Raw genomic sequence first — 55108 nt, forward strand, 5'->3', positions numbered from 1 at the left:
GGCGATGCCGGGCGTGAAGTAGCCGCCGGCGCCGCTGGTGACGAACACGTCACCCCTCTTGAGCGGGTTGAGACCCAGATTGATCAGCCTGATCCGCAGCAGGCTGTCGCCGCGCCCCTGCGCCATGGCCGTGCCTTCGCCGGTCACCAGCCGCACCGGAACCGCGCTTTCGGTGTCGGTGAGCAGCAGGACTCGCGCGCTGTCCCGCCCGGTTTCCAGCACCCGGCCCAGCAATCCGCGCGCCGTGCGCACCGCCATGCCGGGTTCCACCCCTTGGTCGGCGCCCACGCCGATGAAGCCGAACCGGCGCACGCTGGCGGCTGTCGATCCGATCATCCGGGTGATGGCGATGGGCGGCGCCTCGCTCTCCCGCAGTGCGATAAGGGAGCGCAGCCGGGCGTTCTCGCTGCGGACCGCCTCCGCCTCGGCAAGGCGGATCCGCGCGATTTCCACCTCGCGCCGCAGCCGCGCGTTCTGTGTTCCGGCGGCGTAATACCCGGACACGGCGTCGGCGACGGCCAGAACCCCCGTGCGCATGGTTGCAACGACACCGGTGAGCGGGCTGATGGCATCGGTGGCAATGCCCCGCGCGTCCGCGAACAGCAGGGGCCGAAGCAGCGATGCGAGGATCAGCGCCGCACCCAGCAGCGCGCCCACAACGGTGAGCGCGTAGCCGGTGAACAGGGACATGCGCGCCCGCTTGGAACTGCTGGATACCCGTGAACTGACAGGCACTCTGCCCAACCCTTGTCTGCAACAGGACCGGACCGTCGCGCGGCCCGGCCGCCTCCTCAACCGGAAGTCCGTCCCGCCCCGGTCCAGCCGGCGGGGCAGGGAACGCCTAGGCGGTCATCAGCACACCGCGATAGATCGGATCCTCCATCGCCCGCCCGGTGCCGAGCGCGACGCAGCTGAGCGGGTCCTCCGCGACGCTGACGGGCAGTCCCGTTTCCTCCCGCAGGAACTCGTCGAGACCGCTGATCAGCGCGCCGCCGCCGGTCAGCACGATGCCCTGATCGACGATGTCGGCGGCCAATTCCGGAGCCGTGTTCTCGAGCGCGATCCGCACGCCCTCGACAATGGCGCCGATCGGCTCGCTCATCGCTTCGGCGATGTGTCCCTGGTTGATGGTGATTTCCTTGGGCACGCCGTTGACCAGATCACGCCCCTTGAGCGTGATCTGCTCGCCGATGCCGTCTGCGGGCGCGCGGGCGATGCCATAGTCCTTCTTGATCCGCTCGGCCGTCGCGTCGCCGATCAGCAGGTTGTGGTGCCGGCGGACATAGGAGACGATGGCTTCGTCCATCTTGTCGCCTCCGGTGCGCACCGACGTGGTGTAGGCGAGGCCGCGCAGCGACAGCACCGCCACTTCGGTCGTGCCGCCGCCGATGTCGACGACCATGGAGCCGACCGGTTCGGTGACCGGCATGTCCGCCCCGATCGCCGCCGCCATCGGCTCGAGGATGAGGTAGACCTGCGTCGCACCCGCGTTCGACGCGGCGTCGCGGATGGCACGTTTCTCCACCGAGGTCGAACCCGACGGCACGCAGATGGTGATCTCGGGATAGCGCAGCAGGCTCTTGCGACCGTGGACCTTGCGGATGAAATGCTTGATCATCTCCTCCGCCACTTCGAGATCGGCGATCACGCCGTCGCGCAAGGGGCGGATCGCCTCGATGCTGTCCGGAGTCTTGCCCATCATCATCTTGGCGTCGTCGCCGACGGCCTTCACGCGCTTGACGCCGTTGATCGTCTCGAGCGCAACCACGCTCGGCTCGTTGAGCACGATTCCCTGATCCTGCACATAGACGAGCGTGTTGGCCGTGCCGAGATCGATGGCGATGTTCTGCGTGCCGAATTTCAACAGATTGGAGAAGAAGCCCATGGAAGGAGAGGTCCGTGCTGCGAGGTTGGCCGGAGCCGGGGCGGGAGTGACGAGCGACACCCACGCACGGCTCGGGGCTGTTGACGAACCTGTCCTCTAAAGAGACGTGGTGAAAATATCCAAAATTATCTTCCCTGCGGGTCATTTTTTCACAGGCGCGAGGGGGTCGGCCATCGCCCGGTCCGGCCGGTTCGCCTACACCATGCGCCATGTCGCTCATCCGCCGCCTGCCTGAGCATCTCATCAACTGCATCGCCGCCGGAGAAGTCGTCGAACGGCCTGCCGCGGCGCTGAAGGAGCTGGTGGAGAACGCCGTCGATGCCGGCGCGCGGACCATCGACATCGCCCTGGGCGAGGGCGGCCTGTCGCGCCTCGAGGTGGTGGACGACGGCTGCGGCATGGACCCGGACAGCATCGCCATGGCGTTCGAGCGCCACGCCACCTCCAAGCTGGCGCACGACCGGATCGAGCTTGTCGAAACACTGGGCTTTCGCGGCGAGGCTCTGCCCTCGATTGCCAGCGTCGCACGGGTCGAGATCTCCAGCCGGCCGCCTTCGGCCGGGGGCGGGTGGTTGCACACCGTCGATCACGGCGTCACCGTGGAGCGGCGGCCGGTGGGCACACCCCCGGGGACGCGGGTGCTCGTGACCAGCCTGTTCGCGCAGGCACCCGTGCGGCGGCAGTTCCTGCGCTCCGCCCGCAGCGAGTATGCGGCCTGTCTCGACGTTGTTCGCCGCATGGCGCTTGCGCGACCGGAGATCGGTTTCTCGCTGACCAGCGACTCGCGCCGCGTGTTCCGGGTGGCAGGGGGAGAGACGCTTGCGGAGCGCGCGGCGCGGCTGCTCGCGCGCGCGCTGGCGGAGGACGCCGTTCCCGTGGCGCTGAACCGGGGCAAGGTGGAGGTGAGGGGGCTGGCCGGCCTGCCGACGTTCAACCGCGGGATCGCCGATCACCAGTACGTGTTCGTGAACGGGCGGCCAGTGAAGGACCGGCTGCTCGCCGGAGCCATCCGCGGCGCCTATGCCGGGCTCGTCCCCCGCGACCGGCACGCGGTGCTGGTGCTGTTCGTCACCCTCCCGCCCGAGGAGGTCGACGTGAATGTTCATCCGGCCAAGACGCAGGTCCGGTTCCGCGATCCTGAACAAGTGCGCGGCCTTATCGTCTCCGGCCTGCGCGAGGCGCTGGCGACAGGCGACCGCAGAAGCGCGGCACCGTCGGGACTGACGGCCCACGCCCGCTGGATGCCGGCGCCTGCGGATTGCGTCCCCGAGGGCACCGCCCATTCCGCGCTGCGCGAGGAACGCCTGCCGTGGGACGATGGTGCCGCCCAGCCGCGCCTTCCGGTCGAGGCTGCGCCGATGGGCCGCGCCGACACCCCAGAACACGCGCCAGCCGCCGTTTCCGCCGAACACCCTCTTGGCGTGGCGCGCGGTCAGGTGGCGGACACGTTCATCATCGCCGAGGCGGCGGACGGGCTTGTCATCGTGGACCAGCACGCCGCCCACGAGCGGCTGGTCCTTGAACAGTTGCGCGCAGCGGGCGCGATGGAGGCGCTCGCCCGTTCGCAGACGCTGCTCATGCCGGTCGTCGTCGAGTTGCACGAGAACGAGTGCGACCGGCTGGAGGCGCGCGCAGACAGCTTCGCCCGGCTGGGCCTCCAGCTGGAGCGGTTCGGCCCGTCGGCCGTGCTCGTGCGCGGCATGCCGCATGCGCTTGCCGGCGCCGACCCGTCCGCGCTGGTGCGGGACCTGGCCGACAGCATTGCGCGCGAGGATGACGATCTTGCTCTTTCGGAGCGGCTGGAGCATGTGCTGGCCACCATGGCGTGTCACGGGTCCGTCCGCGCGGGGCGCAGCCTGACCGTCGCGGAGATGAACGCGATGCTGCGCACGATGGAGCGGACGCCGCGCTCGGGCCAGTGCAATCACGGGCGCCCGACCTGGGTGAAGTTGAGGATGCAGGACGTGTTCAAACTGTTCGAGCGGCGATGAGAGCGGCCGCGCTTGCCGGATGCGCCCTGTTGGCCGCATGTTCGGGCGCAAGCCCGCCGCAGGAGCAGGACGCCGAGGATGAACGCGCCATCGCCGCCGTGCGCGATGCGCAGCGCCCGCCTCCCGAGCCGCTCGACCTGCAGCCGATCACCTTTGCCGACATCGAGCGAGAGGATCTGTTCGGAGCCGGATGCGTCTTCATGCCCGACGGGAGCACCCGGACCCTTGCCCTTGCGCAGGTCGACAGGGGCGCGCTCAAGCTGGACGGGCGCGTCGTCCGCTTCGCGCCGGATGCGGGCAGCAGCGAGCATCCCTATGGCACACGCGCCCGCTACACCGGCCCGGCGCACAGCTTCCGCTTGACCATCGCCTCCGATGCCGGCCGGCAGAGCGGCTACGAGACGACCGACTATCCCGGCGAGCTCGAGGTGAGGGATCGCTACGACCGCGTCCTCATGCAGATGGCCGGGCGCGTGCAGTGCGGCGCCTGAGGCGGCGCTCAGTCCTCTGGCGCCTACGGATCCCGCACGCGGATCAGCCCGGTGGACACCATCTCCATCACCGTCTCTCCGTTCTGGTTCAGCACCGACAGGCGCGAGCGGTAAAGACCCATGTCGGGCCGCGACTGGCTCCGGCGCTTGTCGAGCACCTCGGATTCGCAGCGCAGCGTGTCGCCGGGATAGACCGGCTTGAGCCAGCGGAGCTGCTCGACGCCGGGCGAGCCAAGCCCGGCCTGCTGCCGGTCGGCCATCCGTTCGACGAGCATCCGCATGGTCATGGCGCAGGTATGCCAGCCGCTCGCCGACAGCCGGCCGAAATGAGTCGCCGCCGCCGCTTCGTCGTCGAGATGAAAGGGCTGGGGATCGTAAGCGGTGGCAAAGGCGATCACCTCGTCACGGGTCACGGCGTAGGAGCCGAAACGGTCACGCGACCCCACCTCGATGTCCTCGTAATGCTGCATGGCGGTGCTCCTAGTCTGCCTGCTTTCCCGGCCGGGGAAGCCGGTCCGTGTCAAGGTCGGGCACGATCCGGTAGCGGGCGAGGATGAGGCTGAAGACGCCGAAGACCATCAGTCCCAGCGCAAGGGCGACGAAGGCGATGTCGATGCCCGAGAGGCTTCGCAGCGCCTCGCCGAGCGTCAGCACTTCGCTGGTCCCTGCGTCCATGAAGCCGATCCGCACGAGTGACCAGCCGATGATGACGAACACGATGGTGCGAGCCGCATAGCCGATCGCGCCGAACACCCGCGTGTGCCGCGGAGCGTCGCCGGCGACGAATTGCATGAATGACCCCGTCATCGCCTCGCGCGCCTGCGCGGCGGCCGCGCCGAAGAAGGCGAGACCGAGCACGCCGATGGCCGTGTTGCCGAGCGGCATCGAACTGGCGGTGGCCGCGGCGTCGGCGGCGCCGTTTCCATCGGTTCCGGAGCCGCTGGCGAAGGTCCACGCCGTGTAGGCAAGAGCGAAGTGCCCGACCGCGCTGCCGAGATGGCCGAGCCGCTTCGCCCAGCCTTTCGCATCGGATCCGCTGTTCTCGATGTCGAAGAAAGGAGATGCAAGCCGGAACAGGGCATAGCCGACCAGTCCGACCACGAGCAGCAGCAGGAGCGGACGCCCCAGCGGCGCTTCCTCGATGGCGGCAAAGATGCCGTCGGTCCCCTGCGCGATGTGACGGGCGCTGAACAGCGCGATGCCGCCGAGGACGATGTACAGCACGGCGCGGGCGAAGAACCCGGCACGGACCAGCGCCTCGAACCGCGTGCCGCTTCTCTTCATCGCCCGCTCTCCGCGTCCGTCCGCCCGATCCTCACTGCGCGCGGGTCCGCTCACACGTTGAACTTGAACAGCATGACGTCGCCATCCTTCACCACGTAATCCTTGCCTTCCTGACGCAGCTTGCCGGCATCGCGTGCGCCCGCTTCGCCGTTCAGGGCGACATAGTCCTCGTAGGCGATGGTCTCGGCGCGGATGAAGCCGCGTTCGAAGTCGGAATGGATGACGCCCGCGGCCTGGGGCGCCTTTGATCCTTCGGCGAAGGTCCACGCCCGCGCTTCCTTGGGGCCGGCGGTGAAGAAGGTCTTCAGCCCGAGCAGCTTGTAGCCGGCGCGGATGACCCGCGACAGGCCGCTCTCCTCCAGTCCCATTTCGGCGAGAAACTCTGCCCGTTCTTGGGGCGGCATGGCGACCAGTTCCGCCTCGATTGCGGCGGAGACGATGACCGCCTCCGCGCCTTCGGCCGCGGCCTTGGCGAACACCTGCCTGCTGAAGTCGTTGCCTTCGGCCACGTCGCCTTCGGACACGTTGCAGACATACAGCACCGGCTTGGCGGTCAGCAGCTGCGCCTGGGCGAACAGCCGCGCCTCTTCCTCGTCCCTAGGCTCGGTCAGCCGCGCAGGCTTGCCGTCGCGCAGGAGATCCAGCGCCTGCCCCAGCACGCTGACCAGCGCCTTGGCCTCCTTGTCCCCGCCGGTCGCGCGGCGGCGGGCGTTCTCCACCCGCCGCTCAAGGCTGTCCATGTCCGCGAGCAGCAGCTCGGTCTCCACCACCTCCGCGTCGGCGACCGGATCGACACGGTTGGCGACGTGCTGGATGTCGTCGTCCTCGAAACAGCGCAGCACGTGAATGATGGCGTCAACCTCGCGGATGTTGCCAAGGAACTGGTTGCCGAGGCCTTCGCCCTTGGAGGCGCCTTTCACCAGCCCGGCGATGTCGACGAAGCCGAGTTGCGTCGGTATGACCTTGGCCGATTTGGCGATTGCGGCAATGCGTTCGAGCCGTTCATCGGGCACCGCGACCTGTCCGACATTCGGCTCGATCGTGCAGAAGGGATAATTGGCCGCCTGCGCCGCCTGCGTCTCGGTCAAGGCGTTGAACAGAGTCGACTTGCCGACGTTCGGCAGTCCCACGATCCCGCATCTGAACCCCATCTCGTTCCTTCTGCCTTCCCGGTCATGCTGCGCCGCCCGCTCGCGCGTGCCTGTGTGTCAGGACACTGTTGGCGGATGGCTGGGTGCGCGGCGTGCCGTAGCCGCGGAATAGCGGTCCCGCCAGCCTGTCAGACTCCGTGCACTGCGCGGATTGCGGGGCCGATGGCGGGCGAGCCGCCAAGCCATTCCACCTGGATGCGCGCCGAGACCTCGTTGATGGCCGTCTGCGGAACAGTGCCGGCGCTGACCGGCGTGCGCAGCGGACGCGAACCCGCAGGCATGGCAATGATGCTGGCGATGGCGCGCGGCACGTCCATCGGGTCGGCGGTGCGCCCCGAACCGTCCTCGGTGCCCATGCGCTCGACGACTTGCCAATACCCGTCGGCGTGACGAGGCTCGATCCGTTCGCGCAAGGCACCGGTGTAACGGTTGCGGTTGCGCCACACATCCGTCGGATAGCCGCCGGGCTGCACGATGGCGACCTCGATCCCGTGCATGGCGACTTCGTAGGCCAGGGCTTCGCTCATTGCTTCCAGGGCAAACTTGGTGGCGGAGTAGTGGCCGCTGAACGGCGCGATGACCCGGCCGAGCTGGCTCGAAATGGGGATGATGAGGCCCCGCCGTCGCGCCCGCATGGCCGGAAGGACGGCGCGGGCGAGCCGATGGCAGCCATACACGTTCGTGTCGAAGGCGAGTTTCGTCGCCTCCATGTCCTGCACTTCGACCGGGCCGGAGATGCCGATGCCAGCGTTGTTGACCAGCACGTCCAGCGCCCCGCCGGCGAGCCGTTCGGCCTCCGCCACCGCCGCGGCGACCTGCTCGTCGCTGGTCACGTCGAGGTCGAGAACGGTGATGTCGAGCCCGTCACGCGCCGCGAGCGCGCGCAGCGTGTCCGCCTCGGGTCGGGGCAGGCCGCGCATGGTGGCGAACACCTTTGCGCCCAGCCTTGCATAGTGCTCCGCGCCAAGACGCCCGAAGCCGGAGGAGCAACCGGTGATCAGGATCGAAGTGCCCTTGAGGTCCGGCTGCCCCTCCGACCAGGGCGCGCCGGCGAAGGCGGCATGGGCGGTGGCAAGCGACCCGGCGGCTGCGGCCCCGGCGAGCAGGCTGCGGCGGCTGACTTTCGGCAAGACTGGTCTCCTTTTTGGATGATCCTACGCCGGTGAAGCCCGCCCGCACAACCTGAGGAGGGATCATTCGTCCTGGAGCCGCCGCGACACCTCGCTCATGAACCGGGCATCGTCGCCCGCCGCCAGCCAGGGCGCCTCCGCGGCGATGGCCGCCAGCATGTCTGTCAGCGCGTCGATCTCGCCCCGGGCATAGTTCCCGAGGACGTGTCCGGTGACGCGCTCCTTGCTTCCCGGATGGCCGATGCCGATGCGCACCCGCCTGAACTCTGGCCCGAGATGCTGGTCGATCGACCGCAGGCCGTTGTGGCCGGCGAGACCGCCCCCGACGCGGACCTTGACCTTGCCGGGGGCCAGATCAAGCTCGTCGTGAAAAACGGTAAGGGCGTCCACCGGCAGTTTGTAGAACCGCAACGCCTCGGCCACGGCACGGCCGGACTCGTTCATGAAGGTGGCCGGCTTGAGCAGGACAATGCGGACATCTGCGATCCGTCCCTCCTGTACCCAGCCGGCAAATTTCTTCTGCACCGGCCCGAATGCGTGCATCTCCGCGATCACGTCACAGGCCATGAAGCCGACATTGTGGCGGTTCAGAGCATAGCGCGGACCCGGATTGCCCAGACCGGCCCAGATCTGCATGAGGATGCCTCACATTGAACGCGGCGCCGCCGCGGTGGGTTGCCGTTGACCGGTTAGCAGGGCGGGGGGGGCGGCGCCGGCCGGCGAACGGCCGCGCGCCACCCTACTGGAAGGTTGAAGCCCGGCTCAGCCCTGTTCGCCCTCGACCGCAGCGGCTTCGTCAGCACCGCTCTCGGCATCGCTGCTCTTGAGCGCCGAGGGAGCGACCAGCGTGGCGATGGTGAAGTCGCGATCGGTGATGGCGCTGCTCGTTCCTTCAGGAAGCGTGACGTCGCTGATGTGGATCGAGTCGCCAACGTCGCGGCCGGTGACGTCGATCGTCACTTCGGCCGGGATGTTGTCCGCGCTGCAGATCAGCTGCACCTCGTGCCGCACGATGTTGAGCACGCCGCCCTTCTTGAGCCCCGGCGATGCGTCCTCGTTCACGAACACCACGGGCACGGCCACCTCGATCTGCGCGTCGCCCGACAGGCGGAAGAAATCGACATGGAGCGGCCGGTCCTTGACCGGATGAAGAGCGACGTCCTTGGGGATGGTGCGGATGGTTTCACCGCCCAGAGCGATCTCCACGACCGAGTTCATGAAATGGCCGGTGTTCAGCTGGCGGACCAGTTCCTTTTCCTCGACATGGATCGCGCGGGGTTCCTCCCGGCCGCCGTAGATCACGGCGGGGACGCGGCCTTCGCGGCGCAGTGCGCGGGAGGCTCCCTTGCCTGCCCGCTCGCGCGCCTCGGCCGGCAAGCTCAGAGCGTCGCTCATCGTCTTTACCTTTCGAATGCTTGATTGCTGTCAGCCATGCCGCTCCGCCTCCAGGGATGACCAGAACGGCACGCCCCGGCGCCCTACCTGCCGGCGGCGCCGTTGGCAAGGCGAGGGCAGGAAGGCGCGTTCAGCGCGGCGCCACCACCCGGCGCTGCTTCAGAATGTCCTGCACGCTGTTCTGCCCGGCGAGATGCCCAGCGCCGACGGCCATGAACACGACTCCCGGCTGCTCGAGGCGGGCGGCGATCCAGTCGGCCCAGTTGCGGTTGCGGGCATACAGAAGGCGCTCGGCAAGGTCGCTGTTCTGCTGAAGCGATTCGTTCATGATCGCCGCCAGACCGTCGGCGTCGCCCGCGGTCCATGCCGCGACCATGCGGTCCAGCATCGGCCTGATGTCGTCGGCCTGCTGCGCCACCTCGATGAGATAGGCGATCTGCGCGTCCTGCGGCATGGAGTCGAAGACGTTGATCTGGAATTCGACCGTCTCGAGAGCGGCGCGCTGGATGTGCGGGCCGGCCTGCGCCTCCAGCACCTTCTCGACGCCGCTGTCGGGGGTGTAGCCCTGCTGCACCAGCGGCAGGAGAGACAGGGTCATCGCCGCCATCCAGGGCTTGAACTGGTCGAAGGCGGCGGCCGGAATGCCCAGCTTCTGCAGCGCCCCTTCGTACGCCACGCGCTGCTCGTCAGTGAGCAGGCCGCGCAAGGTCTGCCCCTGAGGCAGCATGCCGCGGGCCATCATCTGCTGCTGCATGGCGGCGTCGGTCATTTCGGACGAAAGGATCTCGGTGACCATGACGTCCGAGGACGCGAGCGCATCGCGGATCGCCGGGGTCATCCACTGCGCCGTCGTCGGGAGCAGGTGCACGGTCCCGAAGAGAAAGATGGTCGTGTCCGCGTCCGCCACCTTCCACAAGGCGGGGCCGGTGGTCTGCACCCGCTCCACCGCCGCGCCCGCCGGCGCCGGTCGGACAGTGGTGCCTGTGGCACGCTGATCGACGGTGGACGCGGTGCAACCCTGAAGCGAGACGATCAGGGCTGCGCCTGCGAGCAACGACGTGATTCTCTTCATGTTCAAACTCCTCGGGGGAAGGGGCAACGAAAGAACGCTTACCTGAGGCCCAGCTTGCGCAGGAAGTAAGCCAGAAACATGACGGCGGTCGTGCCGCCCCACAGCAGCCAGTTGTTCACTGGCGGAGCGAGGCCGAACTGATGCAGGCTGTTCCAGATGGAAAACCCGCGAAGAAGACGGAAAAGCCGATCAATCCCGCCCACAGGTTGTCCAGCAGGTCGAGTTCATCGACACGGCGCAGGTAATCGCGGGTGAACCAGGTGAAGGCAAGCAGGAAGGCCGCTGTCGTGCCATAGATCAGTCCGCGTGGCAGAGTGCCCTGTGCCACCAGCGCGCCAAGATATCCGCTCGCCATGCCTGCCACCAAGGCGACAGCGAAGGCCAGCAGGCAATAGCGGGCGAATTTTCGCCGCCGCGATCGCAGCCGTTCTTCTCCGGTCGGTGGCGTCATGTCAGTGGCCGTCATCGAAAATCTCCTCAATCGGCAGGTCGAACAGGCGCGCGATGCGGAAAGCGAGGGGCAGGGACGGGTCGTGCTTCCCCGTCTCGATCGCGTTCACCGCCTGTCGCGACACGTCGAGCCGGCCGGCAAGTTCTGCCTGGCTCCAGTTGCGTTCTGCGCGCAGCACCTTGAGCCGGTTTTTCAAGCCCGGTCTCTCAGCCACGTCGCGAGAAAACCCACGAAGAAGGCGAACATGGCGAGCGGCGTCGCGATGTCGGGCCAGTCGCGCGTCTTGGCTGCACCGCGCAGCCCGTCAATAAGACCCTCCAACGCCGGGGCGAGGAGGAACGCCACGACGAGAACCGCAAACGAGAACGAGGTTCCCGCCACCCACAGCCGCTGGATATATTCATCTCGCAACTTCCTGCGCAGCAATATGAACAGGCTGACGAGGAGCATTCCGACCGGCAGGCCTTTGAGTACGTCCGGCCAATTGAACAGTCGAGCGAGCCAGAAGAGGACGATTGCAGCCGCGCCCATCCAAGCCATGGCCATATACAGTTTCGCTCGTTTCTCAGCCGTCACAAACACCTCGTGTCAGGTTTCCATGACGTATTGTCGCGATTCGCTTACGCTGTCAAGTTTCCATGACATCGGTCTTTCGGTGTCGCCGTTGACGCCTATTGGCCCCTGCGGCATGGCGCGCGCCATGAACCGCGATCCCGCGAACAGCTTCCAGGACATGATCCTTGCCCTGCACGACTTCTGGAGCGCGCAGGGCTGCCTGATCCTCCAGCCCTACGACATGCGGATGGGGGCGGGCACGTTCCATACCGCTACCACCCTGCGGGCCCTCGGGCCGGAGCCGTGGAACGCCGCCTTCGTGCAGCCCTGCCGCCGCCCCACGGACGGCCGGTATGGCGAGAACCCGAACCGGTTGCAGCACTACTACCAGTATCAGGTCATCCTGAAGCCGAGTCCGCCGGACATTCAGGATCTCTACCTCGGCAGCCTCGAAGTGATCGGGATCGATCCGCTGAAGCATGACATCCGCTTCGTCGAGGATGACTGGGAATCCCCGACGCTCGGCGCGTGGGGACTGGGCTGGGAGGTGTGGTGCGACGGGATGGAGGTGACGCAGTTCACCTACTTCCAGCAGATGGGCGGCTTCGACTGCAAGCCGGTTTCGGGCGAACTGACCTACGGCCTCGAACGTCTCGCCATGTACATCCAGGGCGTCGACAACGTCTATGATCTCGCCTTCAACGGCCGCGGCGTGAGCTATGGCGACGTGTTTCTCGAAAACGAGCGGCAGATGTCGCGCTGGAACTTCGAGGTCGCCGACACGGATACGCTGTTCGACCAGTTCCGCAAGGCCGCCGCCGAAAGCGAGAACTGCCTTGCCAGCAACCTGCCGATCCCGGCCTACGAACAGGCAGTGGAAGCGAGCCACATCTTCAACCTGCTCCAGGCGCGCGGCGTGATCAGCGTGCAGGAACGCGCCAGCTATATGGGGCGGGTGCGCGATCTTGCCCGGGCCTCGTGCGAAGCCTATGCGGCACGGCTCGCCCCGCAATGGCAGGCAAAATACCCGGAGTGGTCGCTGTGAGCGACTTTCTCCTCGAACTGCGCTGCGAGGAAATTCCGGCGCGAATGCAGCCCGGCGCGCGGGAGGAGCTGGAACGGCTGTTCCGCCGCGAACTTCACGGTGTGGGCGTCGATGCGGGCGACGTCACCGTCTTGTCGACGCCGCGCCGTCTTGTCCTGATCGCCAGGGGATTGCCCGACGCCACCGGAGCGGTGAGCGAGGAGGTCAAGGGGCCACCCGAGGGTGCGCCCGACGCGGCGCTTGACGGGTTCTGCCGCAAGAACGGCGTCAGCAGGGACCAGCTTCAGCTCCGCGAGGTGAAGGGGCGGCCGACGTGGTTTGCCGTGATCGAGACGCCGGGCCGCGCGATGAAGGCGGTGCTGGCTGAAGCGGTTCCGGCGATGGTGCGCGACTTCGCCTGGCCCAAGTCGATGCGCTGGGGCGCGGCTTCGCTCAGCACGGCCAGCCCGCGCTGGGTCCGGCCGCTGAGCGGGATCGTCGCCATTCTGGGCGATGAACTGGTCGAATGCGAGGCGGCGGGCGTCGCCAGCAGCTGCGCGACGCTTGGCCACCGCTTCCACCATTCGGGCGCGATCACCATCGGCGGCGCGCACGACTACGCCGAAAAGCTGCGCGCCTGCCATGTCGTCGTCGATCACGAGGAGCGCGCGGCGCTGATCCGTGCCGGCGCGGCCAAGGCGGCCGCCGACGCGGGTCTGAAGCTGGTCGAGGACGAAGGGCTGGTGATCGAGAACGCCGGTCTGACCGAATGGCCGGTGCCGCTGCTCGGCCGGTTCGACGCCGCGTTTCTCGATGTTCCGCCCGAGGTGATCCAGCTCACCGCGCGGGTGAACCAGAAGTATTTCGTCTGTCAGGATGCCGGCGGGCGACTGGCCAACGCCTTCGTCTGCACCGCCAACATTGCGGCCGCGGATGGGGGCGCGGCGATCGTGGCGGGCAATGCCAGGGTGCTGGCCGCGCGGCTCGCCGATGCGCGCTTCTTCTGGGATCAGGACCGCCGCAAGACCCTGGCCGAGCATGCCGAGGGGCTGGCGCGCATCACCTTCCACGAGAAGCTGGGCACCCTCGCCGACAAGGTGGAGCGGGTGGCGAAGCTGGCCGAATGGCTGGCCAGCGACGGCATCGTTCCGGGCTGCGATCCGGCGCTGGCGCGGCAGGCGGCAGAACTGTGCAAGGCCGATCTCGTCACCGACATGGTGGGCGAATTCCCGGAACTGCAGGGCGTCATGGGCGGCCACTACGCCCGCGCGGAAGGCTTGCCCGAAGCAGTCGCGGACGCCATCCGCGACCACTACAAGCCAATCGGGCAGGGCGATGAGGTGCCCACCGCGCCGGTCACAGTGGCGGTGAGCCTCGCGGACAAGCTGGATACGCTGGCCGGGTTCTTCGCCGCCAATCTCCAGCCCACCGGCTCGAAAGATCCCTTTGCCCTTCGCCGCGCCGCCCTGAGCTTCCTCGCTCTCCTTACCACCAGCCAGATCCGGGTTCCGCTTCGCAGGCTGTTGGACAAGGCAGGAGCGGGCATGAAGCAAACGGTGCTTGAGTCGTTCCTCATCGACCGCCTCAAGGTGCAGCAGCGCGAGGCTGGCGTTCGTCATGACCTCATCGACGCGGTGTTCGCGCTCGGGAACGAGGACGACCTCGTGCGGCTTCTTGCCCGTGTGAATGCGCTGCAGGCTTTTGTCGAAACGGCGGACGGGCAGAACCTGCTCGCCGCCTACAAGCGCGCCGCCAACATCCTGAAGAAGGAAGGCTGGAGCGGGGCGCGGCCCGCCAAGGACGAGCCGCTGCGCACGGAGGGGATCGCCCGCACCGGCGAAGAGGATCCGCTCGCCCTTGTCGACGATCCCGAACTGGCCCCTGTGGTCCAGGCACAGATGCAGGCGAAGCGCGCCGCCTCGCCGTCGGCACAGCGCGAGCCGGCCGAGGAGGCTCTCGTGGCCGCGCTCGACGAGGCTGAACCCAGAGCTGTGGCGGCGGTCACGGCGGAGGATTTCACCGGCGCGATGCAGGCGCTCGCCGGTCTGCGCGCGCCGATCGACGCGTTTTTCGAGGAGGTCACCGTCAATGACCCGGATCAGGACAAGCGGGCGGCAAGGCTGGACCTGCTCGCCCGGTTCCGCGATGCCGTCGGGCGCGTGGCCGATTTCAGCCGCATCGAGGGGTAGCATGGCTTTTGTCTGGACCCTGTAACAGGCGGTCCAGGTCTCGCAGGTGCAGGGGTCGCATGGTCCAGACGGTGTACAATTTCGGCGGCGGCGCGGAGCACGGCGATCCGCGGCAGAAGGACAAGACCGTCGTCGGGGGCAAGGGAGCCAATCTGGCCGAAATGGCCAGCATTGGCCTGCCCGTGCCGCCCGGCTTCACCATCACAACGGAGGAATGTCGCCGCTTCTCCGCCTCGGGCGTGCTGCACGCGGAACTGCGCGAGGCGATCGCGGCCGCGCTGGAGCGGGTGGAAACGTCTGTCGGCCGCCGCTTCGGCGACACGGCCAATCCGTTGCTGCTGTCCGTGCGATCGGGTGCGGCGCAGTCGATGCCGGGAATGATGGACACCGTGCTCAACCTCGGTCTCAATGACGACACGGTGAGGGGACTGGCGGGCGCGTCCGCGAACGAGCGGTTTGCCTGGGACTCCTATCGGCGGTTCATCCAGATGTACGGCGACGTGGTGATGGGAGTGGACCACGGGTGCTTCGAAGAAGCGCTCGAGATCGCCAAGGAAGAACGCGGCTTCCTCAACGACACGGAGCTGGACGCCGGCGATCTGCGCGCGCTGGTCGACACCTACAAGGACATCGTCAGGCGCGAGGCGGGTGCCCCGTTCCCGCAGGATGTCCACGAACAGCTCGCCGAGGCGATCGCGGCAGTGTTCCGCAGCTGGAATTCCGAGCGGGCGCGGATCTACCGCCGCCTCAACGCGATCGCGGATGACTGCGGGACGGCCGTCAACGTTCAGGCGATGGTGTTCGGCAATCGCGGGGAAAACAGCGCCACCGGCGTGGTGTTCACCAGGGATCCCGCCACCGGGGAGCGCACCGCCTATGGTGAGTGGCTCCCGAACGCGCAGGGCGAGGACGTGGTCGCCGGCATCCGCACCCCGCAATATCTGACCCGCCGCCACCGCGAGCGGGCGGGAGCGAAAGCGCCGAGCATGGAGGAGGCGCTTCCGCGGGTGCACGCGGAACTGACCCGCTACCTTGACCTGCTCGAACGGCATTATCGCGACATGCAGGACGTCGAATTCACCGTCGAAGAGGGCGACCTCTACCTGCTCCAGACGCGCAGCGGCAAACGGACGGCGGCAGCGGCGTTGCGGATGGCCGTCGACATGGTGGCGGAGGGGCTGATCAACGAGGAGGATGCGGTCCTGCGGGTCGAGCCGATGGCCCTTGACCAGCTGCTGCACCCCACGCTCGATCCCGATGCCAGCCGGGAGGTGCTGTGCCGCGGGCTGCCGGCCTCTCCCGGAGCAGCGACGGGACGGATCGTGCTCGACGCGGCGACGGCCGAAGCGTGGGCGGCGCGCGGCGAGCATGTGCTTCTGTGCCGCACCGAAACCTCGCCGGAGGACATCGGCGGCATGCACGCGGCGCGGGGCATCCTGACCACCCGTGGCGGCATGACCAGCCATGCCGCGGTCGTGGCGCGGGGCATGGGCCGCCCCTGCGTCTGCGGGGCGTCGGACGTGGTCATCGACATGGCGGCCCGGTCGGTGACGATCGCCGGCCACAGGCTTGCGGAGGGTGACGCAATCACCATCGACGGCTCCTCGGGCGAGGTCATGGCCGGCACGGTGCCGACCCGCGAGCCCGAGCTGACCGGCGCCTTCGGCGACCTGATGCTCTGGGCCGACCGGCATCGCCGGATGCGCGTGCGCACCAATGCCGAGACACCCGACGACTGCGCGGCGGCCCGGAGGTTCGGCGCCGAGGGGGTGGGCCTGTGCCGGACCGAACACATGTTCTTCCAGCCCGACCGGATCCGCGCCGTGCGCCGCATGATCCTTGCCGGCAGCGCTGCCGAACGCGATGCCGCGCTGGACGCGCTTCTTCCGGCGCAGCGCGCCGACTTCGCCCGCATCTTCGAGATCATGGCCGGCCTGCCGTGCACCATCCGCCTGCTTGACCCGCCGCTGCACGAGTTCCTGCCGCACAGCGACGCGGATTTCGACGACCTGCTCGAACCCGGCGGCCCCTCGCGCGAGACGCTGATGCGCCGTGCGGCCGAACTGCGCGAAGTCAATCCGATGCTGGGGCACCGCGGCTGTCGCCTGGGGATCACCTATCCCGAAATCTACGCCATGCAGGCCCGCGCCATCTTCGAGGCGGCGTGCGACGTTGCCGACGCCACAGGCTCGGCGCCGGTGCCGGAGCTGATGATCCCGCTGGTCGCGACGGCCGCGGAACTCGCCATCGTGCGTGACAAGGTCGAAGCGGTCGCCCGCGAGGTGATGGCAGGGCGGGGGCGCGCGCTGCCCTATTCCGTCGGCACCATGATCGAGCTGCCACGCGCGGCGCTGACCGCGGACGCCATCGCCGCCCATGCCGACTTCTTCAGTTTCGGCACGAACGACCTGACACAGACGACGCTCGGCATCAGCCGCGACGATGCCGGCTCGTTCATCCACACCTATCTCGATCAGGGGATCTTCACCCGCGATCCGTTCGTCGGCATCGACCGGGACGGCGTCGGCCGCCTGATCCGCATGGCAGCCGAGCTTGGGCGAGGGGCGAGCGCGACGCTGAAGCTGGGCATCTGCGGCGAACATGGCGGCGACCCGGACAGCATCGCCTTCTGCGAGGAGGTGGGGCTCGACTACGTCAGCGCCTCGCCTTACCGTGTGCCGATCGCCCGGCTGGCCGCGGCGCAGGCAAGCCTGCGGGCACGCCGCTCAGCGGGTCCAGCCGCTTAGGGTGATCATCTCGAACAATTCGCTCCAGCGTCCGTCGGCGCCGCCTTCCGCACGGAGGAACGCCTCGATCGTGCTGCGCTGGCGTCTGGTGAGGGGCGGCCCGGGCGTGCGCAGCACATTGCCGAGGCCGTGGTCGCGAAGATCGTCCACGAGGCGCGCGAGGCTGCCATAGCGCACCGTGAGGCGGGCAGTGTCGACCACCTGCCGGTGAAACCCGGTGCGCTGCATCAGCATGCTGGCGGAGCGGCTGTCGACCTGCGGATGGATCCGGGCATAGGCCCTGTCCGTCTCGGCGGCGAGGATCGCCGCGCGCAGCCGGGGCACCGAGCCGGCCCCGGCGATGCTGGCGAGCAGCATGCCCTGTGACGTCAAGGCCCGGCGCAGATGGACCAGCGCTCCCGGAAGGTCGTTCACGCTGGCCAGCCCATGATCGGCCACGACCATGTCGAACCGTGCCGGCGGGAGCGGACGTTCGGCGGCCCAGGCGTGCCAGCCCAGCGACTCGACCTCGGCGCCCCGGCGGGACAGCGCGTCCCTCAGCAGACCGGCCGCGTCGCCGATGACCAGCACTTGTCGCGGGGCAAAACGGAGGAAGTCGAGGCGTTCGTTTACCTCTTCCGCCATATGCTGCCAGAGGAACCGGGCCGCTCCTTCCTCACCTTGCCTGCGGCAGGCGCGCGAAAACACAGCCGCCTGCCGGGCAGGCGAAAAGATGAGCGGTGGCGGCGCGGGCGAGGTCAAGGACGGGGATGACGAGTGGTTGATGCGCAGGCGCTAGCATCAAGAGGCGCGGGGGTGAAGCGCGCGTCCCGCCTGATCGGCGCCGCGCTCGGCCCGCTCGTGGATTTCGTCTATCCGCCGCGCTGCTGCGGGTGCGGAAGCAGCCTCGGCACGCAGACGGGGCTGTGTCTGCCCTGCTGGCAGTCACTGGACGCGTTTCCTGGCGACACTCCGGTGACCGTTCTGCGCGTGGCGGCAAAGGCGGACGCGGCGAGACAGATCGCGCTCCCCATCCACGCTGCCGTTCCGTACAACTCCCTCGCGCGCACGCTCCTGCTGGCGTTCAAGCATGGCGGGCGCATCAGTCACGCTCCGCTTCTCGCCCGGCTCATGGCAGCCAACGCTCCGCCTCCTGCCGAACGGAGGATCGTCGTTCCGGTGCCGCTGCACAGGTCCCGTCTTTGGCGGCGGGGCTACAACCAGGCGGTCCTTCTCGGGCGCGAACTGCAGAAGCTGGGTCAGGGCCGGCTGATCGTCGATGCCCTCTGCCGTGTGCGCGCCACGCCGATGCTCGGCACGCGCTCTCGTGCCGACCGGCAGGCGCTGCTCGCCGGGGCGGTGACGGTGAACCCCCGCCGATGCGAGGCGCTGAGCGGTGCCGACGTGCTCCTGGTTGATGATGTGATGACCAGCGGGGCGACGTTCACCGCGTGTGCCGAGGCCCTGCTCGGGGCCGGTGTCGCCAGCATTTCGGGACTGTGCTTTGCCCGTGCCGGCACCACGCCGTCACGCAAGGCGGCCGCGTCGCTTCCCGAGGGGAGCGGTCGACCGCACACAGACGCCCGGAACCTCGCGATCCCGGGCGTGCCGTGACGAACCAGGCCTGCCTTCCGGCGAAGCGGCTATCCCCCTGATCGCCGCCAAGCCCGCTCCCTCAAATCCTCAGCGTCGCAAGCCTGATTAGGTTCACGCGGCGCTGTTCCTGAACCACGACCCGATGTATTCGTCTCTCGATCGTCGCCTGCTCAACAGTGCTGGCGCGCAAGAATTCACACCACTCTTGCGGAATGCAAAGAGGGCTTCGCAAACGAGGAAATTTTTTCCTGCGGCATGTTGTTGAGATGCAACATTTTCGCGAGAGGACAGAATTGAGCATGGCGGACCGGATGCAGCGCACCCTGATCGACGCACACGGCCAGAGCACGCCGTTCAAGCCCCGCTTCGATGCGTCGGGTCTGCTGCCGGCCATCATCGTTGATGCCGCGGATGGAGCGGTCCTCATGCTGGGCTACATGGACGAGGAGGCTCTCGACGCGACCCTGAGAACGGGGAGGGTGCACTTCCATTCGCGCTCGCGGGCGAAGCTGTGGTGCAAGGGCGAAACGTCGGGCAACTTCCTTGAGGTCGTCGACCTTCGCGTCGACTGCGATGCCGACGCGCTGCTCGTCACCTGCAAGCCCGCGGGACCGACCTGCCACACGGGTGCGCGAAGCTGCTTCTATCGGACGCTCACCTGACCCTCTCGGTCGGGTTGCCGTTCGCGTAAAGTCTTGACTGGCACGTCACGTGGTGGCTTAGCTGTTCTCCGTGTCTTCGCCTGATCGCCAGCCTTCTGGGGCGCACACGTGGTTGCCTGACAGCCCCGCTCGCGGCGACGCAGCCGGCTCTGCCGGACGGGAGCATTACTCCATCACCCATCTCACGTCGGAGTTCGGGTGCACCGCCCGCACCTTGCGCTTCTACGAGGACGAGGGCCTCATTGCGCCGGCGCGCGTCGGCAGCGCCCGCGTCTATTCCAAGCGGGATCGCGCGCGGCTCGCGTGGATCATGCGCGCCAAGAACGTCGGCTTTTCGCTTGCCGAGATCCGCGAGATGATCGACCTTTATGATCTGGGCGACGGCCGGATACGGCAACGCCAGGTGACGATCGAACGGTGTCGCCAGCATGTCGCCAAGCTGCGGGCGCAACGCGAAGACATCGATGCGTCAATCGCCGAACTGACCGACTTCATCGCCCTGATCGAGCGCATGGAAGCCGACCAAACCCCTGCAATGCCGCAGCCGAAGGATAGCTGATGCCGACCTACACCGCCCCCGTCCGAGATGCCCTGTTCGTCATCAACGAGGTGCTCGACCTGCCCGCGCTCAACAACCTGCCCGGCTTCGCGAGCGCGACACCCGATCTGGTGGAAAGCATTCTGACCGAAGCCGGCCGCTTCACCGCCGAGGTTCTGGCGCCGCTGAACCGCTCTGGCGACGAGGAGGGATGTACGCGCCACGAGGATGGTTCGGTCACGACCCCTGCGGGGTTCAAGAATGCTTACGACCAGTTCGTCGAGGCGGGGTGGGGCACGCTGACCGCGCCGGAGGAGTTCGGCGGCCAAGGATTGCCGCATGTCGTCGGCTTTGCCGTCGAGGAGTTCATCTCCGCGGCCAACCAGTCGTTCGGCATGTATCCCGGACTCGCGAACGGCGCCGTCGCCGCGCTGCTGGCCACCGGAAGCCAGGAACAGAAGGACACCTATCTGCCGCGCATGGTGGCGGGAGAGTGGCTGGGCACCATGAACCTGACCGAGCCGCAGTGCGGCACCGATCTCGGCATGATCCGGACCCGCGCCGTGCCGCAGGACGACGGCAGCTATGCCATCACCGGCACCAAGATCTTCATCTCGGCCGGAGAGCACGACCTGACGGAGAACATCATCCATCTCGTGCTGGCCAAGACGCCGGGCGCGCCGGACAGCACCAAGGGCATCTCCCTGTTCGTGGTGCCCAAGGTGCTGGTGAATGACGACGGCTCGCTCGGCGAGCGCAATGCCGTCGCCTGCGGGTCGATCGAGCACAAGATGGGCATTCACGGCAACTCGACCTGCCTGCTCAACTACGACGGCGCTAAGGGATGGCTCGTGGGCGAGGAGAACCGCGGTCTGGCCGCCATGTTCATCATGATGAACGCGGCGCGGCTCGGGGTCGGTGTACAGGGTCTCGCGCAAGGGGAAGTGTCCTATCAGAACGCGGTCGCCTACGCGCTGGACCGGCGGCAGGGCCGTGCCCTGACCGGGCCGGCCGAGCCGGAGGCGCAGGCGGATCCCATCTTCAATCATCCCGACGTGCGGCGGATGCTGATGGATGCCAAGGCCTTCAATGAGGGGATGCGGGCGCTGTGTCTGTGGGGGGCGCTGCTCGTCGACATGTCGCATCGCGCGGCAACGGAGGAGGAGCGGGCCGAAGCCGATCAGCTCATCAGCCTGCTGACCCCGGTCATCAAGGGCTACGGCACCGACAAGGGCTTCGAGGTGGCGGTGAACATGCAGCAGGTGTTCGGCGGCCACGGCTATGTGCGCGAATGGGGGATGGAGCAGTTCGTCCGCGACGCGCGCATCGCCCAGATCTACGAGGGCACGAACGGCATACAGGCCATGGATCTGTGCGGGCGCAAGCTTGCGCAGAAAGGCGGTGCTGCGATCCAGGCGTTCTTCAAGCTGGTCGGTGAGGAGATCGCTGCCGCGCAGGACGATGCGGAGCAGAAGGCGCTCGCCGACAAACTGCAGAAGGCGCTTGCCGACCAGCAGGCGGCGACGATGTGGTTCATGCACAACGCCATGCAGAACCCCAACCATCTCGGGGCAGGCGCCTTCAACTACATGCATCTGATGGGCATCGTGACGCTTGGCTACCTGTGGCTGCGGATGGCACGCGTGGCTCGCCGCCGGCTGGCGGAGGGTGCGGAACCTTCGGCCTTCTACGAGGCGAAGCTCGTCACCGCCCGCTACTTCATGGATCGCTACCTGCCCGACACCGGCGCCCTGCGGAGGAAGATCGAGAGCGGCGCCGATGCGGTCATGGCCCTTCCGCCGGAGGCCTTCGCCGTCGCGGCGTGATCGGCTACGAACGAGAGCGCCAGGACTAAACCGCCTGGATCCCGCGATGCCGAGTGCTTCGGCGTCGGGGTTGACCGGCTTCTGACCGGCGGTACGGTGCCGCGATGCACAGCGCAGGATCTCCGCTTCGCGACACCGCCGGGCAGGGGCGCGCCTTGCCGGGGGTGAGTCTCGTGGAACGCTTTCTCGACCACCCGCGCTCGGTTGGCGAGAACTACTTCCAGCACGCGCGGGTGGCTGTGTCGTTCGGGGCGCGGATGATCGGCGGCGGGCTTCGCTGTGTGCTGCACGCTCTCCTGCCGCCGGTCTTCCAGAACGCCGCATCGGATTGCGTCCGGAGCCTGCACGCCGAACTGGAACGGCGCCGCCGCGGTTCAGGCAGCGGCGACGATTACGTCATCTGACCGGCAGGTGCCGGCGCGGGGAGCGGCTACTCGGTCGGCAGGAAATCGGGCACGGACAGATAACGCTCGCCCGTGTCGTAGTTGAAGCCGAGCACGCGCACGCCATCGGGCAATTCCGCCAGCTTGGCCTCGATGGCGGCCAGCGTGGCGCCGCTCGAGATGCCGACAAGCAGGCCTTCTTCGCGCGCCGAGCGCTTCGCCATTGCCTTCGCGGCTTCGGGATCGACCTGGACGACGCCGCTGAGCGCCGAGGCATGCAGGTTTTCCGGGATGAACCCCGCGCCGATCCCCTGGATCGGGTGCGGCCCCGGTTCTCCGCCGGAGATCACGGGCGACAGGGTCGGTTCCACCGCGAACACCTGCAGGTGCGGCCAGTGCTTGCGCAACTCCTCGGCGCAGGCGGTGATGTGCCCTCCGGTCCCGACGCCGGTGATGATGACGTCGACCGGCGTGTCGGCGAAGTCGGCAAGGATTTCCTGCACCGTGGTTTCCGCGTGAACACGGATGTTGCTCGGATTGTCGAACTGGCTCGGCATGAAGGCGCCCGGAGTCGTGTCCACCAGCTCGTGCGCCCGCGCGATGGCGCCCTTCATCCCCTTCTCCTTGGGCGTGAGATCGAAGGTCGCGCCATACGCAAGCATCAGGCGCCGCCGCTCGAGGCTCATGCTTTCGGGCATGACCAGAACAAGCCGGTAACCCTTGACGGCGGCGACCATGGCAAGACCGATGCCGGTGTTGCCGCTGGTCGGTTCGATGATCGTCCCGCCGGGCTGCAGCCGTCCGTCGCGCTCCGCATCTTCGATCATCCGCAGCGCGATGCGGTCCTTGATCGAGCCGCCGGGATTCGCCCGCTCGCTCTTGATCCAAACCTCGTGATCCGGAAACAGGCGGGACAGACGGATGTGCGGAGTGGTCCCGATCGTCTCGAGAACGGACGCGGCTTTCATGAGATTCGCTCCTGAAGTTTCTGTTCGGGCAGTTCATCCTGCAACGCCGGCGGGGGCGCAAAGGTTCTCGTGGTCCTGAGGACAGGAAACAGCCTGCTCCACAGCGCGACCGTCAGCACGGCGCCGCTTCCGCCGGCGATCAGCGCCGCGACCGGCCCGACCAGAAAGGCCAGCGCGCCCGAGAACGCATCGCCCAGCTCGTTCGAGGCGCTGACGGTCAGCAGGCTGACGGCCGACACCCTCCCGCGCTTGTCGTCGGGGGTGTGCAGATGGATGAGCGAGGAGCGGATGTAGACGGAGAACATGTCGGCGGCTCCGATGATCACCAGCAAGGCAAGGCTCAGCGCCATCGAGCGGGACAGGGCGAACGCCACCGTCGCCGCACCGAAGACGGCGACCGCCCACAGCATGCGTGGTCCGACATTGGTTTTCAGCGGACGGTACGAGAACCACGCTGCGGTGATCGCGGCGCCGATCGCGGGTGCCATCGCGAGCTGCGCCAGACCACGTTCGCCGACCTCGAGTATGTCCCTCGCAAACACCGGCAGAAGCGCATTGGCTCCGGCAAGGAACACCGCCAGCAGGTCGAGGGTGATCGCGCCGAGCACCATCCGGTTGCGCGCCACGTAGCGCAACCCTTCCAGCACTTGGACAAGAGGGGAGACCTGCTGGCGCCGTTCGGGTCGCGGGGGTGGAGAGATGAAGCCCATCGTGACCAGCGCCATAGCCAGCAGGAGCGTGGCGACGGCGTAGGGCAGGGCCGGCTGAATGGCATAGAGGTAGCCCCCCAGGCCGGGCCCGGCGATCATGCCCACCTGCCAGGCGATCGATGAAAGCGCGATCGCGGTCGGCAACAGGGCCGCGGGCACGAGATTGGGCGCCAGCGCTGACATGGCCGGGCCGTTGAACGCTCGCACCACGCCCAGCACCACGGCCACCGCAAACAGCCAGCCAAGGGTGATGTCTCCGCTCCAGGTCACCCAGGCGAGCACGGCGCCGCTGCCGGTCTGGAGCAGAAGCGTCACCTGAGCGACACGGCGGCGGTCGAAGCGGTCCGCCACCAGACCCGAGAACGGCGTCAGCACAAAGAGCGGGATGAACTGCAGAAGCCCGATCAATCCGAGCTGGCCGGCCGCCTGAGCGATGCTCATGCCGCCGTCGCGCGCATAGCTGTAGGTCTGCCACCCGATGACGAGCATCATCGCGTACTGCGCCAGCGTCATCGCGAAACGGGCGACGAGATACGCGCGAAAGTCGCCGATGCGCAGCGGCGAGGTTGGCGAGGTGGTGGTGCTCACCACCCGGCCCTTGGCATCGGCTCCGCGCTTTGTGAAGAGCGGTGTCGGGAGCGCCTCAGCGCCGGCGGCGCAGCCGGGGATTGGGCTGAAGCTGGTCGATCATCGCATCGAAGTCGGTCTGCCTGATGATCCGTTCGAACTGGAAGCCGGCGCGGTTGTCGCGGGTCCAGATGACGTGCGCCTCGATCCGGCCGATCACCGGCAGCCGGATGATGATCCTGTCGCCGCGCGCCAGATCGACGCAGTCGTCGATCATGAAGCCATGGGCCGAGACGTTGACGACGCGCATCTGAACGTCGCCTCGCACCCTGTGCTCCACCACCACGGGGTAGTTGACGGGATGACGCGCGACCCGCCGCAGTTCCGTCACGCTCAGTTGTGCGCCCGCGCTCATTTCGCCGTCGTCCTCCAGCCTTGATGCGCCGCAAGCATAGGGCAAGAGCAGCTAACAAGGCGTAAAGCGCCGGTGCACGGTGCCGGCGTTCAGGACTCGCGTTTCAGCACGGCGTGCTTCTTGCGGCCGAGGCTGAGCCGGGCGCCGGTGCCGGGTTCCAGCCGGACCACGGCGGCAGGATCGGTCAGCGGAGTGTTGTCGATCCGCACGGCGCCTTCGGCGATCTTGCGCTTGGCTTCCGCCCCCGAGGCGCAGAACCCGAGCTGCGTCAGCACGGCGACGAGGCGCACGCCTTCGGCGGGCACCGTGATGGACGGGAGCGCATTGCCGCTGCCGCCTTCTGCGAAGGTGGCCTGCGCAGTCGCCGCGGCCCGGGTCGCGGCATCGCGCCCCCGCACCAGCGCCGTCACCTCGTTGGCGAGCACGATCTTCGCGTCGTTGACCTCCGCTCCGCCGAGCTGTTCGAGACGCTCGACTTCGACGATCGGCAGGTCGGTGAACAGGCGCAGGAACCGGCCGACGTCGCGGTCGTCGACATTGCGCCAGTATTGCCAGAAATCGTAGGCCGGCAGCTGATCCTCGTTGAGCCACACCGCACCGGCGGCCGTCTTGCCCATCTTGGCGCCGCTCGCGGTGGTCAGGAGCGGAGTCGTGAGGCCGAACACCGGCAGCCCGTCGGTGCGCCGGGTCAGCTCGACCCCGTTGACGATGTTGCCCCACTGGTCGCTGCCGCCCATCTGCAAACGCACGCCATGGCGTCTGGCGAGATGGCGGAAGTCATAGGCCTGAAGGATCATGTAGTTGAACTCGAGGAACGTCAGCGGCTGCTCCCGTTCCAGCCGGAGCCGCACCGAGTCGAAGGTCAGCATCCGGTTCACGGTGAAGTGCGGGCCGACTTCCCGCAGCATCTCGACATAGCCGAGCCCGTCCAGCCAGTCCTGATTGTCGACGACGAGCGCGCCGGTGGCGCTGTCATCGAAGCGCAGCAGGCGGCGGAAGGGCGTCAGTATGCCCTTGATGTTGGCTGCGATCTCGGCGTCGGAAAGCATGGCGCGGCTTGCGTCGCGCCCGCTTGGATCGCCGATCCGGGTCGTCCCTCCGCCCATCAGCACCACCGGCCGGTGGCCTGCCTGCTGCAACCGGCGCAGCAGCATGATCTGGACCAGGCTGCCCACATGCAGGCTCGGTGCGGTGGCATCGAAGCCGACGTAGCCGGCGACCGGACCCGATACGAGCAGCTCATCGAGCGCTGTCGCATCGGTGATCTGGTGGATATAGCCACGCTCCTGGAGAACGCGCAGCAGCGGCGAGGCGTAGTGGGACATGCCGGCTGCGGTAGCAATGGGAATACGGCGGTGCAAACACGCGCGCTGAGGCCGCACCCGACGCAGGCACACGCGACAGGCGCGAGCATGTCGGCAGGTTTGGTGACGCTGGAGCACGACTGGCTAGTGCTGCGCTGGCGGGTGACGGACGCGCGCGGTCTGCTGCTTCCCCGGTTCGCCGGCCGCCGGCGCGCCGACGGCCTTTGGCGGACCACCTGCTTTGAACTTTTCATCCGCACGGCCGGTGATCGCTCTTACCAGGAGTGGAACCTGTCTCCTTCGCAGGCTTTCGCGGCCTACGCCTTTTCCGGCACGCGGCGGGACCGCCAGGATCTCCCCGTCGCCGCCACGCCCGTCTGCACGTGGCGCGGCGGCTCGACCCGCACCGCGCTGTTCGACGCGGCCATCCCCCGCGCCGCCTTGCCGGCGCCGCCGTGGGAAGGCCATGTGACAGCGGTGCTTGAAGAGCAGAATGGCGTCGTGACCCACTGGGCTGTGGTGCACCCGGCGCCGCATCCCGACTTCCACGATCCGGCTTGCTTCGCTCCCCTGCTTGCGGCACCACGCCCGGCATGACATTCGGTCTGGACCGGCTTCTTGCCGATGCCCGCCTGCTCGGCGAGCTGAAAGGGCGGCGCGTCGCGCTGGTGGCCCATCCCGCATCGGTAACCCGTGATCTCGTCCACAGTCTCGACGCGCTGCGCCGTGCCGGCGTGAACATCGTCAGCGCCTTCGGCCCGCAGCACGGCCTCAAGGGCGACAAGCAGGACAACATGGTCGAGACGGCCGACGAGTTCGACCCGCGGCACGGGATCCCCGTTTTCAGCCTCTACGGCAAGGTCCGGCGGCCGACGGCGGCGATGCTGGATACGGCGGACATCTTCCTGTTCGATCTTCAGGACCTTGGCTGCCGTATCTACACCTTCGTCACGACGCTGCTGTACCTGCTCGAGGACGCGGCGGCCGCCGCCAAGGAGGTCTGGGTGCTCGACCGGCCCAATCCGGCGGGGCGGCCGTGCGAAGGACTGCTGCTGAGAGCGGGTCACGAAAGCTTCGTTGGTGCGGCCGCCATGCCGATGCGCCACGGGCTGACGATGGGCGAGATGGCGCAATGGTTCATCGCCGAGCGCAATCTTGACCTTGCCTTCCGGTGCGTCACCATGGCGGGCTGGGCTCCTGATCAGGGGCCGGGTTACGGCTGGCCTGCCGACCGGGTGTGGGTGAACCCCAGTCCCAATGCGGCGACGGTGAACATGGCCCGCGCCTATGCCGGGACCGTCATGCTCGAGGGCACTACGCTTTCCGAGGGAAGGGGGACGACCCGGCCGCTCGAAGTGCTGTTCGGCGCACCCGATCTCGACGCCGCCGCCGTGCTGCGGGAGATGGAACGGATCGCCCCGCAGTGGATGGCGGGCTGCACCCTGCGCGAATGCTGGTTCGAGCCGACCTTTCACAAGCACGCCCAACAGCTTTGCCACGGCATCTTCGTGCATGCCGAGGGTCCGGGATACGACCACCGCGCCTTTCGACCGTGGCGCCTTCAGGCGCTGACCTTCAAGGCCATCCGGGCTCTGCGCGACGATTACCCGCTGTGGCGCGACTTTCCCTATGAGTACGAGCGCGACCGCCTTGCGATCGACGTCATCAACGCAGGGCCGGATCTGCGTGCCTGGGTGGACGATCGCGCCGCGGTGCCGGGCGACCTCGATGACCTTACGCGCGCCGACGAGCGGGAGTGGACCGAGGCCACATCCGCGCACCTTCTCTACGAGCGGGATTGACCCTGCGGCCTCGGCCGCTGAACATGGCGGCTGACAGAAATGCCCGCCGGAGCGGCGAAGGGGAGGGGTGCAATGGCCACAAGCGTTGTCGCGCAGGAACGCTCGTCCGTCCGGTTGACGCTTTGGCTGCTGCTGATCGTCTACATCTTCAACTTTCTCGACCGGCAGATCGTCAACATTCTTGCCGAGCCGATCGCCCGTGACCTCCGGCTCAGCGACACGCAGATCGGGCTGATGACGGGTCTCGCCTTTGCGCTGTTCTACACCGCGCTCGGCCTGCCGATCGCGCGCTACGCCGACAGGTCCACCACGCACCGGCCGCGTCTGATTGCCGTCGCGCTTGCCACTTGGTCGGCGATGACCGCGCTGTGCGGCCTTGCGCAGAACTTCTGGCAGCTGCTGCTCGCGCGGGTTGGTGTCGGCGTGGGCGAGGCTGGCTGCACGCCGCCGGCGCATTCGCTGATCAGCGACATCGTGCCGCCGGAAAAGCGCAGTTCCGCGCTGGCCTTCTACTCCCTGGGCATCCCGATCGGGTCGCTGCTCGGCCTCGTCATCGGCGGCGTTCTTGCCGACCTTGTCGGCTGGAGGCTCGCCTTCATGGTTGTGGGTCTGCCGGGCGTGCTGCTGGCGGGATTTGTGTGGTTCCTGCTGCGCGAGCCTCGCCGGCAGAGCGCCCTGGTCCAGACGCAGCAGCCCTCGGCTGACGCGTCCCTGCCGCTGGGTGTGGCTTTGCGCAAAGTGATGGGGTCGCGCGCCTTCGTGCTGCTGCTTGTCGCCGGGTCCGCCGCCGCCTTCCTCGCCTATGGCAAGATCACCTGGACGACGATCTTCTTCCAGCGCACGCACGGACTGACGCCGGGGCAGGTCGGGCTGTGGTTCGGGTTGCTCAACGGAGCAGCCGGCGTCCTTGGCACATGGCTGGGCGGGTGGCTTGCCGATCGCTACGGAGCGCGCAACCGCCGGCATGTGCTCACCGCCCCGGCAATCGGCATGGCCGTCGCGGTGCCACTGGCGATCTTCGCCTATCAGGCAGCCACCTGGCAGGCGGCGCTTGCCTGGCTGCTCATCCCGACGATCTGCAATTCGCTCTATTACGGCCCGACCTATTCCGCGGCGCAGGGCCTGGTACCGTTGAAGGCCCGGGCCATCGCCGCGGCGGCGCTGCTGTTCTTCCAGAACCTCATCGGGCTGGGTCTGGGGCCGCTGTTCTTCGGCGTCCTGTCCGATCTGCTTCAGCCGCGCTTCGCCGAGGACAGCGTGCGCTACGTGCTCTACGGCGCGGCGCTGCTCGGTTTCGTTCCGGCCTTCTTCTTCTGGCGCGCGAGCCTGCGGATGGATGCCGAACTCGACCGGCACACGTGACCACCTCGCGCGCCGCGGCCCGGCGCACGTGTCAGCCCTGCTTGCGGCTGAGCTCGCGCATGGCCTCGTCCAGTCCGTCGAGGGTCAGCGAATACATCCGGTCTCCGAGCAGCTGGCGGACGAGGGTGGTGGATTGCGAGTAGCTCCACTGCGCCTCGGGCACGGGGTTGAGCCACACGGTTGCGGGATAGGTGTTGACGACCCGCTGGAGCCAGACGGCTCCCGGCTCGGCGTTCATGTGCTCCACGCTGCCGCCGGGATGGGTGATCTCGTACGGGCTCATCGCCGCGTCGCCCACGAAGACCACCTTGTAGTCGTGCCCGTATTTGTGGAGCACGTCCCATGTCGCGGTGCGCTCCTGCCACCGCCTCCGGTTGTCCTTCCACACCCCCTCGTAGAGGCAGTTGTGGAAGTAGAAGAACTCGAGGTTCTTGAACTCCGAAGTCGCCGCGCTGAACAGCTCTTCCACAAGGCGGACGAACGGGTCCATCGAACCGCCCACATCGAGAAACAGGAGCAGCTTGACCGCATTGTGCCGTTCGGGGCGCATCCGGATGTCGAGCCAGCCCTGACGGGCGGTGCCGGCAATGGTCGCGTCGAGGTCAAGCTCATCGGCCGCCCCTTCGCGGGCGAAGCGGCGCAGCCTTCGCAGCGCCATCTTGATGTTCCGGGTTCCCAGCTCGCGCGTGTTGTCAAGGTTGCGGAACTCGCGCCGCTCCCACACCTTGATGGCGCGCCGGTGGCGGCTCTCGCCGCCGATACGCACACCTTCGGGGTTGTAGCCGGCATTGCCGAACGGGGAGGTGCCGCCTGTGCCGATCCACTTGTTGCCCCCCTGATGCCGCTCCTTCTGCTCCTCCAGCCGCTTGCGCAGCGTGTCCATGATCTCGTCCCAGCTGCCCAGCGTGGTGATCTTCTCCATTTCCTCGGCAGTCAGGTAGCGTTCCGCGACCGCCCTCAGCCAGTCTTCCGGAATGCTGGCCGGTGCGGTGCCAAGGTCGTCCGCGATGCCGCGGAACACCTTGGCGAACACCTGGTCGAAGCGGTCGAGCAGCCCTTCGTCCTTGATGAACACCGCCCGGCTGAGATGGTAGAACGCCTCGGGGCTGCGCTCGATCACGCCTGCGTCGAGGGCTTCCAGCAGCACCAGATGCTCCTTGAGGCTGACCGGGATGCCGGCCGCGCGCAGCTCGTCGATGAGGTTGAAGAACACCCCGCTCCTCCGCTCCTCGCCATGCCGCGCCGCGGCAGGCTTTAGCCAATCTTAAGCCTCAGCAGCTAGCGGGAGCAAAAACAAGGGAAGTCCGCAATGCAGTTGCCGCCCATGTCCGCGTTTTCGCCCGCCGCGCTCGAAGGCCTGCCGCACCGCTGCGCCGACGTGACCATCGGCTGCAGCGATGTGGCCGGCATCCTCGACGGTGTCCTGAAGACCAGCGAACGGCTGCGCCGCGAGCACGACGCGCTCAAGGGCACGGTGCGCGCGCTCAACGAGGACCAGGACCGCGTGTCGCACGCCAGCGACGAGGCGCGGCTGCTGTCCGCCAAGGCGATCGGGCGGCTGGAGGAAGGGTCGGCGATCATCCGCGATTCGCTGGTGCAGATCACCACGCTGCTCGATCTGGTCGAAGCGCTGGGCCAGCACGTCACCGGCTTCGCCTCGGCGATGGCGCAGGTTCGGCGCAGCGCCAAGGACATCGAGGAGCTGGCCGACACCACGAACATCCTTGCGCTCAACGCGACCATCGAGGCCGCGCGTGCCGGCGAAGCCGGGCGCACCTTCTCGGTAGTCGCCGGCGAGGTCAAGAACCTCGCCGCCGAAACCCGCAAGGCGACGGACGAGATCGCCCGCACTGTCGACGCGCTGGGCCTTGAGGCGGGGGAGGTCGTCGGCCGGATCGAGAGCGGCAATGCGGCCAGCCGCGAAGCCAAGGCGTCGGTCAACAGCATCATGGCCACACTCAGCGGGGTGGCGGACCTCGTGACCGAGGTGGACCGGCAGAACGAGCAGATCGCCCGGGCGACCGGCACCATCACCGGCCACGTCGCCGCCGTGCAGCGGGTGCTGACGAGCTTCGACGATGCTTCGGGCACAAACGAGAGCAGCCTTGTCCGGGCGGGTCAGCGGGTCGAGGAACTGGAACTGGCCGCCTGCGACATGTTCGACCGGATCGTTCATGCCGGCCTGTCGCCGCGCGACAGCGCCATGGTCACGCTGGCGGAGCGGTGTGCCGACGAAATCCGCCTTCTCACCGAAGACGCCCTTGGCGCCGGCCAGGTCACCGAGGCGCAGCTCTTCGACACGCGCTACCGGGAGATCCCCGGAAGCCGTCCGCCCCGTTACGAAACCGGCCTGACCGCCTGGGCACATGCACACTGGCGCCCCATTCTCGACCGGGTGTCGGCATCGGACCGGCACATCCTCGCGGCGGCGTGCACCGACATGAACGGATACCTGCCCACGCACCTCACCGAACGGTCGCGCGCGCCCACCGGCGACCTCGCGCATGATACGGCCTTCTGCCGCAACGGGCGGATCCTTCTCGGCGCCATCGACCGCAAGGCGAAGCAAAGCTCGGCACCGTTCATGATGGCGGTCTACCGCCAGGAGAACGATGGCCTCAACTATCAGGTCGTGCGCAACGTCTATGTTCCGCTGGTGATTGCCGGCCGCCGGTGGGGCGACTTCGAGGTCGCCTACAGTTTCGACCGCCGGCAGGAGGGGTCGCGCGCCTGACGCGCCGCCGCGCCGCGGGCGGTCACGTGCCCTTGCGCCGGGCCATGAAGGCGAGCCGCTCGAACAGCATGATGTCCGCCTCGTTCTTGAGCAGAGCCCCGTGGAGCGGGGGAATGGCCTTTGTCGGGTCGCGGTCCTGCAGCACCTCGAGCGGCATGTCCTCGTTGAGCAGCAGCTTCAGCCAGTCCAGCAGCTCGCTCGTCGACGGCTTCTTCTTGAGACCGGGCACGTCGCGCAGGTCGTAGAAGACGTCCAGCGCCTCCTTCACCAGCCGCTGCTGGATGCCGGGGAAATGCACGGCGATGATCGCGCTCATCGTCTCGCGGTCGGGGAAGCGGATGTAGTGGAAGAAGCAGCGGCGCAGGAACGCGTCGGGCAGTTCCTTCTCGTTGTTGGAGGTGATGACGACCACCGGCCGCTCGCGCGCCGTGACCCGCTCGCCCGTTTCGTAGACATCGAAACTCATCCGGTCGAGTTCCTGCAGCAGGTCGTTGGGAAACTCGATGTCGGCTTTGTCGATCTCGTCAATGAGCAGCACCGGCAACCGTTCGGACGTGAACGCTTCCCACAGCTTGCCGCGGCGGATGTAGTTGCGGATGTCGTGCACCCGTTCATCGCCGAGTTGTCCGTCGCGAAGGCGCGCCACCGCGTCGTATTCGTAAAGCCCCTGCTGCGCCTTCGTGGTGGACTTCACGTGCCACTCGATCAGCGGCGCATCGAGAGCCGTCGCGATCTCCTGCGCCAGCACGGTCTTGCCCGTTCCCGGCTCTCCCTTGACCAGCAGCGGCCGGCGCAGCGTGACCGCCGCGTTCACCGCGACCTTGAGGTCATCGGTGGCGATATAGCTCTGCGTACCTTCGAAGCGCTGCATCATGCCCTTGTCCGTGCTGCCAGTGGAGGGGCCGGACTACTGCCGCCGCCTTGTCCTCACAAGTGCCCTTGCCGTGGCAGCGCAAGGATGCGCTGCGCCAGCGCGCCAAGGCGGACCGGATCGACCGGCGCGTCGGGATTGTTCCAGCCCAAGGTCAGCATGTGCCAGCGTTGCTCCCGGTCCTGCAGCAGCCAGGTGAGGTTGAGCACCCCCGGCTCCGAACCGCCCTTGAAGCCGACATACCGCCAGCCCGCGGCAGCCTCCTCGGTCATGTTGCGGTTTGCGGCCAGCAGCGCCCGCGCGGTCGCGAAGCGCGGCTCTGTCAGGGTTTTCAGAATGCGGCGAAGGCTTTGCGGGCTGGCGTGCCATTCGATCGCGTCCGGGGCGAGCGGCGCCCCGGAGAAGGCCGCTGCCACCGTGCTCGCCGCCGGCCCGGAACGCGGCAAGGCTTCAAGCATCCCGCGCCGCTCGGCTTCCGCAGCGCTCGCATAGCGGGCGCGAAGCCGCGGGTCGGCCTTGAGCACGAAGAACTCGCGCGTCATCAGGAAGGGCAACGACCGTCCGCCATCGCCGCCGGCGTCCCGCCATTCGCGCTCGACCGCCTCGCGGCCGAGCAGGGCGATGAGCTGATCGGTGGCGGTGTTGTCGCTGATCTGAAGCATCAGCGTCGCGAGCGACTGCACGGTCACCGGCGCGCCCTGCGGCCAGTCCTGCATGACGCCGCTCGGGTAGGAGCGCACGGACAGGGGCACGACTTCGTCCCAGCGATGCCGCCCCTCGTCGACGGCACGCGCCGTCGCCGCCAGCACGAACAGCTTGAAGGTCGAACCAAGCGCCAGCGGCCGGTCCGCCCCGACCTCCAACCACGCAACGCCGCCATCAACCGGACCGAACCACGCATTCACTCGTCCGGGCAGCGCGTCGAGTTCCGTCCGCACGGCATCGAGGCTGTCATTCGCCGTCTGGAAGCGCTGCACCAGCAGCCCATTCACACGGTGCGGCTCGGCCGGTTCGATCGACATCACTCCGTGTCCGGTCGCCCGCGCAAAGCGCAGCGTCACGGCGGCACTGTGCGCCCCGTTGGGGGTGACGCTGTCGATGCCGATGAACGCGCCGTGCGCGCCCTCCAGCTGCTGCACAAGCCTCTTCAGCTGAGCCTCGCTGACCTGGGCGAGAAAAACCGGGGCAAAGACCTCTGCCGCCGGACGCTGTCCCCGCAGCACGGCGGACACGTCGGATGCGCGCCGCTCGAGCGGCGATCGCGGTGCCGCCTCAGCCTGAACCGTCGCCGCCGCAGGCCCGAGCGGCAGGATGCCGACCGGCCCCGAAAGGCCGATCAGAAGAACCGAGAGAAGGGTGCGTGTGCCTCGAGTCATCATTCGTCCTTCCCAAAGGTGGCTTGGCTTTCAGGCGTCGATCAGGTCGCGGTCCACGTCCCCTGCGCGGTTCTGAATGAAGTTGAAGCGGTGTTCGGGATTGCGGCCCATGAGCTGATCCACCAGTTCCCGCACACCGGCCTGCTGCTCGTATTCCGGCGGCAGGGTGATGCGGATGAGGCTGCGGGTGGCCGGATCCATCGTCGTTTCGCGGAGCTGTTGCGGGTTCATCTCGCCCAGCCCCTTGAAGCGGGCCACCTCGACCTTGCGGTTGCGGAACACCGTGCGCTCGAGTTGGGCGCGGTGTTCGTCGTCGCGCGCATAGCGGCTGTCCTTGCCGCTAGTGAGGCGGTAGAGCGGCGGCTGGGCGAGGTAGAGATGTCCCTGCCGCACGAGATCCGGCATCTCCTGAAAGAAGAAGGTCATCAGCAGGGTGGCGATGTGCGCGCCGTCGACGTCGGCATCGGTCATGATGATGATGCGGTCGTAACGAAGCGCCTGCGGATCGCAGTCCTTGCGCGTTCCGCATCCCAGCGCCAGCACCAGATCGGCGATCTCGCTGTTGGCCGCAATCTTGTCGCGGGTGGCGGAGGCGACGTTCAGGATCTTGCCCCGGATGGGCAGGATGGCCTGGGTGCGGCGGTCGCGTGCCTGCTTGGCGCTGCCGCCCGCCGAGTCGCCTTCGACGATGAACAGTTCGGTGTCGCCGCCGCCTTCGCCGGTGCAGTCGGTCAGCTTGCCGGGCAGGCGCAGCTTGCGTCCGCTCGTCGCCGTCTTGCGCTTGATCTCGCGCTCGGCCTTGCGGCGAAGCCGTTCGTCCATCCGCTCCAGCACCTGTCCGAGCAGGGCCTTTCCGCGGTCGGGATTGTCGGTGAGGAAGTGGTCGAAATGGTCGCGGATGGCGCCTTCGACCAGCCGCGCGGCCTCGGGCGAGGTCAGCCGGTCCTTGGTCTGCGACTGGAAGGACGGATCACGGATGAACACCGAGAGCATCACCTCGGCACCGTTCATCACGTCGTCAGCCGTCAGGTCGCGGGCCTTGCGCTGTCCGATCAACTCCGCGAACGCCCGCAATCCCTTCACCAGCCCCGCGCGCAGTCCCTGCTCGTGCGTTCCGCCATCGGGCGTCGGAATGGTGTTGCAATACCAGCTCGTCGCGCCGTCCGAATAGAGCGGCCAGGCGATCGCCCACTCGACCCGCCCCTGAGGCTGTCCGTCTTCTTCGGGAAAGTCCTGCGTGCCGGCGAACGGTTCGGCGGTGACGCAGGCCCGGCCGTCGAGCTGTTCCGCGAGGTGATCCGCCAGCCCGCCGGGAAAGCGAAAGGTCGCCTCCTCCGGCACGCCGTCGCCCGCAGCCTCGGGCGTGCAGCGCCAGCGGATCTCGACGCCGGCGAACAGATAGGCCTTGGACCGGGCGAGGCGGAACAGGCGCTTGGCGCTGAACCGCCGGTCGCCGAAGATTTCCGGGTCGGGCGTGAAGGTGATCGTCGTCCCGCGCCGGTTCGGCGCCGCACCGGTCTGCTCGAGCGGGGCGAGCGGCAGCCCGCGGCTGAACTGCTGCACATAAAGCTGCCGGTCGCGTGCAACCTCCACCCGTGTGTGCTGCGACAGGGCGTTGACGACGCTGATCCCGACGCCGTGCAGGCCGCCGCTGGTCGCGTAGGCCTTGCCGGAAAACTTGCCGCCCGAATGCAGTGTGCACAGAATGACTTCCAGCGCCGACTTGCCGGGGTAACGCGGATGCTCTCCGACCGGAATGCCGCGGCCGTTGTCGGAGATCACCAGGGTGTTGTCCGGTTCGAGACGCACCTCGATGCGGGTGGCGTGGCCGGCGACGGCCTCGTCCATGGCGTTGTCGAGCACCTCGGCGGCAAGGTGATGCAGCGCGCGGTCATCCGTCCCGCCGATGTACATGCCCGGCCGCCGGCGGACCGGCTCCAGCCCCTCGAGCACCTCGATGGCAGAAGCGTCGTAATCGCCGCTCTCGAGCGGCAGCTTGTCGAACAGGTCGTCGGTCATCGCCGCCGTCCTATCGCGGGCAGGGACGGGTGGTGCAAGGGGGGCAGGGGTGGCTGCCTCAGTTCGCGAAGCGGGCCGGTGCGGGGTCGACGACAGTCACTTGCCCGGCGCGCACCTGTCTTACCTCGAGCATGCGCTGCGCGGTGCCGCGACGGTCGAAGCGGAAGGCGCCGTCCAGGCCGAGGAAACCGGCGGGATCGGCAAGGCTGCGCTGAGGAAAGGGGCGGCCGAACCGCCAGTCGTCGCCCACCGCCAGCGCCAGCAGCACGGCGTCGTAGCCGAGCGTCGCAATGCGATAGGGCGCGGCACCGAATCGCGCCCGGTAGCTGTCGACAAACTGCCGGTAGCGCGCGTCCGACACGGCCGAGAAGATGGCGCCGCGCAGCGCGGGATTGTTGGCGACGCTCGCATCGCCGGACCACAGCTCGTTGCCGATGATCTGCACGCCCGTTCCCAGCTCACGGGACGCACGTCCGGCCCGCTCCGGCGTGTCGGCGATGAACACGGCCTGCAGACGGTTCGCGCTCCGCAGGCGCCGGGCCGCGCTGACGATGGAGGTGTTGTTGCGGGCGAAACGCTCGACGCCTGTCAGCGTCCCGCCGGCAGCCGCCACGCTGCTGCGGAAGGCAGCCTCGGCGCGTTCGCCGTATTCGCCTTCGGGAACGAGGGCCGCGAAGCTTGTCGTGCCCTGCTGGCGCGCCCAGCGAACCGAACGCTCGACCGACTGCTCCGGTCCGGTGCCCATGATGAACGCTCCGGTGCCCCCGCGCGCGGCATCGTTCGAAAAGCTGATCACCGGCACGTCGCGCGACCGCGCGACAGAGACGACCGGGCCGACTTCATCCCCGAACAGCGGACCAAGGATCAGGACATTGCCATCCTGCAGCGCGGTGCTGGCCGCCGCGGCTGCGCCTCCCTCGGCCGCGGTGTCGTAGCTGGTGATCCGCAGGGTCTGCGCGCCCGTGTCGATGGTCGCCATCTGCGTGGCATTCACCAGCGCCTGTCCCACCCCAGCCTCCGGGCCGGACAAGGGCACCAGCAGCGCGATCCGGTGGCGCCCCTGGTCCGAGGGCAGCACGCTGGCACTGGGCAGCGGCACCGGCGCCCGTTCGGCCGGAGCGGGAACGGACGTGCGGGGAACGACGGCGCACCCGGCCGCCAGCAGCGACGCCGCGAGGACGACCGTTCGCCGGGTGACCGCCCGGGCCGTGCTGCGCGCCTTCACGCTTGCCGCTCCCGGACAAGCTGTTCATGGTGAGGCGCATGAGCCATCGTCGCGATCCTTCTGCCGAGCGCCAGCGCGGGGACGCGATGTCCGGCCCGCTGGCGCCAGGGCTTTACATTGTCGCGACACCGATTGGCAATCTGCGCGACATCACTCTGCGCGCCGTGGACGTGCTCTCACACTGCGAGCTTGTCGCCTGCGAGGACACGCGCGTGACCGGCCGCCTGCTGCAGCACCTTGGCGTGTCCCGGCCGTTGCAGCGCCTCGACGATCATGCCGGCGAGGCGGTTCTCGACACCGTGCTCAATCGCGCCCGCACCGGCGCGGTCGCGCTGGTCAGCGACGCGGGAACCCCGCTGATCTCCGATCCCGGCTTCCGGCTGGTGCGGGAGGCGCGCCGTCGGGGCCTGCCGGTGTTTGCCGTGCCCGGCCCCGCTGCGGCCATGGCGGCGCTGTCGATCGCCGGACTGCCGACCGACCGCTTCCTTTTTGCCGGTTTCCTGCCAGCGAAGGAGGCCGCGCGCGCGGAGGTGCTGCGCGAATTGCAGTCTGTCCGGGCCACGGTGGTCTTCTACGAAACCGCGCCGCGGCTGCTGCGGTCGCTGTCGCAGCTGGCCGAACTGTGGCCGGACCGCGCCTGCGCCGTCTGCCGCGAACTGACCAAGCTGCACGAGGAATGCCGCACGGGTTCGGCCGCCGAACTTCTGGCGCATTTTGCCGAGCATCCGCCCCGGGGTGAGATCGTGCTGCTGGCCGGTCCGCCGGTGGACCGGCCTGTCGCGCTGGCGGACGCCGACGACCTCCTGCGCGAGGCGCTCGGACGGTCCAAGCCGTCCAAGGCGGCAGCGGAGGTGGCGCGCGCGACGGGTCTGGACCGGCGCGAACTGTACGCGCGGGCGCGGACCCTGACCGGCGGATGACGCGGCGTGCTGCGGAAAGGGCGGGCCGCGACGCCGAGGCGGCGGCGACGGCATACTTCCTCGCGCGGGGATGGTCGGTGCTGGCGGTCCGGCGCCGCACGCCGGTTGGCGAGATCGATCTGGTCATCCGCCGACCGGGGCTGGTCGCGTGCGTGGAGGTGAAGTGGCGGCGGCAGGCGCGCCGGCTTGGCGAGGCCATCGACGAGCGCCGCCTGATGCGCGTGGCGGCGGCGGCGGAGGCGGTCGCGGCCGAGTACCTCCAGCCGGGCGACGACCTGAGCATCGACGTGCTTCTGCTCAGCCCGGACACCGTGCCTCAACATCTCGCCAATGTCTGGCAGCCGTGAGCGCCGCCGGGAAAGGATAGCTGACCATGAGCTTGCGTGTGGCCGTGCAGATGGACCCGCTGGAGTCCATCAACATCGCCGGGGACTCCACCTTCGCCCTGATGCTTGCCGCGCAGGCGCGCGGGCACCGGCTGTGGCATTATGCGCCCGCCGCGCTCGCCTATGAGAGCGACGGGGATGGGCGGGAAACACTTCACGTCGAGGCGCGGCCCGTCGAGGTGCGCGCCCGCCCCGGCGACCATTTCACCGCCGCGGCGCCCGAGCGTCTCGACCTGCGCGAGGATGTCGACGTCGTCCTGATGCGGCAGGATCCGCCTTTTGATCTCGGCTACATCAGCGCGGCGCTGCTTCTCGACCGGATCAAGGATCGCACGCTGGTCGTCAACGATCCGCGCGAAGTCATCAATGCGCCGGAAAAAATGTTCGTGCTGAACTTCAGGGACTTCATGCCGCCGACGCTGGTGACGCGCAGCCTGGCCGAGATCCGGCGTTTCCAGGCCCGGCACGGCGCGATCGTGGTCAAGCCCCTGCATGGCAATGGCGGCAAGGCGATCTTCCGGATCGACGCGGACGGCACCAACCTTGCCGCCCTGTCCGAAGTGTTCGACCAGCTGTGGCCGGAACCGCACATGGTGCAGCCCTTCCTTCCCGAGGTGCGGCAGGGCGACAAGCGGATCATCCTTGTCGACGGCGAACTTGCGGGCGCCATCAACCGCCGCCCCGGCGAGGGCGAGTTCCGCTCGAACCTGGCGCAGGGCGGAAGCGCCGAAGCCACCGCTCTGACGGAGCGCGAACACGAAATCTGCGCCGCCATCGGCCCGGAACTGCGGCGCCGCGGATTGCTGTTTGTCGGGATCGATGTCATCGGCGGCCGATGGCTGACCGAAATCAACGTCACCTCCCCGACCGGCATCGTGGCCGTGGACCGCTTCAACGGCACGGACACCGCTGGCCGGATCTGGGACAGCATCGAGGCGCGCTGTCGCGCCCGCACCTAGCGGCGTGGCAGGGGGCGAGGTGTCACTGCCGGAAAAAAGAGCGCGCGCTTCATGCATGACTTCGTCGTCGATCTGATCGACCGGCTGGGGCTGGTCGGCATTGCCCTGATGATGATGCTTGAGAACATCATCCCGCCTCTGCCTTCGGAAGCGGTCATGGGCAGCGCCGCGCTTGCCATCGAAGAAGGGCGGATGCAGTTCTGGCCGGTGCTCGCGGCGGGCACCATCGGCACGCTGGCGGGGAATTTCTTCTGGTTCTGGGTCGGGCACCGCTACGGGTACGAGCGGCTCGAGCCGTTCATCAACCGCTTCGGCAGGTGGCTCACCGTGGAGTGGGAGGACGTGGAAAAGGCGAGCGCCTTCTTCCGCCGGTGGGGTCACTGGCTGGTGCTGGTCCTGCGCACCACCCCGGTCATGCGCACCCTGATCTCGCTTCCCGCCGGGCTGTCGCACATGTCGGTGACCAAGTTCGTAATCTTCACGAGCATCGGCGCGGCGACGTGGAATGCGCTGCTCATCGGCGGCACCCGCTGGATCGTGCGTCATTTTCCGGGGTCGGAGGATCTGATCGGCTGGCTGATCGTCGCCATCGCCGTGCTGGCCGTGGCGGGCTATCTCTATCGCCTCGCCACCTGGAAGCCCCGTTCGCAGCGCCCCTAACGGCGCCGTTCGCGCGGATGCGCGGCTGTGTAGGTCTTCAGCATCAGCTCGGCGTCGACTCCGGTGTAGATCTGTGTCGAGGACAGCGAGGCGTGACCGAGCAGTTCCTGAAGGCTGCGCAGGTCCGCGCCCCTTGAGAGCAGATGCGAGGCAAAGCTGTGGCGCAGCGCGTGCGGTGTCGCACTGGACGGCAGGCCGAGCACCGGCCTCGCCGCCGCCAGCACACGTCGCACGATCCGCGGGTCAAGTGGACCGCCTTGTGCGCCGCGGAACAGAGGGGCGTGAGGGGGCAGGGGGAACGGGCAGAGCCGCGCGTACGTGGCCAGCGCCTCGCGCACGACCGGCAGGAGCGGCACGACGCGCTGCCGCCCACCCTTGCCGGTCAGGATGAGGGTTTCGCCCGCCGCCGCATCCGCGCCGCGCAGCGACAGAGCTTCCGCCACGCGCAGGCCAGCACCGTAGAGCAAAAGCAGAACCGCCCGGTCCCTCGCCGCGATCCAGGGTGCGCTGGCGCCCGCGTCCACTGCCTCGAGAAGTCCGGGCATCGCCTCTGCCGGCAGAGGGCGCGGGAGCCGGCGCGCGGCGCGCGGCGCACGCAGGCGGGTCTCGCTTGCGGGCGGAAGCCCGGCTTCCTTTCGGCAGAAGGCAAGGAACGCCCGGATCGCCGACAGTTCGCGGGCGGCCGAGGCGTTTCCGATCCCGTCCTCCCGGCGCCGGGCAAGGTGCATCCTGAGATCGGAGGCGCCGAGTGCAGCGATCGCCGCGGCATCGCTTGCGCCGCAGCCGGCTAGCAGCCGTTCTGCCACGCCGGCATAGGCGCGCACCGTGTGGGGCGAGCGGCGCAGAACGGAGCCGAGATGCCGCCGCCATCTTTCCAGCAACGCCGCCTGCTGTGCGTTCATGCAGTCACGGTCCGTTGTGGCTCGCACCGGACGATCTCGCCAAGCACCGCATCCAGCAGCGGCATCCCCTGCTCGGTGAGCCAAAGGCGATCGCAGGTGTGCCGAAGAAGGCCGAGCGTCTGCAGATGCGCCATCCGCCTGTGGTCGAGCGCACCGTCGACAGCCGCTCCGAAGCGGCGGCGCAGGCGGCCCAAATCGACACCCTCGGTCAGCCGGAGCCCCATGAGCAGCGCCTCGGTTACGCACTCGTCGATGATTAGCCGGCGTTCTTCCTGGATGCCGTGGCCGCTGTTGCGGATCGCGGCGAGGTAGTTCTCGGGCTTCCGGTGGCGCGCGGTCGCCACGCCGCCGCGGCGGCCGTGCGCGCCGGGTCCGACGCCGTGGTAATCCTCGTAGCGCCAGTAGGTGAGGTTGTGACGGCTCTCGCATCCGGCGCGGGCATGGTTGCTGATCTCGTAAGGACGCAGCCCGGCGTCCGCCGCAAGCTGGCGGGTCAGGGCGAAGAAATCGGCCTGAAGATCAGGGTCGGGCATGACGAGCACGCCCCGCCTCGCATCCGTGGCGAACCGCGTGCCCGGCTCGATGGTCAGCTGGTAGAGCGAGAGATGCTCGGTCCCGTAGGCAAACGCCGCAGACAGCTCGGCCGCCCAGTCATCGAGGGTCTGGCCCGGGCGGCCATAGATGAGGTCAAAGCTCACGCGCTCGAACCGGGCGCACGCGGCGTCGAGAGCCGCCCGCGCTTCCGCAAGCCCGTGCGCGCGCCCGAGCAGCCGGAGGGCGGCCTCGTCAAGAGCCTGGATGCCGGCCGACAGCCGGTTGATCCCCGCCGCTTCAAGCTCCGCAAAGGCGCGCGTCTCCACGCTGGACGGGTTCGCCTCCAGCGTGATCTCCACTCTCTCCGCAAAGCCCCACAGCCGTTCGGCTTCGCTCAGCAGAGCCGCCACCGTACTGGGCGGCATGAGGCTCGGCGTGCCTCCGCCGAAGAACACGCTGCGCAGCGGCCCCTGTCCGCCGACGGCGTGTTCATGCCGCAGATCGGTCAGCAGCGCCTCGGCCCAGGCGGCCTGGTCGACCCGGTCCCGCACGTGGCTGTTGAAGTCACAGTAAGGGCATTTGCTGAGGCAGAAGGGCCAGTGGATGTAGAGCGCCTGCGCCATGGAGGAACCCGCCTAGCGACCGAACTGCTCGCGCGACAGTTTCGCGAACGCGTCTGCGCGGTGCGACATGGAGTGTTTGGCGTCCGGCGCCATTTCGCCGAAGGTCTGCTCATGGCCGGCCGGCACGAACATCGGATCGTAGCCGAACCCGTTCTGTCCCCGCGGCGGCCAGACGAGATCGCCGTCGACCCGCCCCTCATAGGCGACGTCCGAGCCGTCGGGCCACGCAATCGCGAGCACGCAACGGAAGCTCGCGCGTCGCGACGCGCCGGCGCCAAGTCCCTGCAGCAGCCCCTCGACCTTGCCCATCGCGAGGTTCCAGTCGCGCCCGGGCGGGCCTTCGAACCACTGACGCTGCGCCCAGTCGGCCGTGTAGACGCCGGGCCGGCCGTCCAGCGCGTCGACGCACAGCCCGCTGTCGTCGGCGAGCGCCGGCAATCCCGCAGCTTGAGCCGCGGCCCGCGCCTTGATGAGCGCATTGTGGACGAACGTCGTGCCCGTCTCCTCAGGCTCGGGCAGCCCCAGGGCTCCCGCCGCCAGACAACGCATCCCGAACGGCCGCAGCAGCGCGTCGATTTCGGCCAGCTTGCCGCGGTTGTGCGTCGCGATGACCAGCGAACCGGCGGCGAGGCGCGGCGTCATCCCCGCACCGCCTGCTGCTGCCGCACGAAGATCTCCTCGCAGCCGATGCGGGCGAGGCGGAGCATGCGTAGCAACGCCTCCTCGTCATAGCACGCCCCTTCGGCCGTCGCCTGCACTTCGGCGATCTTTCCCCCTTCGATCAGCACGAAATTGGCGTCGGCGTCGGCCGTGGCATCCTCCTCGTAGTCCAGGTCGAGCACGGGGTGCGCGCCCACGATCCCTGCCGACACGGCCGCGACCCGGCCGATGATCGGATCCTCGGCCAGCGCCTTGCGGGCAAGAAGCGCGTCCACGGCGATCCTCATCGCGATCCATGCCCCGTTGATGGCTGCGGTGCGCGTCCCGCCATCCGCCTGCAGCACATCGCAGTCGAGCGTGATCTGACGCTCGCCGAGCTTGGCCAGATCAACCACCGCGCGCAGCGACCGGCCGATCAGGCGCTGGATCTCCTGCGTCCGGCCGGACTGCTTGCCCTTGACCGCTTCGCGCTGGCCACGCGTGTGGGTGGCGCGCGGCAGCATCGCGTATTCGGCCGTCACCCAGCCCTGGTTCCTGCCGCGCAGCCATGGCGGCAGGCGCTCCTCCACGCTGGCGGTGCACAGAACGCGCGTGTTGCCGATGCTGAAAAGGCACGAACCCTCCGCGTGAATGGTGTAGCCGGTTTCGACGGCGATGGGCCGGATCTCGTCGAAGCTGCGCCCGGAAGGCCGCATTGTCATCTCCTTTGAAAGCGGCAGGCCGTGCGAAGCAGGAAAACGTCCGGCCGGCAGCCCACCATTTGCGGCTAGAGCATGGGGAGGGGGCAGCGCAAGGCGCGTCTCGTGCACGGATCCGTCCCCGCGCCGGGCCGGATTGCGCCGGTGCCCCGGCAGACTAAGATTGCATGCCATGGCGCCGCACCCTCTTGCAGACCTCACCGAACGAGCGCAGACGATCTTCCGTCAGGTGGTCGAAACCTACCTCGCCAGCGGGCATCCCGTCGGCTCGCGCCTGCTGGCCGACCAGGGCGGGATCAACCTGTCGCCGGCCTCGATCCGCTCGGTGCTGGCCGACCTCGAGGCGATGGGGCTGCTTGCCGCACCGCATGTGAGCGCCGGGCGCATGCCGACGACCGCCGGGTTGCGCCTGTTCGTCGATGCCATGCTCAACGTGGGCATGCCCTCGCCCGGAGAGCAGGCGGTGATCGAGGAGCGGCTGTCGGAATCACGGCAGGTGGACGAGGCGCTTGAGGAAGCCAGCGCGATCCTCTCCGACCTTTCGGGGGCGGCGGGCATGGTCATGGTGCCGCGGCGCGAGACGGTGCTGGCCCAGTTCAGCCTCGTGCCGCTCTCCGGCGGGCGGGCGCTCGCCATCATGGTCGGGGAGGACGGGCAGATCGAGAACCGCATGCTGGACCTGCCGGCGTCCGCGGCTCCCGCCGCCCTCGAACAGGCGGCGAACTACATCAATGCGCGGCTCGTCGGCCGCACGCTGGGCGCTGCCGCGCGCCTTGTGGAAGAGGAACTGCGCGACCGACGCACGGCGCTCGACGAAGCCGCCCGCGATCTGGTGGAGCGCGGCTTGGCGCAGTGGAGCCATGATGCGGCCTCGCGTCCGGTGCTGATCGTGCGCGGACAGGCCCGGCTTCTCGACGAGACGGCGCTGTCCGACCTTGACCGCGTCCGGCAGCTGCTCGACGATCTCGAGAACAAGCAGGCCATCGCCGACCTCCTCGACCAGGCACGCGAGGCCGAAGCGACCCGAATCTTCATCGGCGCCGAAAACCGGCTGTTCGCGCTCACCGGCTCGGCCGTCATCGCGTCTCCGTACCGCGACCGCGAGGGCCGCATCATCGGCGTGCTCGGAGTGGTCGGTCCGACCCGGTTGAATTACGGTCGCCTTGTGCCCATGGTGGACTTCACCGCCCGCTCTCTGGGCAGAAGAATTGGGTGAAATTCACGTGATGACCGATGATGCGAATGGGCGTCCCGCCGAGGATGCCACCCTGGATCCTGCCGGAGACAGCCGGCGTCCCGCGAACGACCTCCCGCAGGACGAAGGATCGCCCGACGACGATCCTCTCGCCGCCATGCAGGCCGAACTCGAGCAGGCGCGCCAGGACGTTCTCTATGCGCGGGCCGAGACGCAGAACCTGCGCCGCCGCATGGAAAAGGATGTCAGCGACGCCCGAGCCTATGCCGCAACCGCGTTCGCCCGCGACGTCCTGTCGGTGTCGGACAATCTCAACCGGGCGCTGGACGCCGTGCCCGAGGAGCTGCGCGCCGATGCGCGCCTCGCCAGCCTGCTGACCGGCATCGAGGCGACGCAGCGCGAGCTCGACAAGGTGTTCGCGCTTCACGGCATCACCCGCATTGCCGCGGTCGGCCTGCCCCTCGACCCGAACCAGCACCAGGCCATGCTGGAGATCGATGACGAGGAGGCCGAGCCGGGCACCATTGTGCGGGAGCTTCAGCCTGGCTTCATGATCAAGGACCGGTTGCTGCGTCCGGCGATGGTCGGGGTGGCGCGCAAGCCCTGAGCCGGACGCCGCGCCTGGCTGAAGGAACCAAGTGAGTTCAAGCTCGTCCTCGTTGCGACAGGGAACGAGGAGACAGAACATGGCAAGCAAGATCCTGCTCGCGCCGGCACTGGCGCTGTCCACCATCAGCCTTGGCGGCTGTGCACAGAACTACGCGGTCGAAGGAGCGGGGCTTGGCGCCGCGGCCGGCGCGGGGATCGCGGCGGTCACGGGTGGCAACGTCGTGTCCTACGCGCTCGCCGGCGCCGCAGCGGGCGGCCTGGCCGGGTATTTCGTCGACAAGAACGGGCGCTGCGACGGATATGACAGTCGCGGGTATCTCGATGCCGACTGCTTCGGCACCGCCGGCTATCCGGTCGACCCGCGCCGCTGACGCCGACGTTCCGGGTCGGACGCGAAGAGGTCACAGCGTCGCGCCGGGGAACCGCACCAGTTGATCATAGGCAGCCGCTTCGCCGACGCCGGCCAGGCGGCTGCCACGCCGCAGCAGGAAGGCGTGGCGCACGATCTCGGCCTGCTGCTCGATGCCGTAACGCTCGAGGGGCCAGCCGGGGCGCAGGCTGTAGGAATAGGGCGCCCACGGCATCCGGCGCAATGGCAGATACCATCGGCCGCGTGTCTGCGCCTGCCAGACATGGGTGAGTTCATGGATGAAATGCCCCTGAAGCGCGAGCGGCGCGGTGCCGAAATCGTCGCAATACGCGCGCGACCGGGGATGGAAGTGCAGATGCCCGCACGGCGCCATCGTGACATTGGCGGGCTGGAGGGGAAACCATTTGCGCCGGCGGATGGTGACCTGGTCCGCATCGATGGCTGCGCCGAACACCTGCCGCACGAGCGCGCGCTCGCCGGCGGTCAGGCCGCGCATGCCGCCGGCCGGACAGGGCACGGCCTCGTCCACCCGCTCAGCCACGCCGATGTCAGTGACCGGCGTGATCTCCGCCGCCCGGTGGGAGCACGGCCGCTCTGAAGGTCGCGGCGCGATTGCCGAGCAGCGTCAGGGTGACGTCAGCCTCTCCGCCGGGTTGAAGATCGGCGGGAGGGCCAAAGACCATGACGTGCCGCCCTCCCGGTGCAAACGACACGGTTTCACCCGGCTGGAGCGACAGCGGCGCCATTTCGCCCATGACCATGCGGCCATCCCATTCCTGATATTCGTGCAGCTGTGCCGACTGGGCGCCGGCGACGCTTGCGCCGCGGATCGTCACCGCCCGGCTGTCGCGGTTGACGGCATCGAAGTAGACCGCGGCCGGATTGCCCTGCACGGCGTTCAGCACCAGCCGGGCGTTGGTGATCTCGAGCCCCGCATTCGCCACCTCGCCAGCCGGCTGAGCCTCGTTGCACGAGACGAGCGGCACGGACGCCGCGAGCAGGAACAGCGTCGCCAAACTTGCTTTGGGGAACATCGACCACCTCCTTGGACACGCGAGGCGCCTTCCTAGTCCGGGCGCCTCTCTTGTGCCACGAAATTCGCCGCTTATATCGCCCCCCGACACGTGTTCTGCACCGGGACGGGGACCCGTTATCCAGCACGCGGGGCGCGTCTATCACAAGATCAAGTGGGGACTAGATGGCTAAGGTAATCGGCATCGACCTCGGGACCACCAACAGCTGCGTTGCAGTCATGGACGGCGGCAAGCCCAAGGTCGTGGAAAATTCCGAAGGCGCGCGCACGACTCCGTCGATCGTCGCTTTCACCAAGGACGGAGAGCGTCTGATCGGCCAGCCGGCGAAGCGGCAGGCAGTCACGAACCCGGACAATACCATCTTCGCGGTGAAGCGTCTGATCGGCCGGCGGTTCGACGACCCGGTGACCAAGAAGGACACTGAACTCGTCCCGTATCAGATCGTGCGCGGCAAGAACGGCGATGCCTGGGTCAAGGCCGGCGGGGAAGAATACTCGCCCAGCCAGATCTCGGCCTTCATCCTTCAGAAGATGAAGGAAACGGCCGAGGCCTATCTCGGGGAGTCGGTGACGCAAGCGGTCATCACGGTTCCCGCCTACTTCAACGACGCGCAGCGGCAGGCGACCAAGGACGCGGGGCAGATCGCCGGCCTCGAGGTGCTGCGGATCATCAACGAGCCGACGGCGGCGGCGCTCGCCTACGGTCTCGACAAGGAGGACGGCAAGACGATCGCGGTCTACGACCTCGGCGGCGGCACGTTCGATGTCTCGATCCTCGAGATCGGTGACGGCGTGTTCGAGGTGAAGTCGACCAACGGCGACACCTTCCTTGGCGGCGAGGACTTCGACAGCGTGCTGGTCGAGCATTTGGCCGACCAGTTCCAGAAGAAGGAGAACATGGACCTGCGCAAGGACCGTCTTGCGCTCCAGCGGCTCAAGGAAGCGGCGGAAAAGGCCAAGATCGAGCTGTCCAGTTCACAGCAGACCGAGATCAACCTGCCGTTCATCACGGCACGGATGGAGGGCGGCTCCTCCACGCCGCTGCATCTGGTGGAGACGATCACCCGCTCGCAGCTCGAAAAGCTCGTCGACGGGTTGATCCAGCGCACGCTGGAACCCTGCCGCAAGGCGCTGGCCGACGCCGGCATCGACAAGGCCGCCATCGACGAGGTGGTGCTGGTCGGCGGCATGACCCGCATGCCGCGGGTGCGCGAGGTCGTGGAGCAGTTCTTCGGCAAGAAGCCGCACACCGGCGTGAACCCTGACGAGGTCGTGGCGATGGGTGCTGCCATCCAGGCCGGCGTGCTTCAGGGTGACGTCAAGGACGTGCTGCTGCTCGACGTGACGCCGCTCTCCCTCGGCATCGAGACGCTCGGCGGCGTGTTCACGCGGATGATCGACCGCAACACGACGATCCCGACCAAGAAGACCCAGGTCTACTCCACCGCAGAAGACAACCAGAACGCCGTGACCATCAAGGTCTATCAGGGCGAGCGCGAAATGGCGGCCGACAACAAGCTGCTGGGCAATTTCGACCTCATCGGCATTCCGCCGGCGCCGCGCGGAGTGCCGCAGATTGAGGTGACGTTCGACATCGACGCGAACGGCATCGTCAGCGTGTCGGCGAAGGACAAGGGGACCGGCAAGGAGCAGACCATCAAGATTCAGGCGTCCGGCGGTCTGTCGGATGCCGACATTGAGCAGATGGTCCGCGATGCGGAGCGGTTCGCCGAAGAGGACAAGAAGCGGCGCGCCGCGGCGGAAAGCCGCAATCAGGCCGACAGCCTGGTGCACGCCACCGAGAAGCAGCTTGAGGAGCATGGCGCCAAGATCGATGCCGGTCTCAAGGCAGAGGTCGAGGCCAAGATTGCCGACGTGAAGACGGCGCTGGAAGGCGACGACGCTGCGGCGATCGACGCCAAGGCGCAGGAACTGACGCAGGTCGCCATGCGCATGGGGCAGCAGATCTACGAGCAGGAGCAGTCCGCTGCTTCGGCATCGGCCGCCGGCGGAGACGGCGCGGCTTCCGGCTCGGGATCGGCCAGCCATGACGATGGTGTCGTGGACGCCGAGTTCTCCGAAGTCGACGACGACAAGAAGAACTGAGCAGGAACCTCTCCTGTGCGGACGCCGCTGGCGCGTGAGTGCCAGCGGCAGCCGTTCTGAGACAACAGGCGCTCCATGGCTGTGACCGATATCGACCTGTATGAATTGCTGGAAGTCGACCGCCGGGCGGATGCGGCCGCAATCAAGGCGGCGTACCGCAAGCTCGCCATGCGGTTCCATCCCGACCGCAACCCGGGCGATGCCGCCGCCGAGGCACGGTTCAAGCAGATAAGCGGCGCCTACGAAATCCTGAAAGACCCGCAGAAACGGGCGGCCTACGATCGCTACGGCCACGCCGCCTTCCAGCAGGGCGGACCCGCCGGCGGGCATGATTTCGCCGATCTCGGCGACATCTTCGAGACGATCTTCGGCAACGCCTTTGGCGGCGCCGGCGGAGCGGGCCATTCGCGGCGGGGGGCGGACCTGCGTTACGACCTCGAGATCACGCTCGAGGACGCATTCACCGGCAAGACGACCGAGATCACGATCGAGGCTTCGGTGGCCTGCGATCCGTGCGGCGGTTCAGGAGCAACGCCGGGAACAGGCACGCGCCGTTGCCAGCTGTGCTCGGGTTTCGGCAAGGTGCGGGCAAAACAGGGCTTCTTCGTCGTCGAGCGGCCATGTCCGACGTGTCACGGGCGGGGCGAACTCATCGAAAAGCCGTGCCGCGCCTGTGGCGGCGAGGGACGGGTCGACCGGCGGCAGGCGCTTTCGGTTGACATCCCCCCCGGCGTCGACACCGGCACCAGGATCCGGCTCAGCGGTCGGGGCGAGGCGGGAGCCAACGGCGCGCCAGCCGGCGACCTCTACATCTTCCTGCATGTGAAACCCCATCCGGTGTTCGAGCGGGCGGGCACCAACCTGCACACCCAGGTTCCGATCAGCTTCACCACCGCTGCCTTGGGCGGCGCTGTGGAATTGCCTGGCATGGATGGCGAGACGATCACGCTCGACATTCCGGCCGGCATCCAGTCGGGGCGGCAGCTTCGCCGGCGCGGCGAGGGCATGCCGGTGCTGCAGGGGCGCGGGCGCGGCGACCTTGTCGTTGAGGTTGTGGTGGAAACCCCCTCCCGGCTCACCCGCGAGCAGCGCGAGTTGCTGGAACGGTTCCGCGAGCTTGAGACCGGCGAAGAGTGTCCTCAGTCGCGCGGGTTCGTGGATCGGCTCAAGGCGATGCTGGGCACCTGATCCGGCACGTCCGCCGAAGGGGCCGAAAGTGCGGCGACTTCCGCATGGAGCGTCGGCAGCAGATGGGCATCGGCGGTGAGCCGGCCCTGCTCCTCGTCGAGAATGGCGAGGAACGCAGCCTGCTTCAAAGCCCGCAGTCGGTCGGCCGGCAGGGGCGGATCGGCGGTCGAGGCGAGCAGATCGACCATCCGTTCGGCCCCGTGCAGCCGGCCCCACAGATAGTCGTTCTCCCGGTAGGCGCGGCTGAAGAAGGCTCCGAAATTGTAGAACTCGATGCCCCGCAGCGTTGCCGGGGTGCCGCCCGCGCGGATCGACAACGCGTCCTCGGGCGAGATCCGGTCGATGCGGATCGGGTCGAATTCCCAATAGAGGTCGCTGCGCATGACGGTGAACGTCGCCGCATCGTAGAACGGAAAGCCGAGATAGGTCAGCAGCATCCGGCGGCGCAGCGGTTTGGACAGCGTCTCCAGCAGGGCGGAAAACATCTGCTCGGCCGCCGCGTCGGTTTCCGGCAGCAGCCGGTGCGCCGCAAAATGGCGCAGCACCGCGTCGGGATCGCGGATCACCTCAGCGGCCAGCACCGGAAATTCCTGCCCGAGCACCTCGGGCGTGGCGCGATCTTCGTAGTGGGCGATGATCCGGTAGATCTCGGCATGCGCCCTTGCGGCTTCCTCTCCCAGCGCGAGCTGCGGTTCCCACTCGCGCGACAGCCGGCGGGCGAGCATCCGCATGCGCCGCAGCCGGAAGCCGAGGTCGTGCACGCGAAAGAACTGGATGCCCGCCGGCCCGCCGTAATCCGCCGGCAGGACGCCGCCGCCGATCTCCCGCTCGATCGCGGCGCGCAGCGCGTCTTCCACCTGCGGGAGATCCGCTCCCGCGGGCGGGGGCGCTGCCGCCGTCACAAGCTCTGCCAGGCGCCGGGCGATCGCGTCGGCCTTGGCGAGCGCGTAGGAGCGGAACGCGAACCCCGCCTGAGCGACGGCGGCTTCCTGTGCCTTGCGGCGCCAGGCGGCCAGACGCCGCGGCGTGGGACGATCGAGGAACAGGGTTCGCCCGAACAGCGCATCGACGGTCTGCTCCACCTGCGGGGTGAGCGTTCGCAGGGTGCGCAGCAGCGCCTCGGCCCGGCGCGACTGGTCGGCGATGGCGGCAAGGTCGTCCCGGATGGGCTGTTCGCGCGGAATGGTGGACAGCGACCCGAAGATGGCGCTGAAGAAGTTGGGTCCGCTTGCGCGGGCGCGCGCCTGCACGGGGCCGATGCGGTCGGGCCGCGGGTCGATGTAGACGAACCGGCGGTCCACCTCGCGCGGGGCCGGGCGGCCGGTGAGGCGCCCCATCGCCTGCCGGAACGGGGCGTTGATCAGCACCGAACCGTCGATCAGGGCAAGCGTGTTGCTGTCCGCTCTCGCCGCCCCGTCGGGCAGGAGCGCGTCCAGGAACCCGGCGCGTCCCGGCCAGGCGATGTCTCTGCCGGCAAGCACCTGGTCGAGTTCGCCCGGGCGGAACACCGGAAACGCGCCGGGAAAGCTTGCGGTCGCGCGCGCGGCGAAGGCGAGGGCGGGGAGATCCGCCAGCGTTCCGCCAGCCGACGCGCCCACCACCGCGCGAAAGGCGATCGGCACCCGGTGCTCCCGCTCCTCCACCTGCGCCGGACTGTGCAGCCGGATCGGCACATGGTGGCCATGGAAGTCCGTGGCGGTGACCAGCAGGTCGAGCGGATAGCCGGGGGGCAGCAGCGGATTTTCCGGCGCGTTCGCCCGCATGGCGGCAAGGGCGTCGAGGAGAAATCCGGAGAAAGCGGCGCCGGAAAATGGCGGCTGGAACCATCGGCCTCGCACCAGGCGGGAGATCTTGCCGGCGACCTCGCTGCGCATCTCCGGGGCGACAGAGGCAGACACGGCCCCGCCCGGACGCCGCATCAGCCACCACACCAGCGGCTGCGCCCACAGCTTGCCGTACCGCCACAAGGGACGTGCGTCGGGGTCGGTCAGCCGCTCGCTGTCGGCGACGTCCAGCCACATGTCGGTCAGCGGCTCGAGCGATTGCCCGCTGTAGACCGCCTGGGCCAGAAACACCGCGTTGATGCCGCCCGCGCTCGCCCCGGTGAGAATGTCGGGCAGAACGCGCAACCGCAGGCCGGCACGCTCCTCCAGCAGGCGCAGGATCTCGGCGTAGACCGCGCATGTGCCTCGTGGCGAGGCGGCGTGACGCGCCCGGTCGCGGCTGGCGCGGGCGAGATGCCACAGCTCCTTGGTCACGCCATGCATGTAGACGGCAAGACTGATCCCGCCGTAGCAGACCAGCGCCACCCGGAGATCCTTTTGCCGCATGCGCCGGTTAGACCAGCTTTCGCGCGAAGCGCAATTGCGTTCCGCAAATGTTCCGGATAGATCGCGGCATGGGCAAGGCGAAGAAGCGGTATGTGTGTCAGGCCTGCGGCGCCGCGGCGTCGCGGTGGCAGGGACAGTGCGCCGACTGCGCGGAATGGAACACGCTGGTCGAGGATGCGCCGGTGACGGCGTTCGCGCAGAAGCACGACCTGTCGGGCGGCGGGCGGAAGATCGCGTTTTCGTCGCTCGATGCGCCAAGCGCGCCGTTGCAGCGCATCGCAACTGGCCTCGCCGAGTTCGACCGGGCGACAGGGGGCGGCCTCGTGCCCGGCTCGGCGATCCTCATGGGCGGCGATCCGGGCGTGGGCAAGTCCACCCTGCTGCTGCAGGCGGCGGGCAGAATGGCGCAGGCAGGGCGCAGCGTCGCCTATGTCAGCGGGGAGGAGGCGGCGGCGCAGGTCCGGCTGCGGGCGGCACGTCTCGGCCTATCCGCCGCACCCGTGGGGCTGGCTTCCGCGACGAGCGTGCGCGACATCCTCACGACGCTGGCGGAAGGGCCGGCACCCGACCTGCTGGTGATCGATTCGATCCAGACCATGCATTCTGACTTGATCGAGGGAGCGCCCGGCACGGTCAGCCAGGTGCGGGGGTGCGCCTTTGAGCTGATCCGCTTCGCCAAGGAGCGCGGCTGCGTCCTCGTTCTGGTCGGGCACGTCACGAAGGACGGAGCAATCGCCGGGCCGCGCGTGCTCGAGCACATGGTGGATGTGGTGATGAGCTTCGAGGGCGAGCGAAGCCACCAGTTCCGCATCCTGCGCGCGCTCAAGAACCGGTTCGGCGCGGTGGACGAGATCGGCGTCTTCGCCATGGCCGGGGCGGGTCTGGAAGAGGTGCCGAACCCGTCCACCCTGTTCCTGAGCGGGCGCGATCAGCCGCTGGCCGGGTCGGTGGTGTTTCCCGCGCTCGAAGGCACCCGCCCGGTGCTGGTCGAAATCCAGGCGCTGATCGTCCGTCTTCAGTCCGGCGCGACCCCTCGCCGGGCCGTGGTCGGATGGGATGGCGGCCGGCTGGCGATGCTGCTGGCGGTGCTGGAGTCCCGCTGCGGGCTGAGCTTCTCGAGCGCCGAGGTGTATCTGAACGTCGCCGGAGGGTACCGGCTGAACGACCCGGGGGCGGATCTCGCTGTTGCCGCGGCTCTTGTGTCCGCGCTCGCCGACCGGGAGATGGATCCCAAGCATGTGTGGCTGGGCGAAGTGTCGCTGGCCGGCGAGATCAGGCCGGTGGCGCACGGTCCGCTGCGCCTCAAGGAAGCGGCCAAGCTCGGCTTCACCGTCGCTGCCGGCCCGGCCGGCCTCGGCCCGCCGCAAGGGCTCGCCTATCATCCGATGGAGCGCCTCGGCAATCTCGTTGACCGGGTCATCGGCGGGGTCTAGGTCCGCGCAGGCAGGCGTATGACAGGGTTCGACTACATCGTGTTGCTCGTCGTCGGCGTGGCGGCGATCGGCGGCTTCATGCGTGGCTTCGTGCAGGAGGTGCTGTCCCTGCTGGCCTGGGTCGCGGGCATCATGGCCATCCGGCTTTTCCACACCGCGCTGGCGCAATGGCTGGCGGAGCGCATCGGCGAGGGCACGAGCACCGAGGTGCTGGCGTTCGTCCTTCTGCTGCTGGTGCCGTATGCCCTCATCCAGCTGCTCGCGCGCAGGGTCGGCAGCGCGTCGCGTCGGTCGGTGCTCGGCCCGGTCGACCGGGCGCTCGGCTTCGGGTTCGGCATGGTCAAGGGCGTGGTCGTCGTGATCGTGGGCTTCTCCATGCTCGTGCTTGCCTATGACACCATCTGGGGCGTCGGGGGACGACCGGCATGGATGGTTCAGGCGCGCACCTACAGTTTCATCGACGCCGGATCGCGCGCCTTCGTGGAGATGATTGCCGAGCGTCGTGACGAATACCTCCAGGGGCAGCAGGATCAGCCTGCCACCACTGATGCCGCCTGACAACGTGGGCGGTGCTGTACGCGGCGGCGCGACGACCCTCTACACGCCCGCCGTGCTGGCGCTTGCGGCCGAGCTTTCGCGTTTTCCGCCGCAGGCCGATCACCCTCTCAGGGTGGACGTGCGCTCGAGGGTCTGCGGCAGCAGGATCGTGATGACCGGGACGCTCGACAGCGACCTTCGCATTGCGGACGTCGGCGTCGCTGTCTCGGCCTGCGCCGTCGGTCAGGCTGCAACCGCGCTCC

Annotated in this window: 55 protein-coding genes (2 of these 55 running past the window's edge); 26 read left to right on the forward strand and 29 right to left on the reverse strand. The window is 68.2% G+C overall.

Going from position 1 to position 55108, the window contains the following annotated elements; translation table 11 throughout:
- Window positions 1-690, reverse strand: partial view of a rod shape-determining protein MreC gene (mreC, locus tag ETO60_RS06480; protein WP_130003874.1) — the 5' portion only. Its footprint begins 153 nt before the window's first position; the window shows 690 of its 843 coding nt (coding positions 1-690); it begins with the start codon at window positions 688-690; its stop codon lies beyond the left edge, outside the window.
- Window positions 691-841: 151 nt separating this feature from the next.
- Entirely contained in the window at window positions 842-1885 is a 1044-nt protein-coding gene (locus ETO60_RS06485; protein WP_130003876.1) for a rod shape-determining protein, read from the reverse strand.
- Window positions 1886-2094: 209 nt separating this feature from the next.
- Here ETO60_RS06485 and mutL point away from each other — a divergent pair, with 209 nt between their 5' ends.
- Entirely contained in the window at window positions 2095-3876 is a 1782-nt protein-coding gene (mutL, locus tag ETO60_RS06490) for a DNA mismatch repair endonuclease MutL (RefSeq protein WP_130003878.1), read from the forward strand.
- 29 nt (window positions 3877-3905) lie between these two features.
- Window positions 3906-4367, forward strand: a complete 462-nt coding sequence (locus ETO60_RS06495; protein WP_145963482.1) for a hypothetical protein — start codon at window positions 3906-3908, stop codon at window positions 4365-4367.
- Window positions 4368-4390: 23 nt separating this feature from the next.
- Here ETO60_RS06495 and ETO60_RS06500 read toward each other — a convergent pair whose 3' ends face one another.
- From ETO60_RS06500 to ETO60_RS06545, 10 genes are all read right to left on the reverse strand, one after another.
- Entirely contained in the window at window positions 4391-4837 is a 447-nt protein-coding gene (locus tag ETO60_RS06500) for a MaoC family dehydratase (RefSeq protein ID WP_130003882.1), read from the reverse strand.
- Window positions 4838-4847: 10 nt separating this feature from the next.
- Window positions 4848-5651, reverse strand: coding sequence for a DUF1206 domain-containing protein (locus ETO60_RS06505; RefSeq protein WP_130003884.1), 804 nt, complete (start codon window positions 5649-5651; stop codon window positions 4848-4850).
- 50 nt (window positions 5652-5701) lie between these two features.
- Window positions 5702-6802, reverse strand: a complete 1101-nt coding sequence (ychF, locus tag ETO60_RS06510; RefSeq protein ID WP_130003886.1) for a redox-regulated ATPase YchF — start codon at window positions 6800-6802, stop codon at window positions 5702-5704.
- A gap of 128 nt (window positions 6803-6930) precedes the next feature.
- The gene (locus tag ETO60_RS06515; RefSeq protein ID WP_130003888.1) at window positions 6931-7932 is read right to left on the reverse strand and encodes an SDR family NAD(P)-dependent oxidoreductase; all 1002 of its coding nucleotides are present in this window, start codon (window positions 7930-7932) and stop codon (window positions 6931-6933) included.
- Window positions 7933-7995: 63 nt separating this feature from the next.
- On the reverse strand, window positions 7996-8568 hold the full coding sequence (gene pth, locus ETO60_RS06520; protein ID WP_130003890.1) for an aminoacyl-tRNA hydrolase: 573 nt from the start codon (window positions 8566-8568) through the stop codon (window positions 7996-7998).
- A 126-nt stretch (window positions 8569-8694) separates the two neighbouring features.
- Window positions 8695-9327, reverse strand: a complete 633-nt coding sequence (locus ETO60_RS06525; RefSeq protein ID WP_130003892.1) for a 50S ribosomal protein L25/general stress protein Ctc — start codon at window positions 9325-9327, stop codon at window positions 8695-8697.
- 130 nt (window positions 9328-9457) lie between these two features.
- Entirely contained in the window at window positions 9458-10399 is a 942-nt protein-coding gene (locus ETO60_RS06530) for a TraB/GumN family protein (protein ID WP_130003894.1), read from the reverse strand.
- Between the two features lie 115 nt (window positions 10400-10514).
- Window positions 10515-10865, reverse strand: a complete 351-nt coding sequence (locus tag ETO60_RS06535; RefSeq protein WP_130003896.1) for a hypothetical protein — start codon at window positions 10863-10865, stop codon at window positions 10515-10517.
- Entirely contained in the window at window positions 10852-11046 is a 195-nt protein-coding gene (locus ETO60_RS06540) for a helix-turn-helix transcriptional regulator (RefSeq protein ID WP_130004627.1), read from the reverse strand. The genes ETO60_RS06535 and ETO60_RS06540 overlap by 14 nt, the downstream gene beginning before the upstream one ends.
- The gene (locus ETO60_RS06545; protein WP_165362131.1) at window positions 11043-11426 is read right to left on the reverse strand and encodes a hypothetical protein; all 384 of its coding nucleotides are present in this window, start codon (window positions 11424-11426) and stop codon (window positions 11043-11045) included. The genes ETO60_RS06540 and ETO60_RS06545 overlap by 4 nt, the downstream gene beginning before the upstream one ends.
- A gap of 124 nt (window positions 11427-11550) precedes the next feature.
- Here ETO60_RS06545 and ETO60_RS06550 point away from each other — a divergent pair, with 124 nt between their 5' ends.
- Genes ETO60_RS06550 through ppdK form a run of 3 tightly spaced genes read left to right on the forward strand, consistent with a single transcriptional unit; the run spans window position 11551 to window position 17365 of the window.
- On the forward strand, window positions 11551-12450 hold the full coding sequence (locus tag ETO60_RS06550) for a glycine--tRNA ligase subunit alpha (RefSeq protein ID WP_130003900.1): 900 nt from the start codon (window positions 11551-11553) through the stop codon (window positions 12448-12450).
- A complete protein-coding gene (gene glyS / locus ETO60_RS06555; RefSeq protein ID WP_130003902.1) occupies window positions 12447-14618 on the forward strand; it encodes a glycine--tRNA ligase subunit beta in 2172 nt (723 codons plus the stop codon). Before ETO60_RS06550 ends, glyS begins: the two co-directional genes overlap by 4 nt.
- 59 nt (window positions 14619-14677) lie before the next feature.
- Window positions 14678-17365: a pyruvate, phosphate dikinase gene (ppdK, locus tag ETO60_RS06560; protein ID WP_130003904.1), complete on the forward strand. Its 2688-nt coding sequence runs from the start codon at window positions 14678-14680 to the stop codon at window positions 17363-17365.
- Here the strand turns inward: ppdK and ETO60_RS06565 are convergent.
- Entirely contained in the window at window positions 17345-17989 is a 645-nt protein-coding gene (locus tag ETO60_RS06565; RefSeq protein WP_130003907.1) for a class I SAM-dependent methyltransferase, read from the reverse strand. The genes ppdK and ETO60_RS06565 overlap by 21 nt on opposite strands.
- Window positions 17990-18160: 171 nt before the next feature.
- Here ETO60_RS06565 and ETO60_RS06570 point away from each other — a divergent pair, with 171 nt between their 5' ends.
- The 5 genes from ETO60_RS06570 to ETO60_RS06590 all read left to right on the forward strand — a co-directional run bounded on the left by ETO60_RS06570 (window position 18161) and on the right by ETO60_RS06590 (window position 22370).
- On the forward strand, window positions 18161-18958 hold the full coding sequence (locus ETO60_RS06570; RefSeq protein ID WP_234026368.1) for a ComF family protein: 798 nt from the start codon (window positions 18161-18163) through the stop codon (window positions 18956-18958).
- A gap of 293 nt (window positions 18959-19251) precedes the next feature.
- The gene (gene hisI / locus ETO60_RS06575; RefSeq protein WP_130004631.1) at window positions 19252-19602 is read left to right on the forward strand and encodes a phosphoribosyl-AMP cyclohydrolase; all 351 of its coding nucleotides are present in this window, start codon (window positions 19252-19254) and stop codon (window positions 19600-19602) included.
- 112 nt (window positions 19603-19714) lie between these two features.
- Window positions 19715-20161, forward strand: coding sequence for a MerR family transcriptional regulator (locus ETO60_RS06580; protein ID WP_234026369.1), 447 nt, complete (start codon window positions 19715-19717; stop codon window positions 20159-20161).
- Complete coding sequence (locus ETO60_RS06585) at window positions 20161-21966, forward strand: acyl-CoA dehydrogenase C-terminal domain-containing protein (RefSeq protein WP_130003911.1); 1806 nt, start codon at window positions 20161-20163, stop codon at window positions 21964-21966. Before ETO60_RS06580 ends, ETO60_RS06585 begins: the two co-directional genes overlap by 1 nt.
- Before the next feature lie 104 nt (window positions 21967-22070).
- A complete protein-coding gene (locus tag ETO60_RS06590; protein ID WP_130003913.1) occupies window positions 22071-22370 on the forward strand; it encodes a DUF6356 family protein in 300 nt (99 codons plus the stop codon).
- 26 nt (window positions 22371-22396) lie between these two features.
- Here the strand turns inward: ETO60_RS06590 and cysK are convergent, their stop codons facing one another.
- The 4 genes from cysK to tyrS form a co-directional block, all read right to left on the reverse strand.
- Window positions 22397-23317: a cysteine synthase A gene (cysK, locus tag ETO60_RS06595; protein ID WP_130003915.1), complete on the reverse strand. Its 921-nt coding sequence runs from the start codon at window positions 23315-23317 to the stop codon at window positions 22397-22399.
- Window positions 23314-24618 carry an MFS transporter gene (locus ETO60_RS06600; RefSeq protein ID WP_130003917.1) on the reverse strand — a complete coding sequence of 435 codons (1305 nt, stop codon included), beginning with the start codon at window positions 24616-24618 and terminating at the stop codon, window positions 23314-23316. The genes cysK and ETO60_RS06600 overlap by 4 nt, the downstream gene beginning before the upstream one ends.
- 52 nt (window positions 24619-24670) lie before the next feature.
- Window positions 24671-25009 carry a PilZ domain-containing protein gene (locus ETO60_RS06605; protein ID WP_130003919.1) on the reverse strand — a complete coding sequence of 113 codons (339 nt, stop codon included), beginning with the start codon at window positions 25007-25009 and terminating at the stop codon, window positions 24671-24673.
- 89 nt (window positions 25010-25098) lie between these two features.
- Entirely contained in the window at window positions 25099-26334 is a 1236-nt protein-coding gene (tyrS, locus tag ETO60_RS06610) for a tyrosine--tRNA ligase (protein ID WP_130003921.1), read from the reverse strand.
- 87 nt (window positions 26335-26421) lie between these two features.
- On the opposite strand from tyrS, the gene ETO60_RS06615 reads away from it, so the two are divergent.
- From ETO60_RS06615 to ETO60_RS06625, 3 genes are all read left to right on the forward strand, one after another.
- On the forward strand, window positions 26422-26910 hold the full coding sequence (locus tag ETO60_RS06615; RefSeq protein WP_130003923.1) for a DOMON domain-containing protein: 489 nt from the start codon (window positions 26422-26424) through the stop codon (window positions 26908-26910).
- Window positions 26907-28115, forward strand: a complete 1209-nt coding sequence (locus ETO60_RS06620) for an exo-beta-N-acetylmuramidase NamZ family protein (protein ID WP_130003925.1) — start codon at window positions 26907-26909, stop codon at window positions 28113-28115. The genes ETO60_RS06615 and ETO60_RS06620 overlap by 4 nt, the downstream gene beginning before the upstream one ends.
- Window positions 28116-28187: 72 nt before the next feature.
- Window positions 28188-29477: a spinster family MFS transporter gene (locus ETO60_RS06625; protein ID WP_130003927.1), complete on the forward strand. Its 1290-nt coding sequence runs from the start codon at window positions 28188-28190 to the stop codon at window positions 29475-29477.
- 31 nt (window positions 29478-29508) lie between these two features.
- On the opposite strand, the gene ETO60_RS06630 is transcribed toward ETO60_RS06625, so the two are convergent.
- The gene (locus tag ETO60_RS06630; protein ID WP_130003929.1) at window positions 29509-30690 is read right to left on the reverse strand and encodes a vWA domain-containing protein; all 1182 of its coding nucleotides are present in this window, start codon (window positions 30688-30690) and stop codon (window positions 29509-29511) included.
- 111 nt (window positions 30691-30801) lie between these two features.
- Between ETO60_RS06630 and ETO60_RS06635 the strand changes: the two genes are divergently transcribed.
- Window positions 30802-32211 carry a methyl-accepting chemotaxis protein gene (locus ETO60_RS06635; RefSeq protein ID WP_234026370.1) on the forward strand — a complete coding sequence of 470 codons (1410 nt, stop codon included), beginning with the start codon at window positions 30802-30804 and terminating at the stop codon, window positions 32209-32211.
- A gap of 22 nt (window positions 32212-32233) precedes the next feature.
- Here the strand turns inward: ETO60_RS06635 and ETO60_RS06640 are convergent, their stop codons facing one another.
- The 4 genes from ETO60_RS06640 to ETO60_RS06655 are packed head-to-tail and all read right to left on the reverse strand — an operon-like array spanning window position 32234 to window position 37702.
- Window positions 32234-33082, reverse strand: a complete 849-nt coding sequence (locus ETO60_RS06640) for an AAA family ATPase (protein ID WP_130004633.1) — start codon at window positions 33080-33082, stop codon at window positions 32234-32236.
- Window positions 33083-33138: 56 nt separating this feature from the next.
- On the reverse strand, window positions 33139-34461 hold the full coding sequence (locus ETO60_RS06645; RefSeq protein ID WP_130003933.1) for a serine hydrolase: 1323 nt from the start codon (window positions 34459-34461) through the stop codon (window positions 33139-33141).
- Between the two features lie 27 nt (window positions 34462-34488).
- Window positions 34489-36477, reverse strand: a complete 1989-nt coding sequence (parE, locus tag ETO60_RS06650; protein ID WP_130003935.1) for a DNA topoisomerase IV subunit B — start codon at window positions 36475-36477, stop codon at window positions 34489-34491.
- Between the two features lie 58 nt (window positions 36478-36535).
- Window positions 36536-37702 (reverse strand): penicillin-binding protein activator, encoded by a 1167-nt coding sequence (locus tag ETO60_RS06655; RefSeq protein WP_199798842.1) that lies wholly within the window; start codon window positions 37700-37702, stop codon window positions 36536-36538.
- 38 nt (window positions 37703-37740) lie between these two features.
- Between ETO60_RS06655 and rsmI the strand changes: the two genes are divergently transcribed.
- Genes rsmI through ETO60_RS06675 form a run of 4 tightly spaced genes read left to right on the forward strand, consistent with a single transcriptional unit; the run spans window position 37741 to window position 40627 of the window.
- The gene (gene rsmI, locus ETO60_RS06660; protein WP_234026371.1) at window positions 37741-38622 is read left to right on the forward strand and encodes a 16S rRNA (cytidine(1402)-2'-O)-methyltransferase; all 882 of its coding nucleotides are present in this window, start codon (window positions 37741-37743) and stop codon (window positions 38620-38622) included.
- Window positions 38619-38969 carry a YraN family protein gene (locus tag ETO60_RS06665; RefSeq protein WP_130003938.1) on the forward strand — a complete coding sequence of 117 codons (351 nt, stop codon included), beginning with the start codon at window positions 38619-38621 and terminating at the stop codon, window positions 38967-38969. The genes rsmI and ETO60_RS06665 overlap by 4 nt, the downstream gene beginning before the upstream one ends.
- 26 nt (window positions 38970-38995) lie before the next feature.
- Window positions 38996-39967 (forward strand): glutathione synthase, encoded by a 972-nt coding sequence (gshB, locus tag ETO60_RS06670; RefSeq protein WP_130003940.1) that lies wholly within the window; start codon window positions 38996-38998, stop codon window positions 39965-39967.
- Between the two features lie 51 nt (window positions 39968-40018).
- Complete coding sequence (locus ETO60_RS06675; RefSeq protein WP_130003942.1) at window positions 40019-40627, forward strand: DedA family protein; 609 nt, start codon at window positions 40019-40021, stop codon at window positions 40625-40627.
- Here the strand turns inward: ETO60_RS06675 and ETO60_RS06680 are convergent.
- The 4 genes from ETO60_RS06680 to rph are packed head-to-tail and all read right to left on the reverse strand — an operon-like array spanning window position 40624 to window position 44041.
- Entirely contained in the window at window positions 40624-41529 is a 906-nt protein-coding gene (locus ETO60_RS06680) for a tyrosine-type recombinase/integrase (RefSeq protein ID WP_130003944.1), read from the reverse strand. The two genes, ETO60_RS06675 and ETO60_RS06680, sit on opposite strands and share 4 nt — an antisense overlap.
- Complete coding sequence (gene hemW / locus ETO60_RS06685) at window positions 41526-42686, reverse strand: radical SAM family heme chaperone HemW (RefSeq protein ID WP_130003946.1); 1161 nt, start codon at window positions 42684-42686, stop codon at window positions 41526-41528. Before hemW ends, ETO60_RS06680 begins: the two co-directional genes overlap by 4 nt.
- A 12-nt stretch (window positions 42687-42698) precedes the next feature.
- The gene (gene rdgB, locus ETO60_RS06690) at window positions 42699-43328 is read right to left on the reverse strand and encodes an RdgB/HAM1 family non-canonical purine NTP pyrophosphatase (protein ID WP_130003948.1); all 630 of its coding nucleotides are present in this window, start codon (window positions 43326-43328) and stop codon (window positions 42699-42701) included.
- Window positions 43325-44041, reverse strand: a complete 717-nt coding sequence (gene rph, locus ETO60_RS06695; protein WP_130004639.1) for a ribonuclease PH — start codon at window positions 44039-44041, stop codon at window positions 43325-43327. The genes rdgB and rph overlap by 4 nt, the downstream gene beginning before the upstream one ends.
- 175 nt (window positions 44042-44216) lie before the next feature.
- Here rph and hrcA point away from each other — a divergent pair, with 175 nt between their 5' ends.
- The 3 genes from hrcA to ETO60_RS06710 all read left to right on the forward strand — a co-directional run bounded on the left by hrcA (window position 44217) and on the right by ETO60_RS06710 (window position 46219).
- Window positions 44217-45260 (forward strand): heat-inducible transcriptional repressor HrcA, encoded by a 1044-nt coding sequence (gene hrcA / locus ETO60_RS06700; protein WP_130003950.1) that lies wholly within the window; start codon window positions 44217-44219, stop codon window positions 45258-45260.
- A gap of 10 nt (window positions 45261-45270) precedes the next feature.
- A complete protein-coding gene (locus ETO60_RS06705; protein WP_130003952.1) occupies window positions 45271-45846 on the forward strand; it encodes a nucleotide exchange factor GrpE in 576 nt (191 codons plus the stop codon).
- Window positions 45847-45925: 79 nt separating this feature from the next.
- On the forward strand, window positions 45926-46219 hold the full coding sequence (locus tag ETO60_RS06710) for a glycine zipper domain-containing protein (protein WP_130003954.1): 294 nt from the start codon (window positions 45926-45928) through the stop codon (window positions 46217-46219).
- Window positions 46220-46249: 30 nt separating this feature from the next.
- On the opposite strand, the gene ETO60_RS06715 is transcribed toward ETO60_RS06710, so the two are convergent.
- Complete coding sequence (locus tag ETO60_RS06715; protein WP_130004641.1) at window positions 46250-46714, reverse strand: vgr related protein; 465 nt, start codon at window positions 46712-46714, stop codon at window positions 46250-46252.
- Window positions 46715-46766: 52 nt separating this feature from the next.
- Window positions 46767-47252, reverse strand: coding sequence for a copper chaperone PCu(A)C (locus tag ETO60_RS06720; protein ID WP_130003956.1), 486 nt, complete (start codon window positions 47250-47252; stop codon window positions 46767-46769).
- Window positions 47253-47416: 164 nt separating this feature from the next.
- Here ETO60_RS06720 and dnaK point away from each other — a divergent pair, with 164 nt between their 5' ends.
- On the forward strand, window positions 47417-49357 hold the full coding sequence (gene dnaK / locus ETO60_RS06725; protein ID WP_130003958.1) for a molecular chaperone DnaK: 1941 nt from the start codon (window positions 47417-47419) through the stop codon (window positions 49355-49357).
- A gap of 75 nt (window positions 49358-49432) precedes the next feature.
- Complete coding sequence (dnaJ, locus tag ETO60_RS06730) at window positions 49433-50545, forward strand: molecular chaperone DnaJ (RefSeq protein ID WP_130003960.1); 1113 nt, start codon at window positions 49433-49435, stop codon at window positions 50543-50545.
- Here the strand turns inward: dnaJ and ETO60_RS06735 are convergent.
- A complete protein-coding gene (locus tag ETO60_RS06735; protein ID WP_234026372.1) occupies window positions 50497-52854 on the reverse strand; it encodes a patatin-like protein in 2358 nt (785 codons plus the stop codon). The genes dnaJ and ETO60_RS06735 overlap by 49 nt on opposite strands.
- An 89-nt stretch (window positions 52855-52943) precedes the next feature.
- Here ETO60_RS06735 and radA point away from each other — a divergent pair, with 89 nt between their 5' ends.
- The 3 genes in view from radA to ETO60_RS06750 are tightly spaced (at most 18 nt apart) and all read left to right on the forward strand, a layout consistent with a single transcriptional unit that may run on beyond the window.
- Window positions 52944-54308, forward strand: coding sequence for a DNA repair protein RadA (gene radA, locus ETO60_RS06740; protein WP_130003964.1), 1365 nt, complete (start codon window positions 52944-52946; stop codon window positions 54306-54308).
- Window positions 54309-54326: 18 nt separating this feature from the next.
- The gene (locus tag ETO60_RS06745; protein ID WP_130003966.1) at window positions 54327-54866 is read left to right on the forward strand and encodes a CvpA family protein; all 540 of its coding nucleotides are present in this window, start codon (window positions 54327-54329) and stop codon (window positions 54864-54866) included.
- A protein-coding gene (locus ETO60_RS06750; protein ID WP_130003968.1) for an iron-sulfur cluster assembly scaffold protein crosses the window boundary here: on the forward strand, window positions 54856-55108 show its 5' portion. 227 nt of this gene lie beyond the right edge of the window; the window shows 253 of its 480 coding nt (coding positions 1-253); the start codon lies at window positions 54856-54858; its stop codon lies beyond the right edge, outside the window. Before ETO60_RS06745 ends, ETO60_RS06750 begins: the two co-directional genes overlap by 11 nt.

This window comes from Qipengyuania thermophila (assembly GCF_004153605.1).
Taxonomy (GTDB): Bacteria; Pseudomonadota; Alphaproteobacteria; order Sphingomonadales; family Sphingomonadaceae; genus Qipengyuania_B; species Qipengyuania_B thermophila.

Bases quoted from the DNA above. Each gene is read 5' to 3' on its own strand.
- ETO60_RS06485 (WP_130003876.1), bottom strand. From the start codon at position 1,885: ATGGGCTTCTTCTCCAATCTGTTGAAATTCGGCACGCAGAACATCGCC.
- mutL (WP_130003878.1), top strand. From the start codon at position 2,095: ATGTCGCTCATCCGCCGCCTGCCTGAGCATCTCATCAACTGCATCGCC.
- ETO60_RS06500 (WP_130003882.1), bottom strand. From the start codon at position 4,837: ATGCAGCATTACGAGGACATCGAGGTGGGGTCGCGTGACCGTTTCGGC.
- ETO60_RS06505 (WP_130003884.1), bottom strand. From the start codon at position 5,651: ATGAAGAGAAGCGGCACGCGGTTCGAGGCGCTGGTCCGTGCCGGGTTC.
- ychF (WP_130003886.1), bottom strand. From the start codon at position 6,802: ATGGGGTTCAGATGCGGGATCGTGGGACTGCCGAACGTCGGCAAGTCG.
- pth (WP_130003890.1), bottom strand. From the start codon at position 8,568: ATGCAGATCTGGGCCGGTCTGGGCAATCCGGGTCCGCGCTATGCTCTG.
- ETO60_RS06525 (WP_130003892.1), bottom strand. From the start codon at position 9,327: ATGAGCGACGCTCTGAGCTTGCCGGCCGAGGCGCGCGAGCGGGCAGGC.
- ETO60_RS06530 (WP_130003894.1), bottom strand. From the start codon at position 10,399: ATGAAGAGAATCACGTCGTTGCTCGCAGGCGCAGCCCTGATCGTCTCG.
- ETO60_RS06535 (WP_130003896.1), bottom strand. From the start codon at position 10,865: ATGACGGCCACTGACATGACGCCACCGACCGGAGAAGAACGGCTGCGA.
- ETO60_RS06550 (WP_130003900.1), top strand. From the start codon at position 11,551: ATGAACCGCGATCCCGCGAACAGCTTCCAGGACATGATCCTTGCCCTG.
- ppdK (WP_130003904.1), top strand. From the start codon at position 14,678: ATGGTCCAGACGGTGTACAATTTCGGCGGCGGCGCGGAGCACGGCGAT.
- ETO60_RS06565 (WP_130003907.1), bottom strand. From the start codon at position 17,989: ATGGCGGAAGAGGTAAACGAACGCCTCGACTTCCTCCGTTTTGCCCCG.
- hisI (WP_130004631.1), top strand. From the start codon at position 19,252: ATGCAGCGCACCCTGATCGACGCACACGGCCAGAGCACGCCGTTCAAG.
- ETO60_RS06585 (WP_130003911.1), top strand. From the start codon at position 20,161: ATGCCGACCTACACCGCCCCCGTCCGAGATGCCCTGTTCGTCATCAAC.
- ETO60_RS06590 (WP_130003913.1), top strand. From the start codon at position 22,071: ATGCACAGCGCAGGATCTCCGCTTCGCGACACCGCCGGGCAGGGGCGC.
- cysK (WP_130003915.1), bottom strand. From the start codon at position 23,317: ATGAAAGCCGCGTCCGTTCTCGAGACGATCGGGACCACTCCGCACATC.
- ETO60_RS06605 (WP_130003919.1), bottom strand. From the start codon at position 25,009: ATGAGCGCGGGCGCACAACTGAGCGTGACGGAACTGCGGCGGGTCGCG.
- tyrS (WP_130003921.1), bottom strand. From the start codon at position 26,334: ATGTCCCACTACGCCTCGCCGCTGCTGCGCGTTCTCCAGGAGCGTGGC.
- ETO60_RS06615 (WP_130003923.1), top strand. From the start codon at position 26,422: ATGTCGGCAGGTTTGGTGACGCTGGAGCACGACTGGCTAGTGCTGCGC.
- ETO60_RS06620 (WP_130003925.1), top strand. From the start codon at position 26,907: ATGACATTCGGTCTGGACCGGCTTCTTGCCGATGCCCGCCTGCTCGGC.
- ETO60_RS06625 (WP_130003927.1), top strand. From the start codon at position 28,188: ATGGCCACAAGCGTTGTCGCGCAGGAACGCTCGTCCGTCCGGTTGACG.
- ETO60_RS06635 (WP_234026370.1), top strand. From the start codon at position 30,802: ATGTCCGCGTTTTCGCCCGCCGCGCTCGAAGGCCTGCCGCACCGCTGC.
- ETO60_RS06640 (WP_130004633.1), bottom strand. From the start codon at position 33,082: ATGCAGCGCTTCGAAGGTACGCAGAGCTATATCGCCACCGATGACCTC.
- ETO60_RS06645 (WP_130003933.1), bottom strand. From the start codon at position 34,461: ATGATGACTCGAGGCACACGCACCCTTCTCTCGGTTCTTCTGATCGGC.
- parE (WP_130003935.1), bottom strand. From the start codon at position 36,477: ATGACCGACGACCTGTTCGACAAGCTGCCGCTCGAGAGCGGCGATTAC.
- rsmI (WP_234026371.1), top strand. From the start codon at position 37,741: ATGAGCCATCGTCGCGATCCTTCTGCCGAGCGCCAGCGCGGGGACGCG.
- ETO60_RS06665 (WP_130003938.1), top strand. From the start codon at position 38,619: ATGACGCGGCGTGCTGCGGAAAGGGCGGGCCGCGACGCCGAGGCGGCG.
- gshB (WP_130003940.1), top strand. From the start codon at position 38,996: ATGAGCTTGCGTGTGGCCGTGCAGATGGACCCGCTGGAGTCCATCAAC.
- ETO60_RS06675 (WP_130003942.1), top strand. From the start codon at position 40,019: ATGCATGACTTCGTCGTCGATCTGATCGACCGGCTGGGGCTGGTCGGC.
- ETO60_RS06680 (WP_130003944.1), bottom strand. From the start codon at position 41,529: ATGAACGCACAGCAGGCGGCGTTGCTGGAAAGATGGCGGCGGCATCTC.
- hemW (WP_130003946.1), bottom strand. From the start codon at position 42,686: ATGGCGCAGGCGCTCTACATCCACTGGCCCTTCTGCCTCAGCAAATGC.
- rdgB (WP_130003948.1), bottom strand. From the start codon at position 43,328: ATGACGCCGCGCCTCGCCGCCGGTTCGCTGGTCATCGCGACGCACAAC.
- rph (WP_130004639.1), bottom strand. From the start codon at position 44,041: ATGCGGCCTTCCGGGCGCAGCTTCGACGAGATCCGGCCCATCGCCGTC.
- hrcA (WP_130003950.1), top strand. From the start codon at position 44,217: ATGGCGCCGCACCCTCTTGCAGACCTCACCGAACGAGCGCAGACGATC.
- ETO60_RS06705 (WP_130003952.1), top strand. From the start codon at position 45,271: ATGACCGATGATGCGAATGGGCGTCCCGCCGAGGATGCCACCCTGGAT.
- ETO60_RS06710 (WP_130003954.1), top strand. From the start codon at position 45,926: ATGGCAAGCAAGATCCTGCTCGCGCCGGCACTGGCGCTGTCCACCATC.
- ETO60_RS06715 (WP_130004641.1), bottom strand. From the start codon at position 46,714: ATGCGCGGCCTGACCGCCGGCGAGCGCGCGCTCGTGCGGCAGGTGTTC.
- ETO60_RS06720 (WP_130003956.1), bottom strand. From the start codon at position 47,252: ATGTTCCCCAAAGCAAGTTTGGCGACGCTGTTCCTGCTCGCGGCGTCC.
- dnaK (WP_130003958.1), top strand. From the start codon at position 47,417: ATGGCTAAGGTAATCGGCATCGACCTCGGGACCACCAACAGCTGCGTT.
- dnaJ (WP_130003960.1), top strand. From the start codon at position 49,433: ATGGCTGTGACCGATATCGACCTGTATGAATTGCTGGAAGTCGACCGC.
- radA (WP_130003964.1), top strand. From the start codon at position 52,944: ATGGGCAAGGCGAAGAAGCGGTATGTGTGTCAGGCCTGCGGCGCCGCG.
- ETO60_RS06745 (WP_130003966.1), top strand. From the start codon at position 54,327: ATGACAGGGTTCGACTACATCGTGTTGCTCGTCGTCGGCGTGGCGGCG.